The organism is Rhizobium sp. BK650 (assembly GCF_014195325.1).
Taxonomy (GTDB): Bacteria; Pseudomonadota; Alphaproteobacteria; order Rhizobiales; family Rhizobiaceae; genus Rhizobium.
In genome coordinates this window covers 1-57,671 of record NZ_JACIBK010000011.1, presented here as the reverse complement: position 1 = coordinate 57,671, position 57,671 = coordinate 1, and the positions used below count along the sequence as shown (strand labels likewise).

General features: G+C 60.0%; 50 protein-coding genes (1 of these 50 running past the window's edge). 29 read left to right on the top strand and 21 right to left on the bottom strand.

Features of this window, described 5'->3' with window-relative positions:
- On the bottom strand, window positions 1-160 hold the 5' portion of the coding sequence (locus tag FHX15_RS23315; protein ID WP_184400747.1) for a MazG nucleotide pyrophosphohydrolase domain-containing protein. The gene continues 149 nt to the left of window position 1, outside the view; 160 of the gene's 309 nt are visible here — the first part of the coding sequence; the start codon lies at window positions 158-160; its stop codon lies beyond the left edge, outside the window.
- A gap of 65 nt (window positions 161-225) precedes the next feature.
- On the bottom strand, window positions 226-1,512 hold the full coding sequence (locus tag FHX15_RS23310) for a D-alanyl-D-alanine carboxypeptidase family protein (RefSeq protein WP_184400746.1): 1,287 nt from the start codon (window positions 1,510-1,512) through the stop codon (window positions 226-228).
- Between the two features lie 233 nt (window positions 1,513-1,745).
- On the opposite strand from FHX15_RS23310, the gene FHX15_RS23305 reads away from it, so the two are divergent.
- A complete protein-coding gene (locus FHX15_RS23305) occupies window positions 1,746-2,780 on the top strand; it encodes a polysaccharide deacetylase family protein (protein WP_184400745.1) in 1,035 nt (344 codons plus the stop codon).
- A gap of 4 nt (window positions 2,781-2,784) precedes the next feature.
- On the opposite strand, the gene pdxH is transcribed toward FHX15_RS23305, so the two are convergent.
- On the bottom strand, window positions 2,785-3,405 hold the full coding sequence (gene pdxH, locus FHX15_RS23300; protein ID WP_184400744.1) for a pyridoxamine 5'-phosphate oxidase: 621 nt from the start codon (window positions 3,403-3,405) through the stop codon (window positions 2,785-2,787).
- Between the two features lie 64 nt (window positions 3,406-3,469).
- On the opposite strand from pdxH, the gene FHX15_RS23295 reads away from it, so the two are divergent.
- The 4 genes from FHX15_RS23295 (at window position 3,470) to FHX15_RS23280 (ending at window position 6,932) form a co-directional block, all read left to right on the top strand.
- Window positions 3,470-3,928, top strand: a complete 459-nt coding sequence (locus tag FHX15_RS23295; RefSeq protein WP_184400743.1) for an RT0821/Lpp0805 family surface protein — start codon at window positions 3,470-3,472, stop codon at window positions 3,926-3,928.
- Window positions 3,929-4,208: 280 nt separating this feature from the next.
- A complete protein-coding gene (locus tag FHX15_RS23290; RefSeq protein WP_184400742.1) occupies window positions 4,209-5,372 on the top strand; it encodes a DnaJ C-terminal domain-containing protein in 1,164 nt (387 codons plus the stop codon).
- A 122-nt stretch (window positions 5,373-5,494) separates the two neighbouring features.
- Window positions 5,495-6,313: an enoyl-ACP reductase FabI gene (gene fabI / locus FHX15_RS23285; protein ID WP_184400741.1), complete on the top strand. Its 819-nt coding sequence runs from the start codon at window positions 5,495-5,497 to the stop codon at window positions 6,311-6,313.
- 28 nt (window positions 6,314-6,341) lie between these two features.
- Entirely contained in the window at window positions 6,342-6,932 is a 591-nt protein-coding gene (locus tag FHX15_RS23280) for a histidine phosphatase family protein (RefSeq protein ID WP_184400740.1), read from the top strand.
- 23 nt (window positions 6,933-6,955) lie between these two features.
- On the opposite strand, the gene FHX15_RS23275 is transcribed toward FHX15_RS23280, so the two are convergent.
- Window positions 6,956-7,216 (bottom strand): DUF1344 domain-containing protein, encoded by a 261-nt coding sequence (locus FHX15_RS23275; protein ID WP_112542941.1) that lies wholly within the window; start codon window positions 7,214-7,216, stop codon window positions 6,956-6,958.
- A 246-nt stretch (window positions 7,217-7,462) separates the two neighbouring features.
- Here FHX15_RS23275 and FHX15_RS23270 point away from each other — a divergent pair, with 246 nt between their 5' ends.
- The 3 genes from FHX15_RS23270 (at window position 7,463) to ribB (ending at window position 13,009) form a co-directional block, all read left to right on the top strand.
- The gene (locus tag FHX15_RS23270) at window positions 7,463-10,636 is read left to right on the top strand and encodes an EAL domain-containing protein (protein ID WP_184400739.1); all 3,174 of its coding nucleotides are present in this window, start codon (window positions 7,463-7,465) and stop codon (window positions 10,634-10,636) included.
- Between the two features lie 161 nt (window positions 10,637-10,797).
- A complete protein-coding gene (gene aroC, locus FHX15_RS23265) occupies window positions 10,798-11,895 on the top strand; it encodes a chorismate synthase (protein WP_184400738.1) in 1,098 nt (365 codons plus the stop codon).
- Between the two features lie 10 nt (window positions 11,896-11,905).
- Window positions 11,906-13,009 carry a 3,4-dihydroxy-2-butanone-4-phosphate synthase gene (ribB, locus tag FHX15_RS23260; protein ID WP_184400737.1) on the top strand — a complete coding sequence of 368 codons (1,104 nt, stop codon included), beginning with the start codon at window positions 11,906-11,908 and terminating at the stop codon, window positions 13,007-13,009.
- Window positions 13,010-13,041: 32 nt separating this feature from the next.
- Here the strand turns inward: ribB and FHX15_RS23255 are convergent, their stop codons facing one another.
- On the bottom strand, window positions 13,042-14,232 hold the full coding sequence (locus tag FHX15_RS23255) for a winged helix-turn-helix domain-containing protein (protein WP_184400736.1): 1,191 nt from the start codon (window positions 14,230-14,232) through the stop codon (window positions 13,042-13,044).
- 125 nt (window positions 14,233-14,357) lie between these two features.
- Here FHX15_RS23255 and FHX15_RS23250 point away from each other — a divergent pair, with 125 nt between their 5' ends.
- The 3 genes from FHX15_RS23250 to FHX15_RS23240 are packed head-to-tail and all read left to right on the top strand — an operon-like array spanning window position 14,358 to window position 16,227.
- A complete protein-coding gene (locus FHX15_RS23250; protein ID WP_184400735.1) occupies window positions 14,358-15,032 on the top strand; it encodes an energy-coupling factor ABC transporter ATP-binding protein in 675 nt (224 codons plus the stop codon).
- The gene (locus FHX15_RS23245; RefSeq protein WP_184400734.1) at window positions 15,032-15,640 is read left to right on the top strand and encodes an energy-coupling factor transporter transmembrane component T family protein; all 609 of its coding nucleotides are present in this window, start codon (window positions 15,032-15,034) and stop codon (window positions 15,638-15,640) included. Before FHX15_RS23250 ends, FHX15_RS23245 begins: the two co-directional genes overlap by 1 nt.
- Window positions 15,641-15,663: 23 nt before the next feature.
- On the top strand, window positions 15,664-16,227 hold the full coding sequence (locus FHX15_RS23240; RefSeq protein WP_184400733.1) for a biotin transporter BioY: 564 nt from the start codon (window positions 15,664-15,666) through the stop codon (window positions 16,225-16,227).
- On the opposite strand, the gene FHX15_RS23235 is transcribed toward FHX15_RS23240, so the two are convergent.
- Window positions 16,224-16,625: a thioesterase family protein gene (locus FHX15_RS23235; RefSeq protein WP_184400732.1), complete on the bottom strand. Its 402-nt coding sequence runs from the start codon at window positions 16,623-16,625 to the stop codon at window positions 16,224-16,226. The two genes, FHX15_RS23240 and FHX15_RS23235, sit on opposite strands and share 4 nt — an antisense overlap.
- A gap of 185 nt (window positions 16,626-16,810) precedes the next feature.
- On the opposite strand from FHX15_RS23235, the gene FHX15_RS23230 reads away from it, so the two are divergent.
- The 5 genes from FHX15_RS23230 to dxs all read left to right on the top strand — a co-directional run bounded on the left by FHX15_RS23230 (window position 16,811) and on the right by dxs (window position 21,887).
- Window positions 16,811-17,746, top strand: coding sequence for a histone deacetylase family protein (locus FHX15_RS23230; RefSeq protein ID WP_184400731.1), 936 nt, complete (start codon window positions 16,811-16,813; stop codon window positions 17,744-17,746).
- Window positions 17,747-17,748: 2 nt separating this feature from the next.
- Window positions 17,749-18,000, top strand: coding sequence for an exodeoxyribonuclease VII small subunit (locus FHX15_RS23225; RefSeq protein WP_003545921.1), 252 nt, complete (start codon window positions 17,749-17,751; stop codon window positions 17,998-18,000).
- Window positions 18,001-18,087: 87 nt separating this feature from the next.
- Complete coding sequence (locus FHX15_RS23220) at window positions 18,088-18,855, top strand: SDR family NAD(P)-dependent oxidoreductase (RefSeq protein WP_184400730.1); 768 nt, start codon at window positions 18,088-18,090, stop codon at window positions 18,853-18,855.
- Between the two features lie 89 nt (window positions 18,856-18,944).
- Window positions 18,945-19,868, top strand: a complete 924-nt coding sequence (locus tag FHX15_RS23215; RefSeq protein WP_184400729.1) for a pirin family protein — start codon at window positions 18,945-18,947, stop codon at window positions 19,866-19,868.
- Between the two features lie 102 nt (window positions 19,869-19,970).
- A complete protein-coding gene (gene dxs, locus FHX15_RS23210; protein ID WP_184400728.1) occupies window positions 19,971-21,887 on the top strand; it encodes a 1-deoxy-D-xylulose-5-phosphate synthase in 1,917 nt (638 codons plus the stop codon).
- Window positions 21,888-21,911: 24 nt separating this feature from the next.
- Here dxs and FHX15_RS23205 read toward each other — a convergent pair whose 3' ends face one another.
- Both FHX15_RS23205 and FHX15_RS23200 read right to left on the bottom strand, forming a co-directional pair.
- Complete coding sequence (locus FHX15_RS23205; protein WP_184400727.1) at window positions 21,912-22,241, bottom strand: Atu4866 domain-containing protein; 330 nt, start codon at window positions 22,239-22,241, stop codon at window positions 21,912-21,914.
- A 2-nt stretch (window positions 22,242-22,243) separates the two neighbouring features.
- Entirely contained in the window at window positions 22,244-22,981 is a 738-nt protein-coding gene (locus FHX15_RS23200; protein ID WP_184400726.1) for an SDR family oxidoreductase, read from the bottom strand.
- A gap of 135 nt (window positions 22,982-23,116) precedes the next feature.
- Here FHX15_RS23200 and FHX15_RS23195 point away from each other — a divergent pair, with 135 nt between their 5' ends.
- Window positions 23,117-24,031 carry an AraC family transcriptional regulator gene (locus FHX15_RS23195; RefSeq protein ID WP_312861887.1) on the top strand — a complete coding sequence of 305 codons (915 nt, stop codon included), beginning with the start codon at window positions 23,117-23,119 and terminating at the stop codon, window positions 24,029-24,031.
- A 64-nt stretch (window positions 24,032-24,095) separates the two neighbouring features.
- Here the strand turns inward: FHX15_RS23195 and FHX15_RS23190 are convergent, their stop codons facing one another.
- On the bottom strand, window positions 24,096-26,042 hold the full coding sequence (locus FHX15_RS23190) for a methyl-accepting chemotaxis protein (protein ID WP_184400725.1): 1,947 nt from the start codon (window positions 26,040-26,042) through the stop codon (window positions 24,096-24,098).
- Window positions 26,043-26,368: 326 nt separating this feature from the next.
- Here FHX15_RS23190 and FHX15_RS23185 point away from each other — a divergent pair, with 326 nt between their 5' ends.
- Both FHX15_RS23185 and FHX15_RS23180 read left to right on the top strand, forming a co-directional pair.
- Window positions 26,369-27,115, top strand: a complete 747-nt coding sequence (locus FHX15_RS23185; protein WP_184400724.1) for a TlyA family RNA methyltransferase — start codon at window positions 26,369-26,371, stop codon at window positions 27,113-27,115.
- Window positions 27,112-28,362: a class I SAM-dependent RNA methyltransferase gene (locus tag FHX15_RS23180; RefSeq protein WP_184400723.1), complete on the top strand. Its 1,251-nt coding sequence runs from the start codon at window positions 27,112-27,114 to the stop codon at window positions 28,360-28,362. Before FHX15_RS23185 ends, FHX15_RS23180 begins: the two co-directional genes overlap by 4 nt.
- Window positions 28,363-28,573: 211 nt before the next feature.
- On the opposite strand, the gene FHX15_RS23175 is transcribed toward FHX15_RS23180, so the two are convergent.
- Together FHX15_RS23175 and FHX15_RS23170 are read right to left on the bottom strand one after the other, a co-directional pair.
- A complete protein-coding gene (locus FHX15_RS23175) occupies window positions 28,574-29,326 on the bottom strand; it encodes a crotonase/enoyl-CoA hydratase family protein (RefSeq protein ID WP_184400722.1) in 753 nt (250 codons plus the stop codon).
- Between the two features lie 10 nt (window positions 29,327-29,336).
- Window positions 29,337-31,115: an acyl-CoA dehydrogenase gene (locus FHX15_RS23170; RefSeq protein WP_184400721.1), complete on the bottom strand. Its 1,779-nt coding sequence runs from the start codon at window positions 31,113-31,115 to the stop codon at window positions 29,337-29,339.
- Window positions 31,116-31,401: 286 nt separating this feature from the next.
- Between FHX15_RS23170 and FHX15_RS23165 the strand changes: the two genes are divergently transcribed.
- Complete coding sequence (locus FHX15_RS23165) at window positions 31,402-32,394, top strand: transporter (RefSeq protein WP_184400720.1); 993 nt, start codon at window positions 31,402-31,404, stop codon at window positions 32,392-32,394.
- Window positions 32,395-32,447: 53 nt separating this feature from the next.
- Here FHX15_RS23165 and FHX15_RS23160 read toward each other — a convergent pair whose 3' ends face one another.
- Together FHX15_RS23160 and FHX15_RS23155 are read right to left on the bottom strand one after the other, a co-directional pair.
- Complete coding sequence (locus FHX15_RS23160; protein WP_184400719.1) at window positions 32,448-32,936, bottom strand: BA14K family protein; 489 nt, start codon at window positions 32,934-32,936, stop codon at window positions 32,448-32,450.
- 142 nt (window positions 32,937-33,078) lie between these two features.
- Window positions 33,079-34,323 (bottom strand): aromatic ring-hydroxylating oxygenase subunit alpha, encoded by a 1,245-nt coding sequence (locus FHX15_RS23155; RefSeq protein ID WP_184400718.1) that lies wholly within the window; start codon window positions 34,321-34,323, stop codon window positions 33,079-33,081.
- Between the two features lie 388 nt (window positions 34,324-34,711).
- On the opposite strand from FHX15_RS23155, the gene FHX15_RS23150 reads away from it, so the two are divergent.
- The 3 genes from FHX15_RS23150 (at window position 34,712) to FHX15_RS23140 (ending at window position 37,835) form a co-directional block, all read left to right on the top strand.
- Window positions 34,712-35,320 carry a DUF6656 family protein gene (locus FHX15_RS23150; protein ID WP_184400717.1) on the top strand — a complete coding sequence of 203 codons (609 nt, stop codon included), beginning with the start codon at window positions 34,712-34,714 and terminating at the stop codon, window positions 35,318-35,320.
- Between the two features lie 90 nt (window positions 35,321-35,410).
- The gene (locus FHX15_RS23145; RefSeq protein WP_184400716.1) at window positions 35,411-36,385 is read left to right on the top strand and encodes an L-threonylcarbamoyladenylate synthase; all 975 of its coding nucleotides are present in this window, start codon (window positions 35,411-35,413) and stop codon (window positions 36,383-36,385) included.
- A 19-nt stretch (window positions 36,386-36,404) separates the two neighbouring features.
- Complete coding sequence (locus FHX15_RS23140; RefSeq protein ID WP_184400715.1) at window positions 36,405-37,835, top strand: FAD-binding oxidoreductase; 1,431 nt, start codon at window positions 36,405-36,407, stop codon at window positions 37,833-37,835.
- A gap of 30 nt (window positions 37,836-37,865) precedes the next feature.
- Here FHX15_RS23140 and FHX15_RS23135 read toward each other — a convergent pair whose 3' ends face one another.
- On the bottom strand, window positions 37,866-41,597 hold the full coding sequence (locus FHX15_RS23135; protein ID WP_184400714.1) for a DUF1217 domain-containing protein: 3,732 nt from the start codon (window positions 41,595-41,597) through the stop codon (window positions 37,866-37,868).
- A 297-nt stretch (window positions 41,598-41,894) separates the two neighbouring features.
- On the opposite strand from FHX15_RS23135, the gene FHX15_RS23130 reads away from it, so the two are divergent.
- Complete coding sequence (locus FHX15_RS23130) at window positions 41,895-42,461, top strand: DUF6101 family protein (RefSeq protein WP_184400713.1); 567 nt, start codon at window positions 41,895-41,897, stop codon at window positions 42,459-42,461.
- A gap of 143 nt (window positions 42,462-42,604) precedes the next feature.
- Here FHX15_RS23130 and ubiA read toward each other — a convergent pair whose 3' ends face one another.
- Window positions 42,605-43,564, bottom strand: coding sequence for a 4-hydroxybenzoate octaprenyltransferase (gene ubiA, locus FHX15_RS23125; RefSeq protein WP_184400712.1), 960 nt, complete (start codon window positions 43,562-43,564; stop codon window positions 42,605-42,607).
- A 137-nt stretch (window positions 43,565-43,701) separates the two neighbouring features.
- On the bottom strand, window positions 43,702-44,406 hold the full coding sequence (locus FHX15_RS23120; protein WP_246779045.1) for a FadR/GntR family transcriptional regulator: 705 nt from the start codon (window positions 44,404-44,406) through the stop codon (window positions 43,702-43,704).
- Window positions 44,407-44,935: 529 nt separating this feature from the next.
- On the opposite strand from FHX15_RS23120, the gene FHX15_RS23115 reads away from it, so the two are divergent.
- Both FHX15_RS23115 and FHX15_RS23110 read left to right on the top strand, forming a co-directional pair.
- Entirely contained in the window at window positions 44,936-46,837 is a 1,902-nt protein-coding gene (locus FHX15_RS23115) for an autotransporter domain-containing protein (protein ID WP_184400711.1), read from the top strand.
- A 158-nt stretch (window positions 46,838-46,995) separates the two neighbouring features.
- On the top strand, window positions 46,996-47,787 hold the full coding sequence (locus FHX15_RS23110; RefSeq protein WP_281413829.1) for an SDR family NAD(P)-dependent oxidoreductase: 792 nt from the start codon (window positions 46,996-46,998) through the stop codon (window positions 47,785-47,787).
- A gap of 13 nt (window positions 47,788-47,800) precedes the next feature.
- On the opposite strand, the gene FHX15_RS23105 is transcribed toward FHX15_RS23110, so the two are convergent.
- The 4 genes from FHX15_RS23105 to FHX15_RS23090 all read right to left on the bottom strand — a co-directional run bounded on the left by FHX15_RS23105 (window position 47,801) and on the right by FHX15_RS23090 (window position 53,056).
- A complete protein-coding gene (locus tag FHX15_RS23105) occupies window positions 47,801-48,610 on the bottom strand; it encodes a MipA/OmpV family protein (RefSeq protein WP_184400710.1) in 810 nt (269 codons plus the stop codon).
- Window positions 48,611-48,727: 117 nt separating this feature from the next.
- On the bottom strand, window positions 48,728-49,306 hold the full coding sequence (locus tag FHX15_RS23100; RefSeq protein ID WP_184400709.1) for a histidine phosphatase family protein: 579 nt from the start codon (window positions 49,304-49,306) through the stop codon (window positions 48,728-48,730).
- 47 nt (window positions 49,307-49,353) lie between these two features.
- Window positions 49,354-50,613 carry an SAM-dependent methyltransferase gene (locus FHX15_RS23095; RefSeq protein WP_184400708.1) on the bottom strand — a complete coding sequence of 420 codons (1,260 nt, stop codon included), beginning with the start codon at window positions 50,611-50,613 and terminating at the stop codon, window positions 49,354-49,356.
- Between the two features lie 133 nt (window positions 50,614-50,746).
- Window positions 50,747-53,056 (bottom strand): Tex family protein, encoded by a 2,310-nt coding sequence (locus FHX15_RS23090; protein ID WP_184400707.1) that lies wholly within the window; start codon window positions 53,054-53,056, stop codon window positions 50,747-50,749.
- A gap of 237 nt (window positions 53,057-53,293) precedes the next feature.
- Here FHX15_RS23090 and glyS point away from each other — a divergent pair, with 237 nt between their 5' ends.
- Entirely contained in the window at window positions 53,294-55,471 is a 2,178-nt protein-coding gene (glyS, locus tag FHX15_RS23085) for a glycine--tRNA ligase subunit beta (protein WP_184400706.1), read from the top strand.
- 231 nt (window positions 55,472-55,702) lie between these two features.
- Here the strand turns inward: glyS and FHX15_RS23080 are convergent, their stop codons facing one another.
- Complete coding sequence (locus FHX15_RS23080; protein ID WP_184400705.1) at window positions 55,703-55,912, bottom strand: tautomerase family protein; 210 nt, start codon at window positions 55,910-55,912, stop codon at window positions 55,703-55,705.
- 97 nt (window positions 55,913-56,009) lie between these two features.
- On the opposite strand from FHX15_RS23080, the gene FHX15_RS23075 reads away from it, so the two are divergent.
- Together FHX15_RS23075 and FHX15_RS23070 are read left to right on the top strand one after the other, a co-directional pair.
- Window positions 56,010-56,936 carry a LysR family transcriptional regulator gene (locus tag FHX15_RS23075; RefSeq protein ID WP_184400704.1) on the top strand — a complete coding sequence of 309 codons (927 nt, stop codon included), beginning with the start codon at window positions 56,010-56,012 and terminating at the stop codon, window positions 56,934-56,936.
- 20 nt (window positions 56,937-56,956) lie between these two features.
- Window positions 56,957-57,451 carry a DUF523 domain-containing protein gene (locus tag FHX15_RS23070; protein WP_184400703.1) on the top strand — a complete coding sequence of 165 codons (495 nt, stop codon included), beginning with the start codon at window positions 56,957-56,959 and terminating at the stop codon, window positions 57,449-57,451.
- Window positions 57,452-57,671: the final 220 nt, after the last annotated feature.

The following is a 57,671-nucleotide window of genomic DNA, read 5'->3' as shown; positions in this document are numbered from 1 at the left end:
TCGCGCGGCCGCGGCCGGTCAGGCGATTCCAGGCCTGGGTCAGTTCACCCATCTCCTCCTGCAGTTTCAGCAAAAACCAGTCGGCATCGCGCTCGATGTCGTTGGCGGCGGCGTAGGCGGACGATGAGATCTCGAACTGGTCGGCGAGCCGTTGCAGCATGACGTTCTCCTTTTGTTTATGAGGAGAGCGCCGATTCCCTGAAATTGTCCAGAGCGAGCGGCGGTTCAGCCCTGGTTCGGCAGGAGCACGCAGTCGTAGGAGCGCTTCTTCAGGGCGTCGCAGGCAGAGGTCGCGTCTTCCTTGCTCTGGAAGCCAATGAAACGAGCGCGATAAACCGCATTGGCGCCCTTGCCGACAGCCTCCGTGTAAGGCGAGGCGGAAACGAGCGGCGCACCAGCCTCGGACTGGGCCTGCGCAAGAAGCGCACGGGCAGCATCGGCGCTCGGGGCAGCCGAGATCTGGATCTGCCATCCACCTGCCCTGCCGGCCGGCGCTTTCGGCGTCTTGCCGGCATTGATGATCTCGTCCATTGCGGCAGGGCGCTCCAGGGGGATAACGCCGTCGCTGGCATAACCGAGCGCCTTCGGTGCGGATGCTGCCTGCTCGTCCGCAACGCGCGGCGCACTCACCGGCACGGGAGCGTCGGTCTCATCCGCCGCCGCAGCGACCTCCACCTGCTGCTTTGCATTGATACTGGCGGTCAGGCCTGCGCCGCCGGAGGAGGCACGTCCCATGTAGCGGTCGAACAACCCCGCCATTTTGGCGTCGCGGCTGCGGGCCGTGCGCCCGCCGAACACCACGCCGACCACGCGGCGGTTGCCGTCCTTCACGGCGCTGACGATGTTGAAGCCGGAGGCATTGGTATAGCCAGTCTTGATGCCGTCCATGCCCTGATAGCGATACATGAGATTGTTGTGACCGCGGATCGTCTGGCCTCGGAAATTGAAGCTTGCGATGGAGAAGAGGCGGTATTCGCTGGGATAGTTCTTCATCAGCGCCACGGCGAGCGTGGACATGTCGCGCGCCGTCGTGACCTGGCGATTGTCCGGCAGGCCAGAAGCATTGAAGAAGACGGTGCGGCTCATACCGAGCTGGCGGGCCTTCTGTGTCATCAGCCTGGCAAAATTGCTTTCTGAACCGCCAAGCTTCTCACCCATGGCGGCAGCCGCGTCATTGGCCGATTTGACGATCATGCCATAGACCGCCTCACGCACGGTGATCGTACCGCCCGCCTTTACGCCGAGCTTCGTCGGCGGACGGGAGGCCGCATATTTCGACATCGTGATTGGCGTATCCCAGGTGATCTTGCCGCGATTGAGCGCTTCGAAAGTCAGGTAGAGCGTCATCATCTTGGTGAGAGAGGCAGGATGGTTCAGCGTATCGGCATTCTCGGACGCAAGGACGTTGCCGGTACGGGCATCGAGGACAAGGGAAGCGCTGCCTGCGAAGGCCACGACGGGTGCGGAAAGCGCCAGCGTCGCGGTCAGAATGGCAGCCAAAAGCCTTTTCATGCACTTCCCCTCATTCTATCCGGCACCGTGCTGCAACCGAAGTTATGTCCCGTATTGTGACACATGCCCATAATCTGGCGCGACTTTGCGGCAACGCCCAAGTTTTTTCCAAGCTTTTGTTTCGCTTAGTTAACAGCCGATAAACAGGCCATTTTCCAGCCGAGATTCAGCAAGGTTTAACGGCGACCTTGATAGCCTGTGTGACACGATTGCAAAGCGGGGTCACGGAAAAAATGGGGCAGTGGAACCGGCATCTGAAGCGCATCACGATTGGCGGCGGGCTGGAAGCGGCGTGGCTGGCGAATGCTGCAGGGCTCATGAGAGAGGCCCGCGGACGCGGTGTCATCTTCACGCTCCACCATGTGCGTCCGCATATTGCCAAGCCGTTCGAGCCAAACCAACATCTTGAAATAACGCCGGATTTTCTGGATGCAGCGCTTCGGCGGCTGAAGCGGAGCGGCTATCGGTTCGTACCGCTCGATGCCGTGCCCTCCCTCTTGTCGGACTCGCAGGAAGATCGCCTGTTCGCCGCATTCACGCTCGACGATGGGTATCGCAACAATCTCGTCCATGCCGTGCCCGTTTTCGAACGGCATGGCGCACCCTTTACCGTTTTCGTAACGCAAGGCTTTGCCGAGCGCTCGCACAGCATCTGGTGGGAAACGCTGGCGCTGCTGCTCGGCAGAGAGAACAGCATCGAGTTCAACTTCGGCGGTGAGCGAGAGCGGGTGGCGCTCGACACACCTGTCCGGAAATGGCACGCCTTCGACCGGTTTGCCGAGTTTATCCACAGGCACGACGAGAGTCGCGCAATCTCGGAAGTGGATGCGCTAGCGCGGCGCCACGGTATAGAGCCGCTCGATATCACGCGGGAACTGGTCATGGGGCCGGAGGAGTTGCTTAAGCTTTCGACAAACCCGCTCGCCAGTCTCGGCGCCCATACGATCAGCCATCGAGCGCTTGCACGCCTGCCACAGGCGGAAGCACGGATCGAGATGGAGATCTCGGCCGATTATGTCGAGTCCATCACCGGCATTCGCCCCCGGACGATCGCCTATCCCTACGGGACGCCGGAGGCTACGACAGGCCGCGAAGCTGTCATTGCCGCGGATCTCGGGTTCACCATCGCAGTCACAACGCAGCCGGGATTCCCGGCCGCAAGCAAGCCCACTCATATGCCGCGCATCTCGCTCAACGGCTTCTACCAGAAGCCACGCTACGTTTCGGCGCTAGCTTCCGGCATTCCTTTGAAATTGCTCCGGAAATAAGATCTTACGGATACATCCGAACCTTATCCCAAGCCCCTTCCGGTGCGGGGCGACGGAACTCGATGCGGTCGTGCAGGCGGAACTTCTGATCCTTCCAGAACTCGATCGAGGTCGGACGAATCCGGAAGCCGGACCAATAGGACGGCCGCGGAATCTCGCCGATTGCGTAGCGCGCCGTATATTCGGCGACGGCCTTTTCCAGTGCAAAACGGCTTTCGAGCGGACGCGATTGCCTGGAAGCCCAAGCGCCGATGCGGCTGCCGCGGGCGCGGGTCGCAAAATAGGCATCGGCTTCGGCATCGGTCACGATTTCGACAGGACCGCGGACACGCACTTGACGGCGCAGCGTTTTCCAGTGGAAACACATGGCGGCTTTCTTCTGTCCCAAAATTTCGCGACCTTTCTGGCTCTCGAAATTCGTGTAGAAGACGAATCCATCAGTATCGAAACCCTTCAGGAGAACCATGCGGACATTGGGCAGCCCGTCTTCATCGACCGTCGCGAGCGCGACAGCATTGGGGTCGTTGACTTCGGAAGCTTCCGCCTCCTTCAACCATTCCCCAAAGAGCTTGAAGGGCTCTTCACTTTCAGTAAAGTCACCACCTGTTAACCCGTTTGCCGACATATTAATTCAAATCCCGAGGTTTATGAAAGCTGACCCAGCCTTTGAAGCTGGGGAAGGACATAGGGTGGAAGTCATAGCAAAGACATATCGCCATACAAAGGGTTCGCTGCGCCGCAGCCTCAGACTCTCCATCGTCGGTATCGCGATTCTGTCCCTCTCCGGCTGCGTGACCGGAGGGTTCGATTTCTTGAGTTCGGCAAAGGTCGACCGTTCGGTGGCGACCGGCACCGTACCGCAGCCCGCTCCCAGCACCGATACGCTTTCCGACGAGATGACGGTGCGCAACGCCGTAACTTCAGCCGACATCCAGAAGCTCGAGGGACAGCCGCTTCCCTGGGCCAATGCTTCCACCGGCAGCGCCGGCGTCATCGACACAATCGTCGAAAACACCGATTCCGGCCAGGTCTGCCGCCAGTTCCGCACGACGCGCCATTCCTATGTCGGCATCGCCAAATTCTACGGCAAGACCTGCCTTGTCGGCGGCGGCAACTGGCAACTTCTGAGCTTCCAGCCGGAAAGCTGATCTGCTCTTTTACCCGTTTTGCACGTTGGACGCCCTGGAACTTCAGGGTTAATGGGGCGTGCCGATTCGCTTCAATGTTTAGTGAAAGACTAACCATCAGCTGCAAAACACCCAATATCCAGCTTCGGAAATAAGAAGTGATTAGCAACTCTGCCGCACGATCGGCCGACGAGCGCGCCTTTCTGTCGTGGACCGGGAGGCGCGTCATGAGTTGAGATTCGGTTTCTGGGAGCGCTACGAGGAACATGCCTCCCGGATTGCGACAGCGGCGGTGCGAACAATGCGTGATCCATACAAGGTTCTGGGCGTCAAGCGCGACGCGGATGCGGACGAAATCAAGGCAGCCTGGCGCAACATGGCCAAGGCTGTGCATCCTGACCACAACCAGGGCGACCCGACGGCGACCGCACGTTTCGCCGAGATCGGCCGCGCCTATGAAACACTGAAAGATCCGAGGAAGCGCAATCTCTTCGACAGTGCCGTGCGCATGGCAGAAGCCAAGAAGCAAGAGCAGACGATCATGCAGCAGCGCCAAGCTGCCCGTGAGGCAGCTGCCCGCGCCAAGGCTGCTCAGGCCAATGCCGAGCGCGTGATGGAAGAGCTTGCACGCGCCAATGCCAATGCGCAGACGGCCGCTGCAGCAGGTGCCAAACAGCATCAGGCCGGCGCGACGGAAGCCGCGGAAGAGATGGTCGAACGCATCTTCGGCGCCCAGACAGCAGGCACCGCCGGCGCACAGGCCCATCCTCAGCAAGCACAAACCAAGCCGCATGCTGCCGAGATGGGCAAGCAGCCGGACCAGGAAACCAGAGAACCCGAACCCACCAAGGCAGAGGACGAGCAAACAGAGGCCGCCGGCGCCAACATGTCGCTGCCGCTCAGCCTGCTGACTTCGCTCGTGCGCCGCTTCACCGGCTCTGGCCAGCCGAGCCTCGAGAAGGCGCCGGACGAGGTGGCGACCGCAATCGTGACGATCGAAGACATCATGAAGGGAAGCTGGACGACAGTTTCCCTTCCGGAAGGCCGCGAGGTGGGCTTTGCCTTGCCGGCCGGCACGACCGAAGGTCACCAGATCCGGCTCAAGGGGCAGGGTTTCAAGCTGCCGGGCATGCAGCGCGGCGATGCGGTCATCAACATTCACATCGCTCCAGACCCGCGTTTCACCGTCAATGGATTCGACGTGCATGCTGTGCTGCCGCTCAACATCGAGAATGCAGTGCTCGGCACCGAGGCGCGCATCGACGGTCCGGAAGGACCGCTTCACGTGACGGTCCCTGCTTGGTCCGGCTCAGACAAGACGATCCGGATTCCCGGTCAGGGTCTGCCCAACGACAGCGGCGGAAAGGGCGATCTCGTCGTTGAGTTGCGTATTATGTTGTGGGAAAAACCCGACGCCAAAGTCACTGATCTCATGCGCAGCATGCGCGAAGGGCTGTTTTTATGAAATTTCGGTGACAATCGCACCCTTTGTTACGATCCCTAACAGTTGATGATCTTGGGCCTGCTTGAACCGATTAACGGCCTATGCCATAGGCAGGATCATCAGAATTCCTAGGGAAGCGAAATATGGCTCAAGCATCCGGCCTCATGGCAGGCAAACGCGGCGTCATCATGGGTGTCGCCAACAATCGTTCGATTGCGTGGGGTATTGCCAAGGCCATTCATGCGCAGGGCGGAGAAGTTGCATTCACCTATCAGGGCGACGCCCTGAAGAAGCGTGTGGAGCCCCTGGCTGCCGAAATCGGCGCCGTCATGGTCGGCCATTGCGACGTCAGCGATGAATCCACGATCGATGCCGTCTTCGAAAATGTCGAGAAGCTGTGGGGCAAGATCGATTTCATCGTGCACGCGATCGGTTTCTCCGACAAGGACGAACTGACCGGCCGTTACGTCGATACGACGCCTGACAATTTCACCAAGACGATGCAGATCTCCGTCTACTCCTTCACCTCGATCGCTCGGCGCGCCGAGAAGCTGATGACGGAAGGTGGCTCGATGCTCACCCTCACCTATTACGGTGCAGAAAAGGTGATGCCGAACTACAACGTCATGGGCGTTGCCAAGGCCGCACTCGAAGCGAGCGTCAAGTATCTCGCCGTCGATCTCGGACCGAAGAACATCCGCGTCAACGCCGTTTCGGCAGGACCGATCAAGACGCTTGCGGCCTCCGGCATCGGCGATTTCCGATATATCCTCAAGTGGAACGAGTACAATGCGCCGCTGCGCCGTACTGTCACCATCGAGGAAGTGGGCGATGTCGGCCTCTACCTTCTCTCCGATCTGTCGCGCTCCGTAACCGGTGAAGTGCATCACGCCGACAGCGGCTATCATGTCATCGGCATGAAGGCTGTGGACGCGCCTGATATTTCCGTTATCAAGGACTGAGCATTCCCACCAAGCGGAGCCGATCCCCGTGCTTATCTACGTGATCAGACACGGCCAGACCGACTGGAACGCTGAGCGTCGTCTGCAGGGGCAGAAGGATATTCCGATCAACGCGATTGGTCGCGAACAGGCAAGACAGAATGGGATCGCCCTTGCGGCGATCCTGAAGAACGAAGATAGCAAATTCGATTTCGTCGCGAGCCCGCTGGGGCGCACACGCGAGACCATGGAGATCATGCGATCAGCCATGGGACTCCCGCCCAGGGAATACCGCACCGACGAGCGCCTGGTCGAAGTCTCATTCGGCGACTGGGAAGGCTACACGCTAAAGCAGCTCAGGGCTTCGCAGGCCGAGCGTGTCACGGAACGCAACATCAACAAGTGGGATTTTATTCCGCCGGGCGAGGATGCGGAGAGCTACGAGATCATGTCGTGGCGGACCGGCGCATGGCTGAATTCGGTCGACCGGCCGACTGTCTGCGTCACCCATGGCGGCGTCATTAGAAGCCTGTTCAAGCTGATCTCCAATCTGCCGAAGGACGTCGCTTCCGAAGGCGAAATCCCGCAGGATCGGATTTTGAAGATAGAGACGTCGAAGAGCCTGATCGGTTGGATCTAGTCCAGCCGCACTGCCGTAACGACCTACTTGACGATATCGAGATCGTTGATGACGCGCTTGCCGTCGACTTCCGTATAGAAGATTACAACCTTGACACCGGCCTTCAGGCCTTCGAAATCGAATTCTTCCGGCGCCTGATAGGTCTTGCCATCGTCCAGTGTCAGGACGAGATTAGTCGTGTCGACCTTCTTGATCGTCGCCTCGACATCAGCACTCTCGGCAAAGCTGCTCATGGGTGAAAGAAAATTTGCCGTGGCCAGAAGCGTAGCAATAACGAAACGCATGTCGGCAATCCCTTTGAAACGCTGCCGTTGATATCGAGTGGCCACAGATAAACTCCTGAATATGGCGAAAATTGCCCGGAAGGATGGCTTTCGGCGCCCAATTGATGAATAGGATTTTAAGGATAATCAAGAGGCTCTATTCACTGTCTTTTTCTCTCTGTTTACGCGATTTAGCAGACGCGAATGCGCGCAATCGTAAATTAACTCCTGCCCAATAAGGTCAACGCGAATATTGGGGGACGTGATTTGCGATTCCGGCGGAGCGACAGCAACCGGCTGCGGCGTGTTCTGAAGAATACGCGCGTCTCGCTGCTGGTTTCATCTCTCGTGGCCGTCGTCGTTATTGCCGTTGGCTTTGCGCTCGACAGCGCCAATAATGACGCCCATCTGCGCGAGCTGCAAATCCGAACCGCAAACGAGACAAACCTGATCCGTGCCCGGATGGCGGCGCAGATCAACATGGACGTCACCGCGGTCCGCGATCTCTCCAACCTGATCTCGCTTAGCACGCAGACGAACGAAGTGGAGATGGAGCGGCAGATCAACTGGCTGCTGATCCAGAACCCGCATTTCATTCATATTGCGATCGCGCCTGATTTCATCGTTAAGTCGGTCTATCCGGCGCAATCAGGTAAAGACCGTATTGGCAAGGATGTGCGGGACGTGTTGATGCAGCGCATGTCGATCAGCCGCAATACCGGCGACCAGTCAGCCCGCTTCTACGGCCCGTTCAAGACGACGGATGCAGAAAATGCCTTCGCGGTCTTCTTTCCGGTTTTCGTCAAACAGAACGGCCAGCGCCGCGTCTGGGGCGCTGTCGAGGTGGTCATCGACCGGGACATGTTCTACGAGGCGACGGGCTTGAAGCCCGCACGCAACAGCGAAAATCAAGAGCGCTACCCGCATCTCGACCATCTCTCGATCGCGGTCCGCGACATCGGCAATCCGGATGAGCCGGCCGCGCCCTTTTTCGGTCCTGCCAACATCTACGAGAATAATCCGCTCCGCCGCAAAATCAGCTTCGCGGGCGGGCGGTGGGAATTGGCGGCGGTACCGAACACAGGCTGGAAGGCCGTTCCAGATAATCAGTCTGAATTGCGATTGATTATCGTCGCCGCTGGCTGCGTGATCATCATCCCGGTCTTCTTCGCGACCTTGCTGCTCGGCGAACGCAATCGCAATATTACGCAGCTTGAAGCGCGCGAAGCCAAGCTTCTGGAACTGTCGCAGCGACTCAACCTGGCACTCGAATCCTCGCGGATCGGCATTTGGGAGTTGCCGGAAAACGCCACCAGCCTTTCCTGGGATGCGCGCGCATCTGCGCTTCACGGCCTCAAGGCGATCGAGGGTATCCGACAGCAGGCAGTGTGGCTGTCAACCATCGTACCCGAAGATCGCGAAATTGCAGAGGTTCATTTCTTCGGCTGCAGCATCGCGGGGGAAGCCTGTACCGCACAATATAGAGTGATGCGGGAGGATGGCCGGATCCGCCACCTGCGTTCCATCGGCGCTTTCTATACGGATCCCGGCGGCACTGGAAAGACGATAGGCATCGTCTGGGACGTGACAGCCGATGCGGAAGTCACCAACGCGCTTCGTCTCGCCAAAGAAACAAGCGAACTCAAAAACGCCGAGCTGGAACTTGCGCTTGAAGAGCTTTCGAGCCGAGAGGCAGAGCTTTCGGTCCTCTCCAGCAAGCTCGATCTGGCGCTCGATTCCTATCAATGCGGAATCTGGGAGGCCATTCTCGGCAAGGCCGGCTCGATCTGGGACGAACGGATGCACGAGCTTTACGGGGTGAAACAGAGCAATGCCTTCGTGACCGAAGATGCCTGGCTCTCCCGCATCCATCCCGATGATCGCGGCTTAGCGCTCGAAAGCGCCCGACATTTCAAGCAGCTCGGGGACACGCATACGCTTGTCGTCCGCGTGCAGGACGAGAATGGCGACTTCCGCTACGTGCGTTCTGTCGGCAAGGTGCACCGCACGCCGACCGGCGAGATGAAAGTCATCGGAATCGCTTTCGACTCGACCGAGGATGCATTGATGACGCTGCGCCTCAAGGCTGCAAAGGACGAGGCGATTGCCAAGAACATGGAGCTGGAGCTTGCCAAGGACAGGATAGAGCACAATTCCCTCCACGACCCGCTGACCTCACTCGCCAACCGCCGCAAGCTCGACATCGCGCTGGAAAACCTGACGGATGCCGGCAACCGGGAGCGGCAGAAATTTGCGATCCTGCATATCGACCTCGACCGCTTCAAGGAAATCAACGATACGTTGGGGCACGCCGCCGGCGACGCGATGCTGGTGCATGCATCGCGCGTGCTTTCGAGAAGCGTGCGTGACAGCGATATTGTTGCGCGTATCGGTGGCGACGAATTCGTCATCCTCTCCTTCGACACGGGCGACAAGGAGATGGCGGAGCTTGCAGGCCGTATCGTCGAGGAAATGCGTCAGCCGATCGATTTCCAGGGCTTCTCCTGCCGCTGCGGCGTGTCGATCGGCATTGCGCTGGCGAACGGCATTCATGTCGATGCCCGCAAAGTGCTGATCAATGCGGATATCGCGCTTTATCAGGCCAAGAGCCTCGGCCGCAACCGCTTCGAATTCTTCAATCACAATCTACAGGACGATATCGTCAACAATAAGCGGATGGCCGACGAGATTCTGGCGGGCATCGAGAATGGCGAGTTCACGGCCTGGTATCAGCCGCAATTCTGTGCCCGCTCGATGAGACTGACGGGTGTCGAGGCGCTGGTGCGCTGGCGTCATCCATCCAGGGGCCTTCTGACGCCAGACAAATTCCTGCGCGTCGCCGATGAGATCAATGTCGTGCAGACACTCGACCGCATCGTCTTGGAAACCGCGCTGCGCGACAAGATGCGCTGGGCGGCGCAGGGCATCTTCGTGCCGAAAGTCTCCGTCAACGTCTCAGCGCGGCGCCTGCACGACGGCAGCTTGCTGGAATCGCTGAGCGGCCTGCAGATCCGCCCAGGCGAAATCTCCTTCGAACTGGTGGAATCCATCTTTCTCGACGAAAGCGAGGACGTGGTCTCGCAGAACCTCGCACGGATCAAGGCGCTGGGCATCGACATCGAGATCGACGATTTCGGCACCGGCCACACGTCGATCGTCTCGCTGCTAAAGCTGAGGCCGAAGCGGCTGAAGATCGACCGGCAGCTTGTGCAACCGATCGTGGCCTCCTCGCAGGAGCGTGCGCTGGTTAGTTCCATCATAGAGATCGCCCGCTCGCTCGGCGTGGAGACAGTGGCCGAGGGCGTCGAGACGCTTGATCATGCCGAACTGCTGCGCGATCTCGGCTGCGATCTCCTGCAGGGCTACGCCTTTGCGCGCCCCCTCTCCTTCGACGATTTCGCCATCGAGGCGCGCGGCACCGCATGGCTGCTTGCATCCTAAACCAGCATCGGTCGCAAATATGGGAACAGCATTTCCCCGACGTACCATCAGGCGCAAAGAAAGGCTTTTGCCCGAACGGCTTTTTGGCCTATGAGTGTCCCGCCTTTTTCGAGTAATGGCGCGGCTGGTGACGACCGGTTCCGCGCATCCGGCGGAAACACATGTCGCACAATACATTCGGTCATCTCTTCCGTGTAACCACCTGGGGCGAAAGCCACGGGCCGGCGCTCGGCGCCGTCGTCGACGGCTGCCCTCCGGGGCTACGCTTCAAGCTCGAGGACCTGCAGGTCTGGCTCGACAAGCGCAAGCCCGGCCAGAGCCGTTTCGTCACCCAGCGGCGCGAGGACGATCTCGTGAAGGTTCTCTCCGGCGTGATGATGGATGCCGACGGCGAGACGATGATTTCCACCGGAACGCCGATTTCCATGCTTATCGAAAATACCGACCAGCGCTCAAAAGACTATGGCGAGATCGCCCGGCAGTATCGTCCCGGCCATGCCGACTATACCTATGACACCAAATACGGCATCCGCGACTATCGCGGCGGCGGCCGGTCCTCTGCGCGCGAGACGGCTGCCCGTGTGGCCGCCGGCGGCATTGCCCGCCTCGTCGTGCCTGGTGTCACCATCCGCGGCGCGCTGGTGCAGATCGGCAAGCACAAGATCAACCGTGCCAATTGGGACTGGGGTCAGGTCGGGCAGAACCCGTTCTTCTCTCCGGATGCGGAGATCGTGCCCGTCTGGGAAGAGTATCTCGACGGCATCCGCAAGACCGGCTCTTCCATCGGAGCCGTCGTCGAAGTGATTGCCGAAGGCGTCCCTGCAGGACTTGGCGCGCCGATCTACGGCAAGCTCGATCAGGATATCGCTTCGCTGCTGATGTCGATCAATGCCGTCAAGGGTGTCGAGATCGGCAACGGCTTTGCCGCCGCCGAGACGAGCGGCGAGGACAATGCCGACGAGATGCGCATGGGCAATGACGGCAAGCCGATTTTCCTGTCCAACCATGCAGGCGGCATTCTCGGCGGCATCTCGACCGGCCAGCCGGTCGTCGCCCGCTTCGCCGTCAAGCCGACATCTTCCATTCTTACCGAACGGCAGTCGATCGATGCCGACGGCAAGAATGTCGATATTCGCACAAAGGGCCGCCACGATCCGTGCGTCGGCATCCGCGCCGTTCCGATCGGTGAGGCGATGATTGCCTGCGCCATTGCCGACCATTATCTTCGCGACCGCGGCCAGACCGGCCGGCTGAAATAGGAATTGCCCCATGCCTTATGACCAGAAGCGCGTTGTCGATGCTATCAGGGCATTCGAAGCCGGCGAGATCGTCGTCGTCATGGATGACAATGATCGTGAAAACGAGGGTGATCTGATCGTCGCGGCCGTGCATGCGACGCCCGAAAAGATGGCCTTCATCGTGCGCCATACATCAGGCATCGTCTGCGCGCCGATGCCGAAGGAAGAGGCGAAGCGTCTGAACCTCAACGCCATGGTGGCGGAAAACGATTCTGCCCATACGACAGCCTTTACCGTTTCCGTCGATTTCAAGCACGGTACAACGACGGGCATTTCCGCCGACGACCGCACATTGACGGTGCGCAACCTTGCAAACCCGAATGTCGGCGCCTCCGATTTCGTCCGCCCCGGCCATATTTTCCCGTTGGTTTCACGCGAAGGCGGTGTCTTGATGCGCTCCGGCCACACGGAGGCGGCGGTCGACCTCTGCAAGCTCGCCGGACTGCCGCCCATCGGCGTCATCTCCGAGCTCGTCAATGACGACGGCACGGTGACGCGTGGCCCGCAGGTGGTGGATTTCGCTGAAAAGCACGGGCTGAAACTCCTCTCGGTCGCCGACCTCATCGCCTATCGCCAGCGCAAGGAAACGCTAATCGAGCTCGGTTCGAGTTTCGATATCGAGACTCCGTTCGGCAAGGCCAAGGCGCACACCTACTCGCTGCCCTGGGACCCGATGCAGCATCTCGCCGTCGTCTTCGGCGACATCAGGGATGGCGTCGATATTCCGGTGCGCCTGCATCCGGAAAATGTCGCCGACGACCTGTTCGGCAAGCGCAAACCGGTCGACTTCTACATGCAGAAGATCGCTGAACTGGGCCGCGGCGTCATCGTCTACCTGCGTGAAGGCTCCGTCGGCGTCGGGCACTACGACAATGGCCGTAAGGCGCGCAATCAAGGCCGCGAGGCCCATGCCGAAGCCCAGACGCGCGAAAGCGAATGGTTGGAAATCGGCCTCGGCGCACAGATCCTGAAAGATCTTGGCGTCAGCTCGATCAAGCTCCTGACCAGCCGCGAGCGGCACTATGTCGGCCTGGAAGGCTTCGGGATCAAGATTTCCACGACGGAGATCTGCTGACCAGCAATCCCTTTTGCCTCAGGGAGACGGGATCACGCTTTCCAACCGTCCAGATAGACGACTTTCTCCACGCCGGCGAAGCGTGCCAGACGCTCCAGTTCGGCGCCTAGCTTTTCCAGCCGTCCTGCGGATGCCTTGACACGCGGTTCCAGCCACAGCCGCTTCACATCCAGCGTGCCCTTCTTCCTGTCGGCCTTCATGTCGATGCGGCCGATGAGCCTGTCGCCCTCCAGAAGCGGAAAAACATAGTATCCGTATTCCCGCTTCGGCTCGGGCACGAAGATCTCGATGCGGTAGAAGAAGCCGAAAAGGCGCTCTGTCCGGTTTCTATCACGGATCATCGGATCAAAGGGGCTCAGCACCCTGATTCGCGCCGGCGCCTCCGGGTAGGCATCGGTTGTATCAAGGAAATCAGCGAAAGCCCATGAGGAGCGCGGCTTGCCGTCGAGCGCCGGTTCGATCAGCACTTCGATCAGTTCATCCCTATGTTCGGTTACCCACGCCTTGGCTTCGTCCGGCGAGAGCAGATCCCAGAAGGCGGCGATTTCACCATGGGTGGCAAAGCCCAAGCGCGTGAGCGCGCCGCGGCAGGCCCAGTCGACGAATTCTTCACGGCTGACCTCCGGCTGATGGAATTCGGCGGGAATGACGCGCTCGACGAGATCATAGATCTTCTGGAAGTTGGAGCGGCCGGCGATCGCGAATTTGCCGGTGCGCCAGAAATATTCCAGCGCCGTCTTGTTCGGGTGCCAGTTCCACCAGCCGCCGGAGACGTGGCCATCCGCCTTCAGGTCGCGTGCCAGGATCGCGCCGTCCTTGACCACACGCTCGTAAGTCTCCTCGAAGGAGGCTTCGAAGCCTTCGCCGCGCCATTTGCGCCAGCGCTCGATGATTGCCTTCTCCTCGTCGAGGAATTTGTGCTTCCAGTATTTGAAGAAGGCGCTCGGCAGGATCGAGGCATCGTGCGTCCAGTGCTCGAAGAGCGCACCATCCTTTTCCAGGAGCGCAGTCAGATGTTCGCGCCGGTAGGTCTGGTTGCGGGAAAAGAGAATCTGGTGATGGGCGCGCTCCACCGTCTGGATGCTGTCCACCTGCACGAAGCCGAGATCATGAATGAGTTCCAGCAGGCCGGCCTTGGTCAGTGCGCGGTTCGGAGGTGCGCTCAGTCCCTGTTTGGCTAGGAAAATACGGCGGGCATCGGAATTGGAGAGAAGATTCGTCATACTGCCATCATAGCGCGGAAAATCTTCCTAGCCACCCGGTAGCATCTTCGAGCCGATTCGATTTTGATCCTTTATCGGGTTGCCGCCGCCCTATAGAAACAGGAATTCAAACAAGGAAACCATATTTGGATATTCGTTTCGAAAGCGCGGGCGCCAGTTTCGGAGCAAGGGTCGCGGTCGAGCCGCTGACGCTGTCCCTCACCGAAAGCCGTGTCGGCATCATCGGGCTCAACGGTTCCGGCAAGACGACCTTCGCACGGATGATCAACGGGCTCACGAAACCAACCACGGGCAAGGTTATCGTCAATGGACGGGATACGCGGGAGGAGAAGACGGCGCTTGCAGATGTCGGCTTCATCTTCCAGTTGCCGCAGAACCAGATCATCCTGCCAATCGTCAGGGACGACATCGCTTTCGGACTGAAAGGTCGAGGCTTCACCAAGGCGGAGATCGATCGAAAGGTCGAACTAGTACTCGCCCGCCTCAATGCCGAGGGATTAGCCCCTCGCCGTGCGCATGAGCTTTCGGGCGGCGAGCTGCAGATCGCGGCGCTCTGCTCGGTGCTGGCGACGGATCCCAATATCCTTATACTCGACGAGCCCACCAACCAGCTCGACTTGCGTAACCGCGCGCTGGTGCAGAAAACAATCGAGGGGCTCGAAGAAAATGTCGTCGTCATTACCCATGATCTGGAGTTGATCGCCGGCTTCGGGCGGGTTCTCCTTTTCCATGAGGGCAGGTTGGCTACCGACGCGCCGGCGGAGGAAGCGATTGCCCGCTACCGGGAGCTTGCAGTCTGATGCAGTCGCTTTATGTGGAAGGCGACAGTACCCTGCACCGGCTTTCTCCGCGGGCAAAGATCTTTTCTCTCTTTCTGCTCGGCATCGTGCTCTTCGTCGGCGACAATCTTCCACTGCTTGCGATCGTCACGCTGTTGACGGCGCTGATCTATCGCAGCATCGGCTTATCGCTGAAGGAATCAGCCGTCCGGCTGCGGCCGATCGTGCTGACGATCGTAATCGTGGCGCTCTTCACTCTCGTCGTCAGTCCGTGGCACGTGGCGCTTGCGACGCTTCTGAGGCTAACGGCGCTGATGCTGTTTGCCGCTGCCGTGACCGCCACGACGACAATCACGCAATTCATGGACGAGATAACGGCACTTGCTGGACCGCTGGAACGGACCGGCTGGGTGAAGGCCGACGATATCGGACTGGCAGTCGGTCTCGTGCTGCGTTTCGTACCCGAAATCATTGCCCGCTACCATGCGATCCGCGAAGCGCATGCGGCGCGTGGGCTGAAGGTGCGGCCGACGACGATCCTCATTCCGCTCGTTATTTTAACGCTCAGGGATGCGGATAATATTGCAGCGGCGATTGACGCGCGCGGCATTCGGCGGCATGTCAGTTAACGATTTATGAATTGGAGACTACGATGAGCACGCGCGACCTCGTTCTTGCCGCTCTTTTCGCCGCTATTATCGTCGCTCTCGGCCTGTTGCCGCCGATCTATCTCGGCTTCATTCCGGTGCCGATAACGGCGCAGTCGCTCGGCGTGATGATGGCAGGCGTCGTACTCGGCGCGAGACGAGCTGCGATTGCGGTGCTGATCGTGCTGGTCCTCGTTGCAATCGGCCTGCCGGTGCTTTCGGGTGGTCGCGGCGGACTTGCGGCTTTCGTCGCTCCGACCTCGGGCTTCCTGATCGGCTGGGTCTTTGCAGCTTTCGCGACCGGCTTTCTCAGCGAGCGGCTGGTCGATGCTGAGCAGTCCGGCCTCGTACAGACGGTGAGCTTCTTCCTTGCCGCCATGATCGGCGGCATTGTCGTGCTCTATGCCTTCGGCATCGTTTACCTCGCTTTCGCTGCCAATATCGGCCTGAAGCAGGCCTTTATCGGCAGCATGGCCTTCATTCCGGGCGATGTCGTCAAGGCCTTCGTTTCAGCGCTCGTTGGCCGGGCTGTCATGGCCGGCTATCCGCTCTTGCCGATTCGCGCTTAATCCAGAAAACTGTAGAGCCAGTCGCGCGTCTCTTCCGGCAGCGCAGCCGGTGAGCCGTCATCGCGGCTGTGCGCCTGCCATACGATTTCCACCTCGGCAGCGCGCTCATCGTCAGTCTCGAAGGCGATGAGGAAACCGATGGACCGTACGCCGATCTTGTCGACGCCGGCGGTGAAGGTGACCGTCTCGTGATAATGCAGCGGGCGGTGGAGGATGCAGGAAACCTTGCCTGGGGCATAGATTGGCTCATCCTCGACTTTTGGCCGCGACGACCAGAAACTCGCAAGTACGGATTCGGCATAGGAAATATAGGAGGCCAGAAACATCTGGCCGTTCATATCCACATCACGAAACGGTACACGCAATTCCACCACACCCGGGCGGTTCGTCTTACTCATTTACCGGTCTGCCTTGCAGTTATCACTATGAGCCTACCATGGGGTCCGGGGATGTAAACGAAACAATTAAAACAGCGTAAACGCCGGTACACGGCTCTTAACTGCGGCGATGCCGCTTGTTGAAATCGACAGGCCGCGCCCCATCTGCTGTGGATCATGACATATACGATCGATAGAGTGCCGGCATGAGCACCCGTCTTTACGAACATCCCATCTTTCTCGAGCACGTGACGCCGTCTGGCCATCCCGAGCGCTCCGACCGCATCCGCGCCCTCAATGTCGCGCTGGAGCATCCGAATTTCGAGCGTCTCGATCGAAAGGAAGCCCCGCAGGCGAATGAAGATGCCGTGCTGCTTGCGCATCCGGAAGAGCATCTGATCGCTGTCATGCGGCAGATTCCGGAAGAGGAAGACAAGATCAACCAGCTCGAAGCCGATACCTATGCCAGCCAGAAGAGCCTGCAGGCGGCACTGACCGGCATCGGCGGGGCAATGGCTGCCGTCGACGACGTGTTCCGCGGTAAAGCCGACAATGTCTTCGTCGCCGCCCGCCCGCCGGGGCACCATGCCGAGAAGATGACGGCGATGGGCTTCTGCTTCTTCAACAATGCCGCCATCGCCGCGCGCCATGCGCAGAAGACGCATGGGGCCGAGCGTGTCGCGATTGTCGACTGGGACGTGCATCACGGCAATGGTACGCAGGATATTTTCTGGGACGATCCGTCTGTGCTCTTCTGTTCCACCCATCAGATGCCGCTTTATCCCGGCACTGGGGCCAAGGATGAGAACGGCGCGCATGGCACGATCGTCAATGCACCGCTTTCCCCCAATGTCGGCAGCGACCACTTTCGCGAGGCCTTCAAGTCGCGCGTGCTGCCGGCTCTTAACGATTTCCGGCCGGACCTCATCATTATCTCCGCCGGCTTCGACGCACATCATCGCGATCCGCTGGCGCAGATCAACCTGACGGGAGAGGATTTCGACTGGGCAACGGGGCGGCTTCTGGAGGTCGCCGACCGCAGTGCCAATAACCGGGTCGTCAGCCTGCTCGAAGGCGGGTATGATCTGGAAGGACTCGCCGAGTCGGCGGGCATGCATATCCTCAGAATGATGAAGGGTTGAGAATGACTGATAGCGCCAAGCCGGAGGTTTCCGGCCTTTCCTTCGAAAAGGCGGTTGCCGAACTCGAAAGCATCGTTGCACGCCTCGAGCGCGGCGACGTGGCGCTGGATGAATCGATCGAGATCTATGAGCGCGGCGAAGCGCTGAAGAAGCATTGCGAAACATTGCTATCGGCCGCCGAAAACCGCATCGAGAAGATCCGCCTCGACCGCGCCGGCAAGCCGCAGGGCGTGGAACCGCTCGACGGCGCTTAAGCAACAATAAAACTTCCTTTCTTATACGCTTGGCCCCCGGCTTCCTGACGATCTATGATCCCTCGACAACATCATGGGAACAGCAGAATGACGGACAGATTGAAGGGGAAGGTCGCCATTATCTCGGGTGGCGCCACCGGCATGGGCGGCGCTGCCTCGAAGCTCTTTGCGGCTGAGGGTGCGCGTGTCGCGATCATCGATCGCAATAGCGAGGCGGCAGTGAAAACCGTCACGGAGATCCGCGATGTCGGCGGCGAGGCCGAGTACTGGACGGCCGATGTCTCGGATGAAGGAGCGGTCAATGAAGCGGTGGCAGGCGTCGAAGAGCGCTATGGCCCAGTCACCGTGCTTTTCAACCATGCCGGCACGATCGTCATAAAGCCCTTCCTGGAAACGACGCTTCAGGAATGGGACTGGTTGCACGCCGTCAACGTGCGCTCCATGTTCCTGATGACCAAGGCGGTGCTGCCGAAGATGATCGAGGCCGGCGGCGGCTCGATCGTCTGCACGTCGTCGATCTCGGCGATTGCGGCAACGCCGATGGAAGTGCTGTATGACACGACCAAGGGCGCAGTGCATATGTTTGCGCGGGCCATCGCAGTGGAATTCCGCGATCGCAATATCCGCTGCAATGCCGTCTGCCCCGGCTTCATCCGCACGCCGCATGGCCTGCGCGAAGTGAAGGAACTGCAGGCGCACGGCGTCGATGTTTCGGATGCGGCGATTGCCGCCCAGCAGGGCCGGATCGGCGAACCAGAAGATGTCGCCCGCGCGGCACTCTATCTCGCCAGCGATGAATCGGTCTTCGTCAACGGCGCGCATCTCTTCGTGGACAATGGCTTCACGGCGATCTGAGGCTTCGCCGCGATCTGACAGCCTGGCCCTTTCGCCACGGACCTGCAAACGCTATCTGTGGCTCCAGGCTTTTGTGATCGGAGTGCGCCATGTCCTTCTTCCCCGGTAAAGATCCCCTGCCCGGCGATACCTTCGCCTGTGACGCGATCGAGAACCTGATCATTCCGCGCACCAGCGATATCGGCGGCTTTCAAGTACGACGCGCGCTGCCGACGCGTCAGCGCCGTCTCGTCGGGCCTTTCATCTTCTTCGACCGTATGGGGCCGGCGATCCTGAAGCCGAATGAGGCGCTGGATGTGAAGCCACATCCGCATATCGGGCTTTCAACGGTCACCTATCTCTTCGACGGAGAAATCCGCCATCGCGACAGTCTCGGCACGGAAAAGGTCATCCGTCCCGGTGACATCAACCTGATGACGGCGGGCCGCGGTATCGTGCACTCGGAGCGCACGCCGGACAATCTGCGCGGCCATCCGCTCTCCATGTCGGGCCTGCAGACATGGCTGGCACTGCCCGATGACAAGGAAGAGATCGCGCCTTCCTTCGCCCATACCGAAAAGGCCGACATGCCGTCAATCGATGACGGCGGGGTGACTGGTCGTGTTGTCATCGGCTCGTTCGAAGGGCTGATCTCGCCGGTCAAAGTCTTCACCGATACGCTTTATGCCGATATTTCCTTGCAGCCGGGTTCGAAATTTCCCTTCGGCGCCGCCCATGAAGAACGCGCGGTCTATGTGCTCTCCGGTGAGGTCGTCATAGCCGGCGACCGGTTTGCCGCTGACCAACTTCTGGTCTTCCGGCCTGGCGATGCGATCACGCTCGAAGCGGGCACGCAGGGCTGTCATCTCATGCTGTTTGGGGGTGCTGCGCTCAACTCCAAACGCTACATATGGTGGAATTTCGTGTCCTCTTCGAAAGAACGGATCGAGAAGGCCAAGGAGGAATGGCGTACCGGCCGTTTCGATATCGTTCCCGGCGACGAAGAGGAATTCGTACCTTTGCCGGAGGGCTGAAGTGCTCTAAGGTGAAAATCTTGCGGTTATTCACATGCAGTTGTTTTGCCGCAATTCAATCGAATAAAGCAAAGCCGATCAGCCAAAGAAGAGCGCCCGCCCGTGATACAACCCCCGAAGACCCCGCTGCTCGATCAGGTTACCTATCCGGCCGACCTGCGCAAGCTCGAGGATCGCGATCTGCCACAGCTTGCACGCGAAGTGAGGGACGAGATGATCGATGCCGTCTCGCGCACCGGCGGGCATCTCGGCGCCGGTCTCGGTGTGGTGGAGCTGACGATCGCCATCCACAACGTCTTCAACACGCCTGAGGACCGACTGATTTTCGACGTGGGCCATCAATGTTATCCGCACAAGATCCTGACCGGGCGCCGCGACCGGATTCGGACGCTGCGCCAGGAAAACGGCTTGTCCGGCTTCACCCGACGGGCCGAAAGTGAATACGATCCTTTCGGTGCCGCACATTCCTCGACCTCGATTTCGGCTGGACTCGGCATGGCAGTCGCTGCCGATATCGACAAGACGGATCGCCGCGTGATCGCCGTCATCGGCGACGGCGCACTGTCAGCCGGCATGGCCTACGAGGCGCTGAACAATGCCGGCGCGCTCGATGCTCGTCTGATCGTGATCCTCAACGACAACGACATGTCGATCGCCCCACCGACAGGTGCGATGAGTGCTTATCTCGCCCGCCTTGCGTCGGGGCGCACCTATATGGGCTTCCGCGATTTCGGCAAGAAATTGACGGCCTATCTCGGCAAGAATATCGACCGGGCGATCACCCGCGCCGTCGAGCATGCCCGCGGTTATGTGACAGGCGGCACGATGTTCGAGGAGATGGGTTTCTACCATATCGGCCCGATCGACGGTCATTCCTTCGATCACCTTCTGCCTGTCCTGCGCAACGTGCGCGACAATGCCAACGGGCCGGTGCTGATCCATGTCGTGACGCAGAAGGGCAAGGGCTACCCACCGGCGGAAGCTGCGGCCGACAAATACCACGGCGTCAACAAGTTCGACGTCATCACCGGCGCACAGGCGAAAGTGAAGCCGAATGCGCCGAGCTATACCAATGTCTTTGCCGAAGCCCTGATCCAGGAAGCGGCGCTCGATGACCGCGTCGTCGGCATTACCGCCGCGATGCCGAGCGGCACCGGCCTCGACAAGTTCGCAGAGATTTTCCCGTCACGCTGTTTCGATGTCGGCATCGCCGAACAGCATGCCGTGACCTTCGCCGCCGGCCTTGCCACCGAAGGTTTCAAACCGTTCGCTGCGCTCTATTCAACCTTCCTGCAACGCGCCTATGACCAGGTCGTGCATGACGTAGCGATCCAGGGCCTGCCGGTGCGCTTCCCGATCGACCGTGCCGGATTTGTCGGTGCTGATGGTCCGACACATGCCGGATCCTTCGACACCGCCTTCCTCGCCACCCTGCCCGGCTTCGTCGTCATGGCGGCCGCCGACGAGGCGGAACTGAAACATATGGTGCGCACGGCCGTCGCCTACGATGCCGGCCCGATCTCGTTCCGCTATCCGCGCGGCGAAGGTGTCGGCGTCGATATGCCGGAGCGCGGCCAGATTCTCGAGATCGGCAAGGGCCGTATCATCAAGGAAGGCACCAAGGTTGCGCTTCTTTCCTTCGGGACGCGGCTTGCCGACTGTCTGCTGGCGGCCGAAGATCTCGATGCCGCGGGCTTGTCGACCACGGTTGCCGACGCGCGTTTCGCAAAGCCACTCGACCATGCCCTGATCCGCCAGCTTGCGCGCCACCACGAAATCCTCATCACTGTGGAAGAAGGCTCCGTCGGCGGCTTCGGCAGCCAGGTCATGCAGTTCATGGCGATGGACGGGCTGCTCGACCGCGGGCTTAAGGTCCGCTCGCTCGTCATGCCCGATATCTGGATGGAGCAGGCTAAGCCGGAAGCGATGATCGCCCACGCGGGTCTCGACCGCGCCGGGATCGTCTCGACCGTCTTCAACGCGCTCGGACGCAGTGTTGCGGTCGGCGTGGCCGGTTAAGGCAGCACGTCGACCGACCTCTCTTTATTCCGGCTTCTTGCCGTCGCGATAGAAAATCATCCCGCCGTGGTGCAGGACGCCGTCGATGAAATCGCCATCAGCGGTAAAGCCAGTATCGTCCCAATATTCGATATGGTCGCCGGTTACTTCATAGCGCCCTTGATAGGCGCTCTTTCTCGTGCCACGCGCTTCGTCATAACGGCCGTTCGGCAGCAATTCCTGGCGGATATGCCCGTCACCGGTGATCCACATGCCAAGATAGGGATGCATCTGCATTTTCGTTTCCTCTGAGAAAGCAGGAGATGGGGTCGCAAGGGAAAAGACGGCCCCGGCAAGGGCTGCGCGGATCGCCATGATCACATTCCCACGCTCAGGGTCGGGCGGACGGTGATGTCGTTGACGTCGACATCGTCAGGTTGCTCGATGGCGAAGCGGATCGCCCGGGCGATGGCGTCGGGCTTCAGGGCGATCTCGCGGAACGAGACCATGGCCTCGGCCGAGAAAGGTTCGGTGATCGTATCGGCCAGTTCGGATTCGACGACACCGGGATAGATGCATGTCACGCGCAGCTTCTTGTTTTCCTGGCGAAGACCATCTGAGATCGCCCGCACCGCATATTTGGTGGCGCAATAGACGGCGGCGGTCGGCACAACGGACAGGCCTCCGATGGAGGAGATGTTGATGATCTGCCCGCGCTCCTGCGCATTCATGATCGGCAGCACGGCGGCAATGCCGTAAAGCACGCCCTTGATATTGACGTCGATCATGCGGTCCCATTCGTCGACTTTGAGCGAGGACATCAGCGACAGCGGCATGACGCCGGCATTGTTGATCAGCACGTCGATGCTGCCGAAAGCGTCGGCCGCCGCCTTTGCGAAAGCCTCGACATCGGCACGGTCGGTCACGTCGAGAGCTCGGAACTCCGCGGTGCCGCCGCCCTCACGGATCTCTTTTGCCAGTTGTTCCAGCCGCTCGGTGCGGCGCGCCCCGATCATCAGCTTCGCGCCGGCCGCGCCCAGTTCGCGTGCGGTGCCGGCTCCGATGCCGCTGCTGGCGCCTGTGATCAATACCGTCTTGCCTTTGATACCAGTCATGCTCTTTTCCTCATGCTTCGATGAAAACCTCAGCCGGATGCTGCCGATCCATGTGCATGAGATTGGCCCTGAGGGGCGCAAACCGATAGCAATCTTCTCCGGATTTCTTGCACGATCTTCCAAAAGCGGCTGCAGGTGCTTGGCATTTATCGCAGCATCGGCCATGCTCTCTGCATGGAAAAGATTACCGATCTTGCAGATTTGATCGACCGCCACGGCGGCGCAGATGGCAGCTTCGACACGGCGCTGCCGCGTGTTGGCATCATACGATCCTCCGCCCGCACGGAGCCGATCCATACGCTCTACGAGCCCTCGCTCTGCATCGTGGCGCAGGGGCGCAAACGTGCTGTCATCGGCGACAGCGTACATGTCTATGATGCCGCGCATTATCTCGTCGTCGGCGTCGACCTGCCGGTCATCGGCGCGGTCGTGGAAGCAAGTGCCGACCGGCCTTATCTGTGCCTCCGGCTGCAGCTCGACCGCGGCCTGCTTGCCGAGATGCTGCCTGCCGTGCAGGGGCGTTTGCCGGAGAGCCCTGCAGCGGGTGTCAGCGCTACGACGCCTGAACTCATCAATGCGGCGGTACGTCTGCTGCGGCTGCTCGATACGCCTGAAGATGCGGAGGTTCTGGCGCCACTCATCGAGCGAGAGATTCTTTACCGGCTCATCCGCGGATCGCAGGGTGCGCTCTTACGACAGATCGCCAATGGCGAAAGCAGGCTCAACCAGATAGGCCGGGCGATCGATTTCGTGCGGAAGCATTTCAGGGAGCCCTTCGCCATAGAGCATCTCGCCTCTGTGGCAGGCATGAGCGCCTCATCCTTCTACGAACATTTCAAGGCCGTGATGGCCATGAGCCCGCTGCAGTTCCGCACCCAGCTTCGCCTGCAGGAAGCGCGGCGGCTGATGGTGACCGAGGGACTGACTGCGGCCGAGGCGGGTTTCCGTGTCGGCTATGACAGTCCCTCGCAGTTCAGCCGGGACTATGTCCGCATCAACAATGTCCCGCCGCGGCGGGATATCGAGCGCATGCGCGCCGCCGCCGGCTAGTCTGCAAAAAGAAAGGGCGGCACGAAATGCCGCCCCGTCCTTTTCATCTGCGAAGAGATTGCTCTCAGAACTCAGTCCAATCCTCCTGGACGGCGACAGCTGCGGCCGCTGCCTGCTTGCCACCGAAAGCCTTGGTGACCTTGCTGGCGAGCGCGCGAGCCGGAGAGGCGACCGGCCGGGACGCAGCGGTTGCTGCAACCGTTCTCTGGACCGGAGCGGCAGTCTGGCCGCCGAGCTTGAACTGGCGCAGCAGGTCGTCGAGGGCGGCAGCTTCCTGGGCAAGCGCGTGGCTTGCGGCCGTCTGCTCTTCGACCATGGCCGCGTTCTGCTGGGTGCCCTGGTCCATATTGTTGACGGCGGTGTTGATCTCTTGCAGGCCGATCGACTGTTCGCGGGTGGCCGTGACGATCGCGCCCACATGGCGGTTGATTTCCTGAACCTCGGCGACGATCGCTTCCAGCGCCTTGCCGGTTTCACCAACGAGGCCGACGCCCGAATTGACCTGCTCGCTCGACGTGTTGATTAGCGCCTTGATTTCCTTGGCGGCATTTGCCGAGCGCTGGGCAAGTTCACGGACTTCCTGTGCGACGACAGCGAAACCCTTGCCGGCTTCACCGGCGCGTGCTGCTTCGACGCCGGCGTTCAGAGCCAGAAGGTTGGTCTGGAAGGCGATATCATCGATGACGCCGATAATGTTGGAGATTTCGCCCGACGACTTTTCGATCTGCTGCATGGCCGAAACCGCCCGGCGGACGACTTCGCCGGACTTTTCAGCGCCGAGGCGGGTGCGCTCGACGAGGTTGCCGACATCTTCGGCACGCTTCGCGGAGTCACGGACCGTGGTCGTGACTTCTTCGAGAGCGGCGGCGGTCTCCTCGACGGCAGCGGCCTGCTGTTCCGTGCGATGGGCGAGATCGTCAGCGGCAGAGCGGATTTCGCTGGCGCCGGCGTTGATGGCCGAAGCATTGCGGCCAACCGATTGCAGGGCAGCCTGGAGCTTTTCGACCGCATTGTTGAAGTCGTTGCGCAGGCTGTCGTATTGCGGCGCGAAGGACGTTTGGATGCGGGCTGCGACATCGCCATTGGCAAGACCTGCAAGGCCACCGGCGAGAGCTTCGACCGCGAAGCGGAGTTCGCTTTCTTCACGAGCCTTCTGCTCATCGCTGATCTGGCGCTGACGCTCGGCTTCGCCGCGCATGCGGTCAGTTTCGCCGGCAAGCTGCTGCTTTTCGATCGCCGCCTCCTTGAACACCAGCACCGACTGGGCCATACGGCCGACTTCGTCCTGCCTGTCTGTGGCCGGAACTTCGATATTGTTGTCGCCGCCGGCCAGGCGGCCCATAGCAGCGGTCATGCCGACGATCGGGCGAACGATCGTGCGCGACAGAGCCCAGGCGAGAGCGGCGGCAGCAAGCGCGGCAGCAATACCGCCGGCCAGAAGCGTGGTCTTCAGATCGCTGTTGGCATCAAGCCGAGCGGCGGCGAGAGATACGGACTTCTCACGCGCGAGCGACTTGATCTTGGCGGAAGCGGCTCGGAAGCCGTCAAGCTGGCCCTTGGTGGCGTTGACGCCGATCTTGACAACCTCGTCGATCGGGGTCTCGGTTTCCTTTCGGGCTTTAGCCTGCGGCTCAGCGAGTTGATGGAAATAAAGATCCGCAGCCTTTTGCATATCATCGATCATCGACACAAGCTCGGGCTGGGAGGCGGCGGTCTGTTTTGCAGCGGCAATCGCCTTCAGCATGCGTTCGCGGTTGGCGAAGATATCGGCATAGGTACTGTCGCTGCGGAAGAGGATGAAGCCGCGCAGATTGACGGCCTGCTCGAGCATTGCCTGCAGCGCGTCATCGATCTGGTTGACCAGAAGCTCGGACTTCTCCTGTTCGGCGGAAGCGCTCGCCGAGGTGGTTGCCTTGGAATAGACGAAAGCGGAAACGGATATGAAAATAAGGATGAGCGCTGCGAACGTGGCCGCAAGCTTGCCGTTCAATGATATGTTTCGGGCGAACATCGGTCAATTTCTCCTGGCGTCAAAAGGCGCGACAAGGGCGGCGGCTGCGAAACGCAGCCACAAGACTTCTCGATAAGGAACATGATCGGCGGGGAGGACGCGGCACCTTCATGGCACGAAGCGATTCAAAAAACGAACCGCTGCAATCACCGCGAACCTATGCGATCAGGGATTTAAATTTGTTTAAATTTGTGCGCCGCAGCACAGATGTGTTAGATAATTATATCGTCGCTACCCATTGCCGTTTTCGAACGTGGCGGAGCTCGAAGCGAGTATTATCAACAAAAATGCTTGCAAGCGGCGGCTTTGCCGGTCATTCACACCCGATGTCCGATCAGAACAGCCAACGCCTCGACCAGCTTCTCGTCACCCTGGGCCTTTTTGCAAGCCGCTCCCGGGCGCGCGATGCCGTTGCGCGGGGAACGGTGAAGGTTGCCGGCAAGGTGGTGACGAAGGCAGGCTCGGTCTTCGGCTGCGATGCGGCGATCGAGATTGACGATCCGGCGCAGGACTATGTTTCGCGCGCGGCTTTGAAGCTCGTGGCAGCACTTGACCATTTCGGGCTCGACCCGGCCGGGCGGCACTGTCTCGATGTCGGCGCTTCGACCGGCGGCTTCACTGAAGTACTGCTGGAGCGGGGTGCCGCGCATGTAACTGCTGTCGATGTCGGCCATGGACAGATGAATCCGAGGATCGCAACCGATCCGCGCGTGACCAATATCGAAGGGCTCAATGCCCGCAATCTGACCGCCGAAGATATCGGCGAGCCCGTCGATTTCATTGTGTCGGACGTCTCCTTCATCTCGTTGAAGCTGGCGCTTGCTCCGGCACTCGATATTGCCGAGCCAGGTTCGCTCGCCGCTGTTCTCGTCAAGCCGCAGTTCGAGGCAGGGCGCGAGGCGATCGGCAAGGGCGGACTGCTCAAGGATCCGTCTTCCGGGCCTGATGTGGCGGCAGAGCTGGAGCGCTGGTTTACTATGGATATGGGCTGGAAGAGTTTCGGGCTCATCCCCTCCCCCATCTCGGGCGGCGACGGCAATCAGGAATTTCTACTGGCAGGGACGAAAGCGTGAGCACGGAAACTATTACCATCGACAGGCTCGGCGCACAGGGCGACGGTATTGCCACCGGCAAAGACGGGCCGATCTACGTGCCTTTCACGCTGCCCGGCGAGACGGTCGCCATCGCCCGCGTCAGGAACCAGGGTACCGTGATGTCGGTCGCCTCTGCCTCCATTGACAGGCAGGAGCCGCCCTGCCGGCATTTCGGACCTGACGGCGTCAACGGCACCTGCGGCGGCTGCACGCTGCAGCACATGGCGGATGCGCCATATCGCGCTTTCAAGCGGCAGCTCGTCATCGATGCGCTAAAGTCCAAGGGGCTGACGCCGGAGGTCGGCGAGATCGTGGCGGCCCATCCGGGCGAGCGCCGGCGCGTCGTCTTCGCCGCACGTAAGACCGAGAAGGACATGCTCATCGGTTTCAACCAGGCCGAAAGCCATCACATTGTGGCCATTGAGGAATGTCCCATCTCGTCGGCGGGGATCGTGGCCCGGCTGCCGGCGATCAAGGCTGTTGGCGCGGCGGTTGCGACCAATGCCGATGCCTTCCGCATCGCAGTTCTGGAAACGCTTTCCGGCCTCGATCTTGCGGTCGAAGGCGCAAAGAAACTCTCGGACCAGCAGCGCCGGAAGGCGATCGAGGTTGTGCTCGGCCTTCGCGGCATCGCGCGTGTTTCGCTCGACGGCGAAATTCTCGTCGAGCCGGCGAAGCCGATCGTCGAGTTCGGCGGCGTCCAGGTTTCGCCGCCCGCCGGAGCTTTCACGCAGGCGACAAAGCCGGCCGAAGAGGCGATGGCGAAGCTGGTGCTTGCGCATATCGGCAAAGCCAAGCGGATCGCCGATCTCTTCGCAGGCGCCGGCACGTTTTCGCTGCAGCTTGCCCGCATCGGCCGCGTGCATGCCGTCGAAGGCGACGGCAAGGCGATTGCCGCACTCGATCACTCAGCGCGTAATACGCAAGGCTTGAAACCGGTAACGGTCGAGAAGCGCGATCTCTTCCGTCGCCCGCTAATGACTGGGGAGTTCAAGGTCTATGACGCTGTCGTCTTTGATCCACCGCGCGCGGGTGCGGAGTTCCAGTGTAAGGAACTGGCGCGCGCGGCGGTGAAAAAAGTCGTGGCCGTAAGCTGCAATCCGCTGACACTTGCCCGCGATCTCGCCATTCTCGTCGAGGGAGGGTACCGGATCACATCGGTCACGCCGATCGACCAGTTCCTCTGGACTTCGCATGTCGAGGTGGTGGCGACGCTGGAGAAATAGTTACCTCCGAAGTAGCGATCCTGAAACGGCTTCGCAGCCCGGGGGTTAAGCGCGCTGCGAGTTGCGAGGCCGTGGGTAAATTTCGGACAGGGGGTCGTACGAAACACGTCACGCGCCCGGGACCGTTGGGGGATCCGTCTCCCGTTCAATAATTAGATCGCCCTTAAGCTTTAAATTGACACATATGATAGTAACCGTTGATTTTAGGGGCTCAGCGGCGCAGGAAAGCCTCGAAGGCGGCGCGAGCCTCGGCGGTTTTAAGGCGAGCGGCGAAATGGCGAGCCTCTTCATCGATGCGCGCGATGATCTCCTGCCGCGGGCCACGAAGGAGGTCGCGGGCGATCTTCATCGCTTCCGGCGGTTTGGCGGCAAGGTTTGCGGCCGCAGCCAGCGCTTGGATTTCCACCTCATCCGGTGCCGTTACCTTCCAGATCAGGCCGGCTTGTCTCGCGTCCTCGGCCGTGAAGCCCTCGCCGGCGGCAAGCATGGCAAAGGCGCGCTGATGACCCATGATGCGCGGGACGATCAGGCTGGAGGCTGCTTCCGGCACCAGTGCCAGATCTACGAAGGGCGTACGGAACTGGCTGCGGTCGGAGGCAATCGTCAGGTCGCAATGCAGGTTGAGCGTCGTGCCGATGCCGATCGCTAGACCATCGACACCCGAGACGAGTGGTTTTTCGGCATTGGCGAGCGCATAGAGGAAATCGACGAGTTCGTGTCCCATGCCGCCGCCCTGAGCGGCAGCGAGGAAATCGCCGATATCGTTGCCGGCCGAAAAGCTGCCATCAGTGCCGAGAAAGACTGTCACCCGGATACCGGCATCGCCGTTTGCGCCATTCAGAGCATCCGTCATCGTCCGATACATGTCGCGGGTGAAGGCGTTCTTCTTCTCCGGCCGGTTGAAGCGGATGATCTGGACAGCCGGACTTTCTGCGGATCGCTCGATGATGACGGGATCGCTCATTTTCAGCTCCTCAGGCAAGGACGGTGCGGGCGGCTGCAAGGCTTTCGGCACCGTAGACGACACGGTCCTTCAACGCCGCCGTTTCGGACAGCAGGTTCTCGGCGGTAAAGCGGCAGAGCGCGATGCGGTCCTCGCCGACCCCATCCGCCGTTTCGGCGAGGCCGCCCTTGGCGAGATAGCAACCAGTCAGAGCAAGGCCGAAGAGACGCTGATAGGGGGTCGCGCCCGACAGGGCCTCCGCCGATTTGCCTTCAGCGAGGCGGGCCAGCAGCCAGTCTGTCGCCTCTTCCAGATCTGTGAGCGCGTCCTCAAGCTTGTCAGCTGTCGTGCCGAAACCGTCGAGATTCGAAGTGCGGACAGAATCGACGATCGCCTTCAGCTCAGCAATGAAACGCCTCACCTGTTCACCTTCCGACAAAGGAAGCTTTCGGGTGACAAGATCGATCGCCTGGATCCCGTTCGTACCTTCATAAATCGGGGCGATGCGGGCATCGCGCAGGTAGCGAGCGGCACCCGTCTCCTCGATGAAACCCATGCCGCCATGCACCTGAATCCCGAGAGAAGCGACATCGACGCCGGCATCCGTCGCAAAGGACTTGGCGATCGGCGTCAGCAGCGCTGCCCGCTCCTGCCAATGCTCCCGGCGTTCCCCGGCGCGATGCGCCATGTCGATCGCATGAGCGCAGGCATAGGCAATGGCACGCGAGCCTTGCGTCAACGCCTTCATCGTCAGCAGCATCCTGATGACATCGGGATGGTCGATGATCGGGCTCATGCCGGACCCGCTCCAGCCAGGCGCCCTGCCCTGCATGCGCTCTTTCGCGTAGGCGACAGCCTTCTGCGTCGCCGCCTCGCATATCGCCACGCCCTGCATGCCGACGGCAAGGCGCGCATTGTTCATCATGGTGAACATGCAGGCGAGGCCCTTGTTCTCTTCGCCGACCAACCAGCCAACCGCGCCCCTCTCATCGCCGAATTTGCCGTCGCCATAGATCATCGTGCAGGTGGGCGAGCCGTGGATGCCGAGCTTGCGTTCCAGCGAATGGCAGTGGAGATCGTTGCGGGCACCCAACGATCCGTCGTCATTGACGAAAAATTTCGGCACGAGGAAGAGCGAGATGCCGCGCGTGCCGGCGGGCGCATCCGGCAGACGGGCGAGGACGAAGTGGATGATGTTCTCGGCCGCGTCGTGCTCGCCCCAGGTGATGAAGATCTTCTGGCCGAAAATGCGGTAAGTGCCGTCCTCGCTGCGTTCGGCGCGTGCTTTCAAGACGCCGAGATCGGAGCCGGCATGCGGTTCGGTAAGGTTCATGGTGCCGGTCCATTCGCCCGACACCATACGCGATAGATATTTTTCCTTGAGGGCCGCCCCGCCGTGCACATTCAGGGCCTCGATCGCGCCCATGGTCAGAGTCGGGCAGAGAGCAAAGGCCATGGAGCCTGAGTTCCACATTTCCAGCGCTGCGACATTCAGCATATGCGGCAGGGCCTGCCCTCCGAACTCCTCCGGCGCGGTAAGGCCGTTCCAGCCGCCGGCGGCCCAATTGCGGTAAAGGTCGCGCCAGCCGTCCGGGAGCTTCACCTCGCCATTGGAAAGACGAGCGCCCTGACGGTCGCCGATATCGGCAAGAGGCGCAATCTCCTCCGTGGCAAATCGTCCCGCCTCGGCAAGAATGGCATCGACGAGATCCTCGCCGAGATCGCCCAGAAGGCCGCTGTCGATCGCCTCTGCCATGCCGGCGACATGTTTCAGCGTGAACGCGATTTCCTCGACGGGGGCGTTATACATACCATTTCCTCCGTATTTCGCTCACGCTCGGCAAAGCCGGTTCTGCGAGCGCCTCCGCCGAAAGAGCTAATTGATTTTTACGTAAACGTCAATTTGCTTTCCATCGATAACCTTACTCGCGGACACCTTTTCGCTTGTGCACTTGCGCAAACAAACGTCATGGAGAATCTCTATGCGTGTCGCGATCTTTCAGATCTGCTGCCGCTTGGGTTTTGTTTCGACGCATGTCGTTATCGCAAAACGGTTACACAGTAGGATGATCGCCTTCGCGAGAGGATCGGCAATAATGGATACCTTGCCCGTCAACATACCCGGCCTTGTATGGGCCTACCGCTTCTCGCCGGAAAGCAAGAAGGCTACGCGTCTGCAAAACAGCGCAACAGCTGCGGAGCTAACCGTAGGCGACGGTTTCTATTGGCTGCATCTCAACCTCGCCGATGCCCGCGTGCCTGCCCTGCTCGATACGCTTGGCGTGATGGACGATGCCAAGGCGGCACTGACCACGCGCGACACCCACGCGGTTCTGACTGTCGACGAGCAGATGCTCTACGGCACGCTGGTGGATTGCCAGCGCGAATTCGATCAGGACACGGCGGACCTTGGATGGCTGCATTTCACCATTTCCGACCGTTTCATTATCACCACGCGACTGCAGCCGCTGAGAAGCGTAGAGCGGACACGTGTGATGATCGAAAAGAACCCCGGCAAGTTCACCCGTCCCGTCGACCTCTTCGAGCTGCTTGTGACCGAATTTCAGCGGACACTGATATCGGTCGTCATGGAACTTACCGACGAGCTCAACCTGATCGAGGACTTCGTCTACGATAATGCACCGCGTGACGAACGCCGCAGGCTTGCTCCCGTTCGTCGCACCATTGTGCGCCTGCACCGTCATCTGCGTACGGTCCTTGCTCTGATGCGGCGGGCGGCAGCGTCGGACGAGGACGAAATGCCCTTCGGTTTCGACGACATTGCCGGGCGACTGACAAGTCGGCTGGAGACAGTGGATCACGATGTCTACGCACTGCAGGACCGGGCAAGGCTGTTGCATGAAGAAATCGACTCCAAGCTTTCCTCGGAGACGAACCGCCATCTTTACATCTTGTCGATCATGACGGCCTTCCTGCTGCCGCCGACACTGGTGACCGGCTTCTTCGGCATGAACACGGCCAACCTGCCCTTCGCCGTCGGAGACTACGGTACGGAATATGCCGTGGGGCTTATCCTCGCATCCATCGCCTTTGCCTGGTGGCTCCTAAAGCGAGTGAATATTCTCTGAACGAAAGCGCCCGGCTCGATGGCCGGGCGTCTCTCTCGATCTCTGGCTTCGCCTCAATAGTAAGGCGAATAGCACTGCTGGCGCGGACCGTTATAGGGCTGGAACGTATTGTCGTAGGCTCTGTAGGAGCGGTAGCGGTTTTCGCACCAGGCGACGTGGCTCGGATTGATGCCGGAGGGTGCCGGTGCGGGTTCATAGTAGCGCGGCTGAGCGGTGATCGCGCCGCCAATGATGGCGCCGGCACCGAAGGCTGCCAGCGGATACCAATAGCCGTTATAGTGACGGTAACCAGGACGATAATAGGGATAACCGCGATAACCGCCATACCAGCCTGGGCGATAGGCAGGACGATAGCGCGGATAGTAACCGGGGCGATAGTAGCCCCCACCATAGTAGCGGCGGTATTGGACGTTCTCGACAGGCGAAGATTTTTCCACCTGCGGGACGGCCGGCATCTGGATTGCCTGCGACGGCACGAAGCTCGTCACAACGACGGCGGCGGCCATAACCGCGGTCGCGACCTTCTTACTCAGCCCAAACATTGCGTATCTCCGATCAAGAGCGAAAAAGCATGCCGGGTAACGGATTAAGCGGAAAACTGTTCCGCCAAAACCCGCTGACGGCATCTACGCTCCGTTTCTACCGGAGGCGAAATGAACCGGACATTAATCGGTTATGAACATCTCAGGCGACGACCGAAAGCTTAGCCTGATCGCCCTGCAGGCGGTTGATCATGAAGTTCGAATACCACTCGAGGAACTGCATGACGCCGCCTTCGTGGGCAGCCGAATAAGGACCGGGCTCATAGGCCGGCGAACGGATGCCGAAGGCGTTCTCTTCGACGATGCGGCGGTCCTGATCGTTAGTCTCGGTCCAGACGTGGGTCAGTTCTTCGAGATTGTAATCCACGCCCTCGACCGCATCCTTGTGTACGATCCACTTGGTGGTCACAGCCGTCTCGTTGGCGCTGAGCGGCAGCACGCGGAAGGAAATCGCGTGGTCGCCGAGCAGATGGTTCCACGTCGTCGGATAGTGGAAGAGCAGCATGGTGCCGATATGGCTGATCTTCACGTCGTCGGAGAGCGGGCGCTTGACGGCGGGCTTGCCGGACATGGTGTAGCTTTCGGCGTCCTCAATCAATGGCATGCGAGCGGTGCGGAACTGTCCGTCCGGCGAGATCTGGAACTTGCTCGGCAGGCCTGCCGCCTCGCAGCGCGCCCAGTGGCCGGCAATCTCCGGATCGTCGGCGCCGCCATCGGTCCCGGTGACACTCGGCGCTTCCGGATAGGTGCGGCAGAGTTCGGGATGATTGGCGGCGCAGTGATAGCACTCACGATTATTCTCCCAGACCAGCTTCCAGTTGCCCTTCTCGATGATGGTGCTCTGAAAGGCGATCTTGGCCTCGCTGATGTGATGCGGCGCCATGTAGGGCTCGATCTTGTCGCGCACCGTCTGGAAGTCCGGCGCAACATTGGCGAGGCAGATGAAGACGTAGCCAGCGACGATCTCGCAATGAACCGGCTTCAGCCCGTAACCGCTCTTGTCGAAATCATCGCCCATGTGGCGGGCGAAGGCGAGCTTGCCGTCGAGGTCGTAGGTCCATTGGTGATAGGGGCAGACGAGACGCACCGACGAGCCGTGCTCCTTGGTGCAGACACGCGAGCCGCGGTGGCGACAGCTGTTGTGGAAGGCACGAATGACATTGTCGCGCCCGCGTACGATGACAACAGGATAATCGCCGATCTGGACGGTGAAGTAGGCGCCCGGCTTCGGCAATTCGCAATCATGGCCGATGAACAGCCAATCGCGATAGTAGATCATCTCCATGTCCAGCCGGAAATAATCCTCATCGATATAGAAGGGCTGTTCGAGGCTGAAACCCTCACGGCGGCTCTTGAGCTGGCGCAAAACGTTGCTGCGAATATCCATCTGCCTATCCTCGTGCATATGGCTGCCATCCTGTTGAAGTTCGGCAGCGGAAGCGCGCCGCTTCCTTCTCCCTCCGGAGAACTGGTCATGGCGTCATTTAAACACCGAGCACGGCGGCCGCTTGGTTGTAAAGCGACATCGGCTTCGAAATTGACGACAGGGAGCCGAACGGTCCTCTGAATCATCGGTTCGCCTTTAATTATCGTCAATTGCGACATTTCTTGGGGCGTCAGACACAAGCAAATACAATATCGCGGGCAGAATCTATCGCATTTACGACATGCCGCCAATCGGCAACAGCTGCGCCTTCTTCCTGTCATTTTAACAGGACGTTAAGCATGAAATCCTATCCTTGGCATCGATCGACACAGCGAAGACTGCAACAGCCATGGCCAAACTTCGATATTTCGACACACGGGAAGAGAGCAAGCCTGCCGAACCACGGCTTCTCACCAAACACTCGGAATTCCTGCGCACCGGCCGCATCAGCCGCCGCCGCGAGGATTGGCTGCCCGAAGAACGCCGCTATCTCACTCATGAGGAAGTGGCTGAAAAGACGGCACGCAAGCTGCAGGCCGCCGGTGAGAAAACCCATCAGAGCATCAACGGCTTCCACCGAGCCATCCAGTTTCCGAAGATGATCTTTCACCGGACGCTAGCCGATAGCCCTCATCTCGGGTACTGCCACGTTACGGCTTCGCGTACCAAGTTCGCTCGCTATGACGAAGTGGCATGGGCCTTCTACATCGCCAATTTCTATTCCGACATCGGCGACAACGACAATTTCTTCGATAATATCGCGGTGCAGAATTCCCGCATGTATTTCGCCGTCGCGATCAAGCCGGGCGAAAGCACGCCGGAGAAGATGGTGGTCGACCGTACCGTGCGCGGCAACGGCCTGCTCTTTCGCACAAACGATCCGCAGATCGCCATCCGCAACATCCTCCTGCTCGGCGCCCGCAACGAGCAGCTTCGCCAGATCATCCGCCAGCTATAAGCCGGCCGACTATTGGTCCACTCGCACTGCGCGGGATTGATCGCGCCGCGAGGAAGGCCTAATGACTGCCGGACGAAACCCGGGCAGGACATGGCAAGGATAATCGACATCAAGGCCGACAAGCGGACGGCGCTCGAAGCAGGCTGCGCGGCACTCGCCGAAGGCCTTGCGATCGCTATCCCCACCGAGACCGTCTACGGACTTGCCGCCGACGCGACCAATCCGGCGGCGATCACCCGGATCTACGAGACCAAAGGCCGGCCGCGATTCAATCCGCTGATCTGTCACATGGCTGATCTTGCGATGGCGGAAAATTATGCGGAATTCGACCCGATTTCGCGTGCGCTTGCAGAAGCTTTCTGGCCCGGCCCCCTGACGCTGGTGCTGCCATTGAAGAGCGGCACCGCGATCCACGCACTGGCAACGGCCGGTCTCGACAGCGTCGGCATCCGTACACCCAAGGGCTTCACCGGTGAGCTGATCCGCGCCTTCGGGCGACCGCTCGCCGCTCCAAGCGCCAATACCTCAGGCAAGGTGAGCGCCACGAGTGCTGATCATGTCGAAGCCGATCTCGGCGGCAAAATACCGCTGATTCTCGACGCGGGCGCGAGTGCGGTTGGAGTGGAATCGACGATCGTGAAGGTCGAGAACGGCGAGCTTCGGCTGCTGCGGCCGGGCGGCCTGCCTGCCAAGGATATCGAGCGGGTGGCCGGTAAGCGGCTCCTGCGCTCAAAGAAGGCAGCTGCGCCGATCGAGGCGCCAGGCATGCTCGCGTCTCATTACGCGCCGGGTGCAGCCGTTCGGCTCGACGTCACCGATCTTCGGCCCGGCGAAGCGCTGATCGCTTTCGGACCGGAAAAGCTGCCTGGCGCCGAGCATGCGGCAATCACGCTGAATCTCAGCCCGCGCGGCGATCTCGCCGAGGCGGCCGCCAATCTTTTCGATTACATGAAAAAGGCCGATGCCAGCGGCGCGGCCACGATCGCCTTCTCGCCTATTCCCGACGAGGGGCTTGGAGAGGCGATCAATGACCGACTGCGGCGCGCGGCAGCACCGCGCGAGTGAGGAAGAGGGACCGGGCTCCATGAGCAGCACAAGCATTTCTGTAGAGATCATCAACCGTTTTACCGCCATCGTTGGCGAGAAATTTGCGCTGCGCAGTGAAGCCGATCTCGCACCGCACCTCATCGAAAACCGTGGCCTCTATCACGGCTCCTCCCCTCTCCTTTTAAAACCTGCCTCGGTTGGGGAAGTCTCCGCGATCATGAAGTTTGCCACCGAGACCGGCACGGCCATCGTACCGCAGACCGGCAATACCGGCCTCGTCGGCGGCCAGACGCCGCGCGAGGGCAAGGCTGACGTCATCCTTTCGCTCGAACGAATGAACAAGATCCGGGATGTCGACCCGGTCGCGAACGTGCTGGTCGCCGATGGCGGCGCCATCCTCGCCGACGTGCAGAAGGCGGCGGAAGCGCATGGCCGGCTGTTTCCGCTGTCGCTCGGCTCGGAAGGCTCCTGCCGTATCGGCGGGAACCTCTCCACAAACGCCGGCGGCACGGCGGTTCTTGCCTATGGCAATATGCGCCAACTCTGCCTCGGCCTTGAGGTCGTGCTGCCGACCGGGGAGGTCTGGGACGGGCTTCGCCGTCTCAAGAAGGACAACACGGGCTATGACCTGCGCGATCTCTTCATCGGTGCGGAAGGCACGCTCGGCATCATCACCGGCGCGGTGCTGAAGCTTTTCCCGCAGCCGCTCGGCCATCAGGTGGCCTTTGCCGGGCTCTCCTCGGTCGAGGATGCGCTCACCTTCTTCAATCTCGCGTCTAGCCTCTGCGGCGCTTCGCTCACCGGGTTCGAGCTGATGCCGCGCTTCGGCGTCGAGATCACCGTGCGCAATATCGATGGCGTCCGCGATCCGCTGGAGACGCCGCATGAATGGTATGTGCTCATCGATATCTCCACCTCGGATTCAGCCGAGACGGCCGAGCGAATGATGAATGCCGTGCTGGAGCAGGGTTTCGAAGCAGGGCTCGTGCAGGATGCGGCAATCGCCGCCTCGCTCGCGCAGCAGAAAGCGCTCTGGCATATGCGCGAGAGCATGTCGGAAGCCCAAAAGCCGGAGGGCGGCTCGATCAAACACGACGTCTCTGTGCCGGTTTCGAAGATACCGCATTTCATGAACGAAGCCGGCGAAGCGGTAATGGCCGCCATGCCCGGCGCGCGCATCTGCGCCTTCGGCCACATGGGCGACGGCAACATCCATTACAACATCTCGCAGCCGATAGGTGCCGACAAGGATGCCTTCATCGCCCGCTGGCATGAAATGAACCATATCGTCCACGGGCTGGTGCTCGCCCATGGCGGCTCGATCTCCGCCGAGCACGGCATCGGTCAATTGAAGCGCGACGAGCTGGCGTCGATCCGGCCGGCAATCGAGATGGAACTGATGCGCCGCATCAAGCATGCTTTCGACCCCGCCGGCGTCATGAATCCGGACAAGGTGGTGAGCCTTTAACTCTTTATTTGTGAGAGGCTCACGCCGCCATCAGAGCAGTGATGACGTTTGGCCGGTGCCGCCGGTCAGGAGCTGAAGCGCCGGCGACTGCTGCGTGTTGTTCTGGATGTCGTACATGGCCGTGAAGCGCTTGAGGAGCTTGTCGACCTTCTTCGGATCCTGCAGGTCTTCCAGCTTCACGAAGCGGCCGAGCAGATCGACCTGCTTGGCTACATCCATCGACGACATCTGTTGCGGTAGGCTATAGGCCGTCTGGACGACCTGATAGAGAGCCTTGTCACCAAGAATGTTGTAGAGCGATGTAACATCGCCGGCCTTACGCTTGAAATAGAGCGCCAGGCGAACGCCGTCATTCTTTTCGCCCTCCTGGGTTTCCAGGGTCATCTGCACATACTGCTGCTGCGTATTCGCTTCGGCCTGCTTGTCCTGGATCTTGCCCATTTTGGCACGGGTCAGGTTGCCGTCCTTGTCGAAATTGAAGGAGGCGACGATCTCTTTGAAGCGCGCGTCAGCCGTGGTGTTGAGATAGCTTTTCTTGTCATCAGGATCGGAGGTGAAGATCTTCTTCAGCGTATCCTTGTTGTACTTCTTCGGATCAAGGCCATTTGCTTTCAGCACAAGATCCGTCAGGCGCTTATCGGCCAGGAATTCGTCGAGCGACGTTATACCTGGAATGGTCTTGCCAAAATAATCCACTTCCTTGGTAGCATCCTTGGAAGCACGATCCTTCGCAGGACCATCGTCCATGAGCATGGTCACGTGCGATTTGTAATCGGTCGCATATTTCGCCATGGTAGCTGCAGAAAGAGGCGACATAGGCTCGGCTGCCTTGCCATCGGGGCCGAAATTGAAAGCGCGCACCATCTTGGTGATACGATCGTCCTTGAAGGATGCGACATATCCCTTGGGATCATAGGGATCGCTGACAAGCAGCTTGCGCATGGTGGAGCGCGACACGTCATCCGGCGTGAGGCCGTAAGCCTGCAGCGCCATCTCATACAGATCCGGATAGGAGTCGTTGCTGAGGCGCGTATCGGCGGTGGCGTTGGTCTTCATGAAATCATTGACACTCTTGACGCTGCCGTTTGTGCCGTTCGTACCGTCCATTCGCGACTTGTAGTTCGCAATGATGCGATCAATGAGATCATCGCCCTGATTGTTGACGCGAGCGGTGTAATTGTCGGAGGTATTCGTCGTCTGCTCACCGGTCTGGGCGCTGGTCGAGGTCGGCAGAGATCCATCCGAGGCGAAATTGAAGGCCGCGTTAAGATCGCTCTGGCCGACGGAAGCAGCATGGGCCGGGTCGGTAAGAATATTCCTCAGTTCGGCGTCGCTCGTATCGTAGGCGAGGCCGTAGGCCATTTTCAAATAGTCCGTCAGGGATGAATCAGCCAGCAATTGATCGACATCGTTGACGTCGCCCATTCGGTCCAGGACGCCTTGCTCGCGTGCGGAAGCGGCCGAATTCATGGTGGCTCGCTGTGTGGACGTCTGTGCCCAGCCGGGCGTAACGGTGCCGTCAGCCTGGAAATTGAACGCCGCCTTCACGTTGGCATAGGGGCCGGTGCCGCTCTGATCCGTGAGAATAGTGCGCAGATCGGCATTCGAGACGCTCGCCGGAACGCTAAAAGCATAACGAATATAACTATTTAGCTTCTGGTCGCCCAGCAGCTGATCGACGCTGCTGATCGAAAGCATAGTATTGGCATAATAGGTGGCGGCGTCGTCCGCCTTCTTGGTCATCGCCGCAACCTGGGTGGCGTTCTGCGAGAGGGTGTTTTGCGCGACCGTGCCGTCCTGACGGAAATTGAAGAGCTGATAGACGTCGCTGTAACCCTGGGCCGCCGCGACGGTCGGATCGGTCAGGATTCCGCGAAGCGTGGTATCGCTGATGTCGTTGCCGATCTGCATACTAGTGCGCAGGAAGCTTACCAGCTTGCCGTCGGCGAGGAAAACGTCGACAGCCGCGGTCGAACCGTTATTGGAGAGATCGCCGAGCTTGGTCTGGTAATAGGATGAGTTGTTTGATGCGAGCTGGTTGATCCCCTTAAGCTGAGTAGCGTTCTGAATCGTGCCGTTGATCGAACCATCCGCGTTGAAATTGAAGGCATCGTGGATGTCCTGATGGCCTGCAGTCGCAGCATAGGCGGAATCCGTGAGGATGTTCTTCAGTTCGGCATTGCTGAAATCCTGACCGAGGCCGTAGGCATCCTTGATGTAAGCGGTCAGCATCTTGTCGGAAAGCAATTCATCGACGTTGTCGATCGGGCTGACGCCACCGGGCGGCATCATCATGTTCGAGAAATAGCTCGACACGTTTGTCGCGCCATTCACAATGCCCGTCAACTGGTCATAGGATTGCGCGCGCTCAGTCGGAGAAACCGTGCCGTCGGACCTGAAATTGAAGGCTTCGTAGGCATCGCCGAGATCGACCGAACGGGCATAGGCCGGATCGGTCAGAACGCTTTTCAGCTGTGTAAAGCCAGGATCCATATTGAAGGCAGAACGAACATAATCTGCAAGCCGTTTGTCGTTGACCAATTGATCGACATTGGTGATCGTGCCGATCTTGGACAGATAGTAGCTCTTGTTGAGGTCCGACATCGCTTGGCTAGTGTAGTACACATCGCTCGCGGTGCCGTCGCGGTCGACGATCTGCGGTGCAGTCTTGATATTGTATTGTTCGATGACATTGTTCTTCTGTGCCGCCGTCTGCGCAGCACCGCCGACTATGGGAGCGCGGAAGACGTAGAGCGACGCGACCGATTGGGTCTGGCCGGCATTCTGTGCAGAACCAGTCACCGAACCATCTGCATTGAAGTTGAAATAGGACCGGAGTTCCTTGTACTTGCTGCCGACATAGTTGAGCGACGGATCGGGATTGCTGAGGGGCACGTCGCCGCCGAGCGTTGAAGGATCGCTCGTCAACACCATCTTGATGAAGGCGTTGTCGGCCGTTGCCGGATCGATGCCGACGGACTGCAGCGCCACAGTTCGCAGGCGCGGGTCGGCGAGAAGGTCGTCGACCGACTGGACCGAGCCGATATTGTCGCGGAAATACTGCGAATCGCCATTGTCGGGCTTAAAATTGAATTGCTGCGCGAGCGCGTAAAGCTTGTCGCCGACATATGTCTTGGCCGGATCGTAGGCTGGATCGCTCGGGTCCGGCGCGTTGCCTCCGAGTTTGCTGATATCGGTGGTCAGGACGCCGGCGATATAGTCCTTCGACATATAGGTCGGGTCGATGCCGACGCTCTTCAGCGCGTAGTTCAAGAGACGCGGGTCGGCAACGAAGTCCTGGACGGTTTTCACATCGTCCATCTGCGCAGAGTAATATTTCGTTTCGGTGGCCGCCTGCTGGGCGGCATCGGCAAAGGACTGCTTATAGAGGCCGATCAGATCGTCTTCCTGTGCGTCCGTCTGAATATCTTTTGGCGGAGCATTGAAATTGAAGGCAGCGGCGAATTCCTTGTAGCGGGAATCTGAGAGCTTGTTGGCGAAGCTGTTGGCGTCAGTCAGATCGCTCTGCAGTACCTTCTTCATGAAGGCCTTGGCATAAATCATGTCATCGAGACCGTATGCCTTCATGGCGTAGCTGTAGAGCTTGTAATCGCCAAGGAAGTCGTCGACGTCCTTCACCTTATTGATATTGTCAGCATAGTATTGGGCGTCTTTTTTTACCTGCGTCTGATTGGCGACGCGGTCGAGACTCTTCGGCATATCGCGCGACAAGATGACGTATGACAGGGATGCCGTAATCATAGTGCGCCCTTTTCAGCAAAGTCTTTAAAGAATCACAGACCATTGGTGCGGGCATTTTGCCATCCAAAACTTACCCGAGACTTACCTGAAGCTGTTCCGCTTTGGCACGGCCGCGTTCACCATCCGGAAACCCTGCCATATTCGTTTTTGCTAACCATTCGCGGAGGCAGGATTTTCTTAACCGCGATTTTTAAGCTGTACGGAACGGGGGCTGCCTATTGTCGGGCCATAGAGGACGAAAAGTCCCAAGGAGAAGACCGGAAACCGGCTCTCAGGTAAGACAAGGGTAGAAATGAAATGAAGAATACCGTTCTGAAGCCCGTCTGGGCTGGCACGACATTGCGTCTTGATCCGTCTCGCTTTCCTCAACAGGTAAGCTATGCCATCCACGACCATGCCGGTGACGTCAGCATAACGATCGACGAACGCGGCGCGGTCCTGCGCAAGATTCTCCCCTCCAGCGGTCTGCCGCTCTCCATCGCCCTGCCGCGGCGTGTCTTCAAGGGCGTTGCAGCCCGCGCCATCGACCACGGCAATGGCGAAGTCACCGTGACGCTCGAACTGCATCACGAAGATCCGGAACTTTGCATTCCGCTGCTCGTCGCCCATGATCTTGGCGATATCGCCGCCGACTGGCGCAGCTGGTCGGAAGCCTTCGGCATTCCTATGCTGATGGTGGAAGCCGACGGCGTTGCTCGCCCGCTGGAAGAACATCTCGGCGGCCTGCGCACCAGCGAGATGAAACCGCGCCGGCGTCATTCCTATTTCGCAAACCGCCGCCCGCGCTTCCTCGTGCGCCGCACGCCCGGCAAACTCGGCGTCATCATGAAGATCGAAGGCAAGGAAATCATTGCCCGCAACTGAGTGATAGGCTCAAAACCTCAGCCGAACCCGGCCCCAGAGCGTTGTGCGTCCCGCACAGCGCTCTATTTTTGACTGCGCATCAGGCTCTTCGAAAATCGATCTCGATCTTCGGGCCGAAGCGTTGCCGGTTTTTTCATTCGCGGTCAGGGAATGGCGAACAGCAACGACACGAACAGGCCGAGGAAGATAATCAATCCGACCCGGGTGTTCGATTTGAAAAGCGCGAGGCACTGGGCGCCGTCGTCGATGTCGAGCGTCCGGATCTGCCAGGCAAACATGCCGGCCGCGATCAGCAGGCCGACGAAGGCGAGAAGTCCGACGCCGGCAAGCGCGAAGGACAGGAACATCAACACCAGTGTCAGCCCGTAGAGAGCGATCAGCGCTAGACGCGTTCGCTCGCCGAACAGGCGGGCGGTGGAGCGAACGCCGATCAGTTCGTCATCCTCCTTGTCCTGATGGGCATAGATCGTGTCGTAACCGATCGTCCAGACGATCGAGGCAAAGTAAAGTAAGACCGCAGAGAAGGAGAGGCTACCGAAAATCCCTGCCCAACCCATGAGCGCACCCCAGGAAAAGGCAAGACCGAGGAAGAATTGCGGCCAATCGGTAAATCGCTTGGCGAAGGGATAGAGAGCGACGACGCCGAGCGAAAGAACGCCGAGAATCACGGCAAACCAATTGAACTGCAACAGCACGAACAGGCCGACCAACGCCTGCAGTGCGATAAAAATCTTCGCCTGCCTGCGCGTCACCCGACCGGAGGGCAATGGACGCGAACGGGTGCGCGCCACCTGCATGTCGATCTTGTGGTCTACAAGATCATTGTAGGTGCAGCCGGCGCCGCGCATGGCGACAGAGCCTATAAAATACAGGAACAGATGGTAGAGAAGCAGGGCCCCGGAAAAAACGCGCGGTTCGATCGCCGCATTGGCGGCAAGTGTCGCCGACCAGAAGCAAGGCCACATGAGAAGCTGCCAGCCGATCGGCCGGTCCCAGCGCGCAAGCTGTGCATAGGGCCACAGCCAGGGCGGCAGGATGCGATAAACCCAATTATCCGAGGGCGCATCGGCAACGCGCCCGTTAAGACCGTCAATCTGTTGCATACGGCCATCTAGCGATGGGCAGCACTCATGGTCAAGACGGTTATCGCTGACGTGATCCGGCCCGCTGCAATCCGCCTCGTACGCAAGCGCCTGCTTGCGAGAGAAAGCTTCATCGGATCATCAACTGGCGAGTATTGCTAGCGCTGACGCGCGGCAAGGGCGCGCTTCACATCCTCTTCGGCGCCGTCCAATAAAGAAACGAGGGCCCTGCCCGCAGCCGCCCCGTCGCGATTTTCGATACTGTCCACGACCTGCTGATGCAGCGGCAACGAATGACTCTGACCCTGCGGGTTGTCGTCGGAAAGCCGGAAGCTGATCACCAGTGCGGTCTCGATCAGTGCCGCCAGCGAACCGATCAATTCATTACCGGACATGCGCAGGACCGCCTGATGAAATGCGAGATCCGGCACGGCAAAACGCGCACCGTCATCGCCTGCCCGCTCCATCTCGACGAGCAGATCCCGCAAATGCTTGATCTCTGCTACAGTGGCGCGTTCGGCCGCCAGTGCACCGGCCGTCGGCTCGATCGCACGTCGCAACTCGAAAAGCGCACGGGCATCCTCAGCAGTGGTCCTGCCGCCATAGCGCCACAGGAGCACATCCGGATCGAGAAAATTCCAGTCCCTGCGCGGACGCACGCGGGTGCCGATCTTCGGGCGCGATTCCACCATGCCCTTGCCAGCCAAAACCTTGATCACTTCCCGCAGAACAGTGCGGCTCACGCCATGGGCAGCGCTCCAGTCATCGGCATTCGGCAGTGGATCGCCGGGCAAAAGATCCCCTCGCACAATGCTTTGACCGATCTCATTGAGCACCCTCGTGTGAAGGCTGCTGCCGGTCATCCCCTCCATACGCGACGACGCGACGAGAAGAGAGGATCGGGCACCTGCATTCTTCCTATTCTTCATACTATTCATACTATTGTCACATCGCTCCCTTATTACCGCCCTCATAGAACAGTCGTTCCAGTGACGTCAACTCGACGTACACAATTAAAACGCAGACTAGCATGTTTAAACAGCATATATTCTCTATCAACAGGAGCTCAGTTATGAAATAATCGCAAAAATCCCGGACTAATATTTCAATTATTATTTGACTCTTCTACGAAGATATTTACTTATTTCTGAATAATACAAATATGTCGTTGATCGCGAGTGTATAATAGCCCTTTAGATAGGCGCCATTGCGCACACTGAACTAGTACGCGCCCCATCTTCCATAAAAGCATCGCGACCGACGGGCTACTGAGCCGGCCGGCCGGATTTCTGCGCTTTCATCACGCCGCCTTCACCGCCGCCGCGTCAACCACGCCGGCGGCCCCTCTCGGCTGCGACCAGGCAGCCTTTGCCGACGAAAAGGGAACTCCACATGCCATTCATGACCACAGGCCACTCAACCAGAGCGCCCACGGCGCATGCGGCAAGATCGCTCGCTCTCACCGCTCTCCTCTGCGCGACGGCCATTCCCGCCTACGCCGTCGAACCCTGGATCATGGTCGAGAAGTTCACCTTCACCGACGATCCCATCACTTATCGCGGTCAGGGCGTCACCACCGACGGCAAGAACTGGTATTTCTCCGGCACGAATGCGCTGGACAAGGCGGACGGGAACTTCAACACGATCACGCGCGACAACCACGCGATCGATCCGGCACTCGCAAATCCGTTCCCGGATGCACCGAAGGGTCTCAATCATATCGGCGACATCGATTACGCAGACGGCTATCTCTACGTCTCTCTGGATTCCAGTGCCCGCGATCCCATTACCGGCGGTCGATATAATACACCGGTCTTTGCGATCTATAACGCAAGCGACATGAGCTATACAGGCCGGTATTTCTCGCTGAACCCACCGCACGGCCGGCAGGACATTGCAAGCTGGGTAGCCGTGGATGCCAAGAAGGGCCTGATCTATGGTATGGCCTATGACAATTCCACCGAGATCGCGGTCTATAATCTCTCCGATGGATCCTTCAAGCAATACATTCCTCTTTCGAAGACCATCGACCAGGCGCAGGGCGGCAAGGTCCTCGACGGCTATATGTATTTCTCCACCGAAAGCGCGACGAAAGCGTTCTACCGCGCTAACCTGACCACCGGCGAAGTCGAGGAAATCGGGCAGCTCGACACACCCGGCGATCAGGAAGTCGAGGGCCTCGCCTTCGGCATGACCAAGGACGGCTGGTCGCTCTACATCATCAACCGCGAACAGCCCGATCCGTCCATCAACGAGTATATCGGCTTCTACCGCTATCTCAGGCCTTACGGCAACGCGCTCTCCGGCGAGATCCATTCCAGCGCCAAGGGCGCCTTCATCCAGGATAGCCTCTATCTCAGCGACGCGGTCAACCAACGTCTGCGCTCTGCATTCAGCGACGTCGCCGCACCGACATCGGAAGTTACTTCCTATGACGAAAACGGTTTGACCGGCGCGATCAGCAATACCGAAGGCCTCGCCATCTGGAGCCAGGCGATCGGTGCAACGAGCACGACCGAGGGAGAAGGCTACGCGGCGGATTTCGACCATACGACCGGCGGCATCGTCTTTGGCGCCGACGCAACGGCCGGGGCATGGCGTTTTGGCGCGATGGCTGGCTACAGCCGCACCAATTTCGATGTCGATGCCCGCATGTCGTCCGGGTCGAGCGACAACGTTCATCTCGGTGTCTATGGCGGTACGCAATGGGGTGCGCTCGGTTTCCGCACCGGAGTCTTCTATACCTCGCATGATGTCAGTACCACCCGCCACGTCGTCTTCCCTGCCTTCGCCGAAAGCTTGTCGGCCGACTACGACGCGCGCACCACCCAGGCCTTCGCGGAACTGGCTTACCGGATGGACTTTGAAGATACCGCCTTCGAACCCTTCGCCAACCTCGCCTATGCACGCCTGAAGAGCGATGCCTTCTCGGAAGAGGGCGGCACGATCGCAGCGCTGTCCACCGGATCATCCAGCATGAATACCGCTTTCACCACACTCGGCATTCGCGCTTCCACCGCGATCGATCAGCAGGACAGCATGGCGACCGTGCGCGGCATGGTGGCCTGGCGGCACGCCTATGGCGATCTGACGCCGAGCTCCAATCTCGCGTTCAACACTGGTGCAAGCTTCGATTCCATCGGTGCGCCGATCGCCAAGAATGCGTTGACTGTGGAGGCGGGTCTCGACTTCAACCTGGCGAAAAACGCAACGATCGGCGCATCCTATGCGGGTCAGTTCGCTGGCGCGACCCAGGACCATGCCGTCAAGGTCAATTTCAACGTGAGCTTCTGAGCCGAGGTGCAGTCCGCCGCGGCTTTTCGCTCTGAAACTCCGTTGAAAAGGACGCCGTGGCGCTACCGAGTGCTGCGGCGTCTTCTGTTTGATACAGTCGGACTCCACGTTAGTGCGCACGACCTGTCTCTAACGACATTCCTTCAGGAGTTCCGCAGATGAGCCAAGATGCCCGCAGTGACCGCATGACCTATGCCAGCTACCCGAGCCTGACGGGAAGAAGCGTGTTCATCACCGGTGGGGCAAGCGGCATTGGCGAAAGCCTCGTGCGGCATTTCTGCGCCCAGGGCAGCCGGGTCACTTTCATCGACATTGCCGAGGAGAACGGCCGCGAACTGGTCACTGCTATAGGCGCGGAAGGATATGCTGCGCCGCTCTTCATCCCCTGTGATCTGCGCGATATAGAGGCGCTGAAGCGTGCGATCGCCGAGTCAGTCGCAAAGAATGGCCCGCTTCAGGTGCTCTGCAATAATGCCGGCAACGACGACCGGCATCAGACGGAGGATGTGACGGCTGCCTATTGGGACGACCGCATGGCCGTCAATCTGCGCCACCAGTTCTTCGCGGCGCAGACATCCCGGCCCTATATGAAGGCGCTCGGCGGCGGTTCGATCATCAATTTCGGCTCGATCACTTGGATGGTCGGCGATCCGGATTGCCCGGCCTACGTCACCGCGAAAGCGGCGATCTGGGGGATGACGCGGGCGCTCGCCCGCGAGTTCGGTCCCGAGCGCATCCGCGTCAATTGCATGGTGCCCGGATGGGTCATGACCGAACGGCAGATGCGCCTCTGGCTGACGGAGGCCGGCGAGCGGCAGATCGCCGAGCGCCAGTGCCTGCCGGACAGGCTGCAGCCTTCCGACATCGCCCGCATGGCGCTGTTTCTCGCCGCCGACGACAGCGCCATGTGCACCAGCCAACAGTTCGTCGTCGACGGCGGCTGGGTGTGATCGCTCAGCCCGCTCAGTTCAGCGTGAAATTGAACTTGTAGCTCGCCGACACGCCAATCAGGAACTGGTTCTTGGAACCGCGCTCACGCACAAGGCTGCTATCGGCTGCGGGGCCGGCGAGGCGCTTGTATTCTGCGAAGGCGCTTGTCGATAGGTTCTCTGTCGCGTTCCAGGTAAGCGCCGTGCCGGCACCATAGGACTGGATGCCGCCCGAAGGGTCATAAGGCCTCAGTCCGCTTGCAGCCGACTGCGCTTCGTTGACGCCATAATAGGAATGGAAGTAGCCGCTCGTCGCAAAAGTGGCACGCGGGCCGCCGGAGAGCTGCAGATCGGGCGCGATATCGGTGAAGGCGTCAAGCGCCACGTCGGCCACGAGGCCGTCATGGGAGCGGATGCCCTGGCGCAGTTCGGCGCGGGCACGCAGCCAATCGGTCGGATAGACTTCCGCAAAGCCGCCGACTTCGGCGCCCCACTTGACCTTCTTCAGGCCGCGCAGATCGCTATCGTCACCCTCGTCACGCTCAGGAACATAGCGGCCGACGATACCGGCGCGGAAGCCGGTGTTGTCGACGAGTGCGAAGGAGGGGTTGTCGTTGCGCGAAGAGAATCGCGGCCCTGCGCCCTGACGGCCCACGGAGATCAGTGGGCTGAACTTGAATTCATTGGTGGAGGCGCCTTCGAATTTCGGCGCGGAAAAGCCGGATACGCCGACCTTCAGATACCAGTCACCTGACCACCAGTGGCCGCCCTCCTGAGCAGATGCAGTGCCGAAAGACGCAAAAACAATACCTAAAGAGATCGATACGACTGATCGATTAAACACAATCCGCACTCCAGAAAACGCAATACAAGAACGGCCGCGGACGACGGCGACCGCTACATTTATAGCGAGGGTGTTACCTCATTCTTAACCAAGAGGCTGAGATCGAGGCGATCAGAATTACTTCTGGTTCCAGCGGCGGATGACCGGCTCTGTCAGATCGTGCTCGTAACCCAGAACGCAGATGCTCGTCGTATCCAGAATGAAACGGGAGCCATCCTGTGGTGGCAGGCCGAGCCAGCGGGCGCCGAGCACACGCAGGAAATGCGAACTCGAAAAGATCAGGATAGGTGTATTGGCCTGACGTAGTTCGGCAATGATGCGGTCGGCACGGGCGCCGACATCAGCTGCGGCTTCGCCATTCGGGCAACCATCGCGGAAGAGCTGCCAGCCGGGACGCTTCGACAGGATTTCCTTCGTCGTGATGCCTTCGTAGGCACCATAATCCCATTCAGCGAGATCGGGCTTAATGACGGCTCCTTCCCCAAAGCCCGCAAGCGCGCAGGTGTTGCGCGCCCGCTGCGACGGGCTCGACCAGACGGCGGAGACGGAAAGACCGTCAAGCCGCGGCGCAAGCGCACGGGCGGCGGCCTCGCCATTGGCGGTGAGTGGAATATCGCTGCGGCCGGTATGCTGGCCGGATAGCGACCATGCCGTTTCACCGTGGCGCACAAGGGTGATTTCAGGAAATGCGCTCATAGCCGTCTCTCCAAAAGAAAAAGCGCGGGCTGGCCGCGCTCTTGATATCAGAAGGTGAATTTTTCCAAGGGCGGACGCGTCGCCTCGAATTCCCTAAGTTTGGCCTCGTTGGCAGCAATGTAATTGCGGTTATCGGGTGTGGCAAACTGGTTCTTCGTGATCTGGATCTGCTCAATGAAGAGTTCGTCCCAGCGGAAGCCCATTTCGGAGCCGGCCAGATAGAACTCCCACATGCGGAAGAACTTCTCGTCGTAAAGCGCCACAGCTTCGGCCTTGCGGGCAACGAAGCGCTCGCGCCAATGGCGCAGCGTATAGGCATAATGCAGCGGCAATACTTCGACGTCGCGGGTCAGCAGGCCAGCCTTTTCGAGCGGCACCAATGTTTCGGCAATCGAGGGAATATAGCCCTGCGGGAAGATATATTTCTCGATGAAGGCGTTGGTCGCGAAACTCGGCTTCGGACGCGCGATCGAATGCAACAGCATGATGCCGTTGTCATCCAACAGCTCATGCACCTTCTTGAAGAAGTTGCCGTAGTTGCCGATGCCGACGTGCTCGAACATGCCGACGGAGACGATACGGTCGAATTTCCTACCGGTCAGGTAGCGGTAGTCTTGAAGTTCGAAACGGACGCGATCGGCAAGGCCGCGTCTCTCCGCCCGTTCGCGCGAAATCTTCAGCTGCTCTTCGCTGAGCGTGATGCCTGTCACGTCGAGGCCGGGTGTCGATTCCGCGAGATACATGGCCATGCCGCCCCAGCCCGAGCCGATCTCCAGCACGCGCTGATTCGGCTGCGGCATGAGCTTTGCCGCGATGTGGCGCTTCTTTGCCACCTGCGCCTCCTCAAGGCTGATACCGGGCGGATCGAAATAGGCGCAGGAATACTGCCAGTCCTCATCGAGGAAGAGTTCGAAGAGCTTTTCGGAAAGGTCGTAATGATGAGCGACATTCCGTTTGTTGTGGTTAACAGGCATGCGGCTCTTGAGCTGCTGCATGGCAATGCGGCCGATCAGGAGGGCAGCCATTTTGAAATCGAAGATTTCGTTAGTGGTATTCTGCTTCACCAGGGCGAGGAAGTCATAGATGTTGCCCCGTTCGAGAATGAACCGGCCTTCCATATACATTTCGCCGAGCTTCAGCGTCGGATCGCGACGAATCGCGTCCTCGGCCTCCTGATCGGCAAGGCGGACGGCAACCAGATCCCCGGTGCCGTCGCCAATCGTGTGGGTCTCCCCATTGGCAAGAGTAAGGGCCAAAGAACCCTTTCGGACAATTTTTTGGACAATCGATAAGAATGCCGACGCCATGGACGCCTCGCAAATGTGACAGGATGGTCACATCAACTTAATACCTCACGCCTGCCTTACAAGCGCCGGATTTAGCACTCCGCAAATTCAATTGCCAAACTGTGACATTTTTGCCTCGGTCGCAGCTAAGCCTTTATTTTCGCTTCATAGCTTCTGCGAGAGCCGCGCCAAATGCGCCCTGGCTCTGCGGTTTCGCCGGCGCAGGACGGCGGTCCTGCTGAGGGCGGGACTCCGCATTTCCACGCGACTCACCGCGCGGAGAACCCGCCGAAACGCCATCGTCCTTTCGCATGGAAAGACCGATGCGCTTGCGCTTCGCATCGACTTCGACGACGCGAACCTTGACCACATCGCCCGCCTTCACGATTTCGTGAGGATCCTTGATAAAGCGGTCGGCGAGCTGCGAAACATGAACCAGGCCATCCTGATGTACGCCAATATCGACGAAGGCGCCGAAGGCCGCAACATTGGTGACTGTGCCTTCCAACATCATGCCGGGCTTCAGGTCGCTGATTTCGTTGATGCCTTCCGCGAAGGTCGCCGTCTTGAAGCTCGGGCGCGGGTCGCGGCCGGGCTTTTCCAGTTCGGCGATGATGTCTTTGACCGTCGGCAGGCCGAACTTCTCGTCGATGAACTTACGTGGGTCGAGCGCCTTCAGGGTGACGGTATCGCCCATCAGCGAGCGCAGGTCGCGGCCGCAGGCGGCGACGATCTTCTTTGCCACACCATAGGCTTCCGGGTGCACGGAGGAGGCATCGAGGGGTTCCTTGCCATTGGGGATGCGCAGGAAGCCGGCCGCCTGTTCGAAGGTGCGCTGGCCGAGGCGAGCCACCTTCAACAGGTCCTTGCGGCTTTCAAAGGCACCATTTTGGTCTCGATGCAGGACGATCGCATCGGCAATCGAACGGCCGAGGCCGGAAACGCGCGCCAGAAGCGGGGCAGACGCCGTGTTGAGATCGACGCCGACGGCATTCACGGCATCTTCCACGACCGCATCCAGCGAGCGGGAGAGTTTGGCCTGATCGACATCGTGCTGGTACTGGCCGACGCCGATCGACTTCGGCTCGATCTTGACGAGTTCAGCGAGCGGATCCTGAAGCCGCCGGGCGATGGAGACGGCACCACGGAGCGAAACGTCGAGCTGCGGGAATTCGGCGGCGGCGGTTTCCGAAGCCGAATAGACGGAGGCGCCGGCCTCCGAGACGATGACCTTGGTGGGTTTCGGCGCCGGGAGTGCCGCCAGCATGTCGGCAACAAGCTTTTCCGTCTCGCGGCTGCCGGTACCGTTGCCGATCGCGATCAGCTCGACATTGTGCTTGCGAACGAGCGAGGCCAGTTCGGCCTGCGTGCCGCGCACGTCGTTCTTTGGTGGGAACGGATAGACGGTCGTCGTATCGAGCAGTTTGCCGGTGCCGTCGATGATGGCGACCTTGACGCCGGTGCGGATGCCCGGATCGAGGCCCATCGTGGCGCGTGAGCCGGCAGGCGCTGCCAGAAGCAGATCCTTGAGATTGCGGGCAAAGACGTGGATCGCCTCTTCCTCTGCCCTTTCGCGCAGCTCGCGCATCAGGTCGAGCGAGAGCGACATGGAAAGTTTTACACGCCACGTCCAGCTTGCGACATCCATCAGCCAGCGATCGCCGGGGCGCGTTGCGCCGATTTCATAGGCGGCCGCGATCATGCGCTCGACCGGCTTGTTCGGCGAAGCGATCTCGGCATCGGCCTCGATCGTCAGCGTCAGCACTTCTTCGTTCCAACCACGCAGCATGGCGAGCGCACGATGACCGGGAGCGGTTACCCAGCGTTCGGAATGATCGAAATAGTCGGAGAATTTCTCGCCGGCCGCCTGTTTGCCGTCAACCACCTTGGCTTTTAAAAGGGCGGCATTGCGCATATGGGCACGGAGCTTGCCGAGCAGATCGGCATTTTCCGCAAAAGCTTCGGCGACGATGTCGCGTGCACCTTCGAGTGCCGTCTTCACATCAGGCACATCGGCGGTGACATAGGCCTCTGCCAGCGCGGCAGGCTCCTTGGCTCGCTCGGCAAGGATGGCTTCGGCAAGCGGACCGAGGCCACGCTCGCGGGCAATCTCGGCGCGGGTACGGCGCTTCGGCTTGTAGGGCAGATAGAGGTCTTCCAGCTCAGCCTTGGTGGCGGCGCCCGAAAGCTTTGCCATCAGCTCGTCGGTCATCTTGCCCTGGCTGTTGACGGATTCGATGATCGTATCGCGGCGAGCCTCGAGCTCGCGCAGATAGACCAGACGCTCAGCCAGCGTGCGCAGCTGCGTATCGTCAAGGCCGCCTGTCACTTCCTTGCGGTAGCGCGCGATGAACGGCACCGTCGCGCCCTCGTCCAGCAGCTCGATCGCAGCCTTCGCCTGATCGGGCCGGGCATTGATTTCAGCGGAGATGCTTGCTGCGAGCGAACGAAGGTCAGCGGCCATCGGATTTCCTGCGGTTTGTTAGGGTTGGCGGACCATAGCGACGAAAAGCGGCAAGGCAATGCCTGCTGCCGCTTTCCACAGTTGAAGGCAACGCTCTTGCCGATTCAAGCGGCAGGACTGAGGCGCAATTGAGCCATTCCCATCCCGTTTTTGCGGTTGTGCAGATGCGGCATTCTTTGGTAGCAGAGGCGACCATTTTTGATTGCCCTGCCCTGCAGGCGCCAGGAAAAGAGTACCATGCCGAACCTGCTTCTCGAACTTCGCTCCGAAGAGATCCCCGCCCGCATGCAGCGAAAGGCCGCCGGCGATCTCAAGAAGCTCTTGACCGATGCCCTGGTGGAAGCAGGACTGACCTATGAGGGCGCGCGCGAATACTGGACGCCGCGCCGCCTGACACTCGATATTCACGGCCTGACGGCGCGCTCTGCCGATATCCGGGAAGAACGCAAGGGTCCGCGCACCGACGCAAATGAAAAAGCGATCGAGGGCTTTCTGCGCGGAGCAGGCCTGTCCTCTATTTCCGAGGCGCAGGTCGTCAGCGATCCGAAGAAGGGCGATTTCTACGTCGCCGTCATTTCCAAGCCCGGCCGCGGCGCCGAAGAAATCATCGCCGATGTGATGCCCGGCATCATCAGGGATTTTCCCTGGCCGAAGTCGATGCGGTGGGGCAAGGCCTCCTCGCAGCCCGGTTCGCTGCGCTGGGTTCGCCCGCTGCAATCGATCGTCTGCACCTTCGGCAGCGAGCATGAAGAAACCGTCGTCATTCCTTTCGAGATCGATGGCCTCGTCGCTTCCAACGTGACTTACGGCCATCGTTTTCATGCCACTGATGCCATCATCGTCAAACGTTTCGACGATTACGTTGCGAGCCTCGAAAAGGCGAAGGTCATTCTCGATGCGGAGCGACGCAAGGACATCATCCTGCATGACGCCCGCGACATCGCGTTCGCCAGCGGACTGGAGCTGGTCGAGGACGAAGGCCTTCTGGAAGAGGTTTCCGGCCTCGTCGAATGGCCGCAGGTGCTGATGGGATCCTTCGAGCAAGATTATCTTTCGATCCCCTCCGAGATCATCCGCCTGACCATCAAGACCAACCAGAAATGCTTCGTCACCCGCAAACAGGGTGAAGAGACGCTTTCAAACAAGTTCATCCTCGTTTCCAACATCCAGGCGACGGATGGCGGCAAGGAGATCATCCACGGCAACGGCAAGGTCGTGCGCGCTCGTCTCTCCGACGCGCTGCATTTCTGGAAGCGCGACCAGGGCAATCTGCCGGATCTCGAAACGCTGGAATCATCCGCCAAGAAATTCGGCCTCGACCTCGCAAAGCCGCTCGACCAGCGCATGGCGAAGCTCGATGCCCTTGACGTCACATTCCATGCCAAGCTCGGAACGCAGGGGGACCGCGTCGAGCGCATCCGCGCGCTTGCAGCCAAGATCGCCATGCCGGCGAGCGCCGATTACAAGCTCGTCGACCGCGCCGCGGTTCTCTGCAAGGCCGACCTGCGCACCGAAGCGGTCGGCGAATTCCCGGAGCTGCAGGGTGTCATGGGCCGAAAATATGCGGTTCTGCAGGGTGAAGACATCTCCGTCTCGACCGCCATCGAAGACCATTACAAGCCGCAGGGTCCGTCAGACCGCGTGCCCGAGGATAAGGTGGCGATAACAGTGGCGCTTGCCGACAAGCTCGATACACTTATCGGCTTTTGGGCGATCGACGAAAAGCCGACCGGCTCGAAGGACCCGTTTGCGCTGCGACGTGCTGCTCTCGGCATCATCCGCATCCTGCTCGAGAGGCGGATACGGGTGACGCTGCTGCCGCGCATCGTCTCGCATATGCAGCGCATCGATACCGATATCGGCGCCAGCATTGCGACCGACGACCTGTCGCGGCAGATCGACCTGCTCTCCTTCTTCCATGACCGCCTGAAGGTCTACCTGCGCGACCAGGGCGCCCGTCACGATCTCATCGATGCCGTGCTGACGCCCGAATCCGACGACCTCTTAATGGTCGCCCGCCGGGTCGAGGCTCTGACAGCCTTCATCACCTCGGAAGACGGCGTCAACCTGCTTGCCGGCACCAAGCGCGCCACGCAGCTTCTGGCCGCCGAGGAGAAGAAGGGCACCGTTATCGCCGACGGCGTTTCTGATGCGCTTCTGAAACTCGATGCCGAGAAGGAACTGTTTGCGGCCATCACCAAAGCTTCTTCGGAAGCTGCCGGCGCTGTTGCGCATGAAGATTTCCGTTCGGCCATGGAAGCGCTCTCGAAGCTTCGCGCACCTGTCGACCGCTTCTTCACCGACGTGCTCGTCAACGACGAGGATGCCGCGATCCGAGCCAACCGCCTCGCGCTTCTGCGGATGATCCGCGCGGCGACCGGGACAGTCGCGGACTTCTCGAAGATCGCCGGCTAAGACAGACGATAAACAGATGGGGCCTTTCGGCCCCATCAGTCTCATCCGTCATGCTCGGCCTTGTGCCGAGCATCCGACCACGTCAATTCTCTTGACGAGAAAACATTTGTTTTCAGTTGCTTAATTGGCCGGCGCAGATCCTCGGCACAAGGCCGAGGATGACGTCGCGGGGCTTTGCGATGGTTTGTCAGCAGCCTGATGGGGCCTTTCGGCCCCATCTTGCTTTTTCCTTCATCGCTGCTTTTGCATCTTGGCGATGGTCAGCGTTTCGCCGGCGCGGCCATAGCCGCCATCCACGACCTCATCGACGAGAACCATCGTGTAGGGGCGAACGCCCTCTCCGAAAAAGTCGACGAACATGGCCGTCGTGCGAAGGATGATATCCTCCTTCTGCTCCGACGTCAGTGTACCTTCGGGGAACTTGTAATTTGCGAATGGCACGGCGAACTCCTGCCTGGTTTGCGTTGCGACGAGGCGAGCTTATCGGCATCAGCGACATGCTTGAAATTAATATCAAGTATATGCATTCATCCACGCCATGGATTTACATGGTGTCGATCTCAACCTGCTTGTCGCCTTCGATGCGCTCATGAAAGAGCGGAGCGTAACGAAGGCCGGTATTCGCATCGGCCGGACACAGCCGGCGATGAGCGCTGCTTTGGCGCGGCTGCGCAGCCTGCTCAAAGATGAATTGCTGGTGCGCGGACCGCAAGGGCTGCAGCCGACGCCGCGAGCGCTCGATCTCGCCGAGCCGTTGTCGCGCGCCCTTGCCGAGATTCAGCGGACGCTCGATTTCACGCAGACGTTCGATCCCTCTAACTCATCTGCGACTTTTACGATCGGCCTCTCCGATCATCCGACTTTCGCGCTTCTGCCGCGGCTTGTTGCCCTTCTGGCGAAGGCGGCTCCGGGTGCGGCATTGCAGGTCAGGAATTTCAGTGCGCGCGACGACGCCATCGATCTGCTAGATACGGGGGAGGTCGACGCGACAGTCGGCGTGCCGGCAGCGAAAACCGGGCGCATCCTGAGTGAGCCTCTGTTCGAAGAACGTTTCGTCTGCATCGTCAGGAAGGGTCATCCGGTTGCAGGAAGAGCTCTTGATCTCGATACATTTCTCGCTCTTCCACATCTGCTCGTCTCGCCGGAGAACGAGCGCTTCGGCCATGTCGATGCGGCTCTGGCGAAAAGCGGGCTCCAACGGCGACTCGCGCTGACGCTTCCCAATATGTATGCCGCGCCGCTGCTGATTGCCCGCTCGGACATGATTGCCACATTGATGGCGGGCGTCGTGGAAGCGTCCGGCCATGCGGACGAGCTAGCCTTGCTGGCGCCGCCCATCGCTCTCGATCCCATACCCTTCGTCCTATCCTGGCATCGGCGCAATGACGCGCATCCGGCGCAGCGCTGGTTCCGGAATTGCATCGTGGAGGCTGCACCGCCGGATGAGGCGATGACGCCGGGATGAATGTACAGTAGAGCTATTCCATGGTGTCGAAGATCCTTATCAGTGCCTGTCTCATGGGTCACGCGGTCCGGTATGACGGACGCGGAAAGCCGCTTGTCCATCCGGCCATCGAACGCTGGATGCAGGAAGGCCTGCTGGTAACGATCTGTCCGGAAATGTCGGCCGGGATGCCGGTACCGCGGCCGCCTGCCGAGATCGCGGATGCGGCAACGGGCGAGGATGTGCTGGCCGGTAATGCCCGTGTCGTGGAGCTCACCGGCGGCGATGTGACCGATGAATTCCTGCTCGCGGCAGAAAATGCGGTGCGGCTTGCGACCGATAGCGGCTGCCGTTACGCGCTGCTGATCGACGGCAGTCCGTCCTGCGGTTCCGGCTTCATCTACGACGGAACCTTTTCAGGCAATCGACGGCTCGGGAACGGCGTAACGGCCGCTGCTCTCAAGCAAGCCGGTATCGAAGTCTTTTCAGACCGCGAGATTGATCAGCTCATCGAGCGCATCAGCCATTCCACCTGACGACACAGCCGCCGAACTTTCGTCCGGCGACTGCTAATGGCTTAGGTAATGAAAAAGCCTGATGTCCTCGCGCCGTTTTAGGCGGCGCGGCGACCCTGATGCGAGACGGGAGCGGCCGCGACATTGCCGACGCGGAAGCCTCTGATGAGGCCGAGCAGTTCGTCGGTATCGGCTGCCAGCGTTTCAGCCGAGGCCGTGGTCTCTTCGGCCATAGCGGCGT

Bases quoted from the DNA above. Each gene is read 5' to 3' on its own strand.
- FHX15_RS23310 (WP_184400746.1), bottom strand. From the start codon at position 1,512: ATGAAAAGGCTTTTGGCTGCCATTCTGACCGCGACGCTGGCGCTTTCC.
- FHX15_RS23305 (WP_184400745.1), top strand. From the start codon at position 1,746: ATGGGGCAGTGGAACCGGCATCTGAAGCGCATCACGATTGGCGGCGGG.
- pdxH (WP_184400744.1), bottom strand. From the start codon at position 3,405: ATGTCGGCAAACGGGTTAACAGGTGGTGACTTTACTGAAAGTGAAGAG.
- FHX15_RS23290 (WP_184400742.1), top strand. From the start codon at position 4,209: ATGCGTGATCCATACAAGGTTCTGGGCGTCAAGCGCGACGCGGATGCG.
- fabI (WP_184400741.1), top strand. From the start codon at position 5,495: ATGGCTCAAGCATCCGGCCTCATGGCAGGCAAACGCGGCGTCATCATG.
- FHX15_RS23275 (WP_112542941.1), bottom strand. From the start codon at position 7,216: ATGCGTTTCGTTATTGCTACGCTTCTGGCCACGGCAAATTTTCTTTCA.
- aroC (WP_184400738.1), top strand. From the start codon at position 10,798: ATGTCGCACAATACATTCGGTCATCTCTTCCGTGTAACCACCTGGGGC.
- ribB (WP_184400737.1), top strand. From the start codon at position 11,906: ATGCCTTATGACCAGAAGCGCGTTGTCGATGCTATCAGGGCATTCGAA.
- FHX15_RS23255 (WP_184400736.1), bottom strand. From the start codon at position 14,232: ATGACGAATCTTCTCTCCAATTCCGATGCCCGCCGTATTTTCCTAGCC.
- FHX15_RS23245 (WP_184400734.1), top strand. From the start codon at position 15,032: ATGCAGTCGCTTTATGTGGAAGGCGACAGTACCCTGCACCGGCTTTCT.
- FHX15_RS23240 (WP_184400733.1), top strand. From the start codon at position 15,664: ATGAGCACGCGCGACCTCGTTCTTGCCGCTCTTTTCGCCGCTATTATC.
- FHX15_RS23235 (WP_184400732.1), bottom strand. From the start codon at position 16,625: ATGAGTAAGACGAACCGCCCGGGTGTGGTGGAATTGCGTGTACCGTTT.
- FHX15_RS23230 (WP_184400731.1), top strand. From the start codon at position 16,811: ATGAGCACCCGTCTTTACGAACATCCCATCTTTCTCGAGCACGTGACG.
- FHX15_RS23225 (WP_003545921.1), top strand. From the start codon at position 17,749: ATGACTGATAGCGCCAAGCCGGAGGTTTCCGGCCTTTCCTTCGAAAAG.
- FHX15_RS23220 (WP_184400730.1), top strand. From the start codon at position 18,088: ATGACGGACAGATTGAAGGGGAAGGTCGCCATTATCTCGGGTGGCGCC.
- FHX15_RS23215 (WP_184400729.1), top strand. From the start codon at position 18,945: ATGTCCTTCTTCCCCGGTAAAGATCCCCTGCCCGGCGATACCTTCGCC.
- FHX15_RS23205 (WP_184400727.1), bottom strand. From the start codon at position 22,241: ATGGCGATCCGCGCAGCCCTTGCCGGGGCCGTCTTTTCCCTTGCGACC.
- FHX15_RS23200 (WP_184400726.1), bottom strand. From the start codon at position 22,981: ATGACTGGTATCAAAGGCAAGACGGTATTGATCACAGGCGCCAGCAGC.
- FHX15_RS23190 (WP_184400725.1), bottom strand. From the start codon at position 26,042: ATGTTCGCCCGAAACATATCATTGAACGGCAAGCTTGCGGCCACGTTC.
- FHX15_RS23185 (WP_184400724.1), top strand. From the start codon at position 26,369: ATGTCCGATCAGAACAGCCAACGCCTCGACCAGCTTCTCGTCACCCTG.
- FHX15_RS23175 (WP_184400722.1), bottom strand. From the start codon at position 29,326: ATGAGCGATCCCGTCATCATCGAGCGATCCGCAGAAAGTCCGGCTGTC.
- FHX15_RS23170 (WP_184400721.1), bottom strand. From the start codon at position 31,115: ATGTATAACGCCCCCGTCGAGGAAATCGCGTTCACGCTGAAACATGTC.
- FHX15_RS23165 (WP_184400720.1), top strand. From the start codon at position 31,402: ATGGATACCTTGCCCGTCAACATACCCGGCCTTGTATGGGCCTACCGC.
- FHX15_RS23160 (WP_184400719.1), bottom strand. From the start codon at position 32,936: ATGTTTGGGCTGAGTAAGAAGGTCGCGACCGCGGTTATGGCCGCCGCC.
- FHX15_RS23155 (WP_184400718.1), bottom strand. From the start codon at position 34,323: ATGGATATTCGCAGCAACGTTTTGCGCCAGCTCAAGAGCCGCCGTGAG.
- FHX15_RS23150 (WP_184400717.1), top strand. From the start codon at position 34,712: ATGGCCAAACTTCGATATTTCGACACACGGGAAGAGAGCAAGCCTGCC.
- FHX15_RS23145 (WP_184400716.1), top strand. From the start codon at position 35,411: ATGGCAAGGATAATCGACATCAAGGCCGACAAGCGGACGGCGCTCGAA.
- FHX15_RS23140 (WP_184400715.1), top strand. From the start codon at position 36,405: ATGAGCAGCACAAGCATTTCTGTAGAGATCATCAACCGTTTTACCGCC.
- FHX15_RS23135 (WP_184400714.1), bottom strand. From the start codon at position 41,597: ATGATTACGGCATCCCTGTCATACGTCATCTTGTCGCGCGATATGCCG.
- FHX15_RS23130 (WP_184400713.1), top strand. From the start codon at position 41,895: ATGAAGAATACCGTTCTGAAGCCCGTCTGGGCTGGCACGACATTGCGT.
- ubiA (WP_184400712.1), bottom strand. From the start codon at position 43,564: ATGCAACAGATTGACGGTCTTAACGGGCGCGTTGCCGATGCGCCCTCG.
- FHX15_RS23120 (WP_246779045.1), bottom strand. From the start codon at position 44,406: ATGACCGGCAGCAGCCTTCACACGAGGGTGCTCAATGAGATCGGTCAA.
- FHX15_RS23115 (WP_184400711.1), top strand. From the start codon at position 44,936: ATGCCATTCATGACCACAGGCCACTCAACCAGAGCGCCCACGGCGCAT.
- FHX15_RS23110 (WP_281413829.1), top strand. From the start codon at position 46,996: ATGAGCCAAGATGCCCGCAGTGACCGCATGACCTATGCCAGCTACCCG.
- FHX15_RS23100 (WP_184400709.1), bottom strand. From the start codon at position 49,306: ATGAGCGCATTTCCTGAAATCACCCTTGTGCGCCACGGTGAAACGGCA.
- FHX15_RS23095 (WP_184400708.1), bottom strand. From the start codon at position 50,613: ATGGCGTCGGCATTCTTATCGATTGTCCAAAAAATTGTCCGAAAGGGT.
- FHX15_RS23090 (WP_184400707.1), bottom strand. From the start codon at position 53,056: ATGGCCGCTGACCTTCGTTCGCTCGCAGCAAGCATCTCCGCTGAAATC.
- glyS (WP_184400706.1), top strand. From the start codon at position 53,294: ATGCCGAACCTGCTTCTCGAACTTCGCTCCGAAGAGATCCCCGCCCGC.
- FHX15_RS23075 (WP_184400704.1), top strand. From the start codon at position 56,010: ATGGATTTACATGGTGTCGATCTCAACCTGCTTGTCGCCTTCGATGCG.
- FHX15_RS23070 (WP_184400703.1), top strand. From the start codon at position 56,957: ATGGTGTCGAAGATCCTTATCAGTGCCTGTCTCATGGGTCACGCGGTC.